This window comes from Steroidobacter cummioxidans, from assembly GCF_003104955.1.
This window is the reverse complement of sequence record NZ_LSRW01000073.1, coordinates 1-57,671: the sequence shown is the minus strand read 5'-3', so window position 1 is coordinate 57,671 and position 57,671 is coordinate 1. Positions and strand designations below refer to the sequence as shown.

Sequence of the window (57,671 nt, the reverse complement as noted above, 5' to 3'; positions counted from 1 at the left end):
GTGGTTGCACTCAATCCCCAGCCGCCTGTGTCGATGCCGCGCGGACACGTCGCCCATCGCATCCCGCTCACCTGCAGCGGGTCGAACAGACGCGGACGCAAGTAATCGATCAGCTTTTCGCCGGTGACTTTCTGCAAGATGGCCGACAACATGTACGTTGCGCCGCTGTTGTAGACGAATGCACTGCCCGGTGCATTTTCGATGGGGAACGCGAGAAACGCTCTTACCCAATCCTCTTCGCGAGTGATGGCCGCCGTCGGGTCTTTCGCATGCCCCACCGCCATGGTCAACAGGTGTTGAACGCGCAGCGCATTCAAGTTGTCACTGACGCTGCTCGGCTTGCGTTCGGGGAAAAAATCGACGACTCGATCGGTCACCTTGAGCTTGCCTTCGGTCACCGCCAATCCCACCGCGGTCGAGGTGAAGCTCTTGCTCAGGGAATACAGACTTTGCGGAGTGTCGGCGCGATAGGGTCGCCACCATCCCTGCACGATCGGCTGGCCATGCCGCATGATCATGAGACTGTGCATCTCATGCGTCGAGCCAGCGACCGCCGCCAGGAAGGCGCGAATCGCCTGTGACGATACCCCCGCCGCCTCCGGTGTAGTGCGTGCGTCCGCCAAGACACGCCACGGTGTGGCACCCATTCCAAGTGCCGCCGTTGCGAACCCTGCCTGCTGCAAAAACGATCGACGATCGAAGGTCCGCATCGCTGCTCTAGCCCTTACAGTAAATGATTCACGGTAAGGTACACCGAACGCGGCGAGTTGGGCTAACGGCTCACTTCAGCTTGCGCTCGTCCAGCCCGAGATTGCGGCCAATGATTTCCTTCATGATCTCCGAGCTGCCGGCGAAGATTCGCGACACGCGCGCCTCGGTGTACAGGCGACTGATGCGATATTCGTCCATATAGCCGGCCCCGCCGTGCAGCTGCACACAAGCATCGACGACGCGTCCCTCAACATCGGAGGCAACCAGCTTTGCGCCAGCAACCTCGTCCGCTGTGAGCCGATCCGCATTGAATTCGAGCACGCATTGATCGACGAAGGTCTGTGCGGAATCGATCTCGGCGCGCAGCCCCGCCATCACGAAGCGACTGTTCTGAAACGTGCCGACGGGCCGGCCGAAGGCACGGCGGTTCTGAATGAATTCGAGCGTGATATCGAACGCCGTCTGCGCCGCTGCCATCGAATCGATCGCGGCGATCAACCGCTCGCCGACCAGAAAGCGCTGCAGGTAAGAGAAGCCTTGCGTGGCGTCGCCGAGCACATTGCGCTTGGGAACCACAACGTTGTCGAAGAACAGCTCGGACGTGTCCTGCGCGTGCAAGCCCATCTTGTGGAGCCGATTGCCGCGCCTGAAACCCGGCATGTCGGCTTCGACCACGAACAAGCCGATGCCGTAACGCTGCTCGGGCACGGTACGCGCCGCCACCACGATCAGATCGGCGAGCTGGCCATTCGAGATATAGGTCTTCGAGCCATTCAGCAGCCAGTGATCGCCCCGATCGACCGCGGTGGATTTCATTCCTGCAAGATCGCTGCCGGAACCCGGCTCGGTCATCGCAACGGCGAGAATGTGCTCACCGCTCGCGCACTTCGGCAGCCAGCGCTGCTTCTGCTCCTCGTCGCCGAGCTCACCGAGATACGGCGCCACCAGGCCCGAATGCAGATTGATATAGAACCCCGGCTCGCCGTGCCGGATGTTTTCCTCATACACGATCTGCTCGTAGCGGAAGTCATCGACACCGGCACCGCCATAGCGCTCGTCGGCCCACATCAGCAGATAGCCTTGCTCGCCGGCCTTGGTGTACGCCCAGCGATCGACATGCCCTTGCTCGCGCCAGCGCGCAGCGTGCGGCCCGATCTCGTTGCGAAAGAAGCGGCGGACGGTGGCGCGAAACGCGTCGTGATCCGCATCGAAGATCAGTCGACGCATTGCTCAGGCCGCAGCCGTGCGCGGCACGGCCGCTTGGTAGAAATTCTCGCCCTGTTCGGCCCGAGCGCGGAGCCAGTCGGATGGCGCGAATCGCTTGCCGTACTTCGCAGCCATGCGCTCCGCGTTCTCGACAAACTTCTCGAGTCCCACCGTTTCGATGAACGATAGCGGCCCGCCAGTCCACGCCGGGAATCCCCAGCCCAGCAACGCGCCAATATCCGCGTCGGCCGGATGGGTCAGGACGCCCTCTTCCAAACAGCGCGCCGTCTCGATGGCCTGGACGTAGAGCAGGCGATCGCGAACCTCGTCGATTTCCGGTTGCCGGCGCGCCGGCGGGAATGCGGCCGACAAGCCCGGCCACAAATGCTTGGGCGCAGCGGCCGGATACTCATAAAAGCCGCCACCCGAGCGACGACCGGGCCGCTTGATCTCGTACAGCATGCGACGCATGACGTCGTAAGCGCACGGCCGCACGTAGTTGGCACCGAGCGCCGCTTCCGCCTCCTGCACGATCTTCCACGGCAACTCGATCGTCACCTCGTCGAGCAGTGCCAGTGGACCGACGGGAAAGCCAGCTGCAATGGCTGCGTTCTCAATGCGTGCCGGCTCGATCCCCTCTTCCAGCATTCGCATGCCTTCATGGATGAAGGTCTGGAACACCCGGCTGGTGTAGAAGCCGCGAGAGTCGTTGACCACGATGGGTGTCATGCGCAGCTGCGCAATGAAATCCAGCGACTTTGCCAGAGTTTCCTGGCTGGTGCTCTTGCCCATGATGACTTCGACCAGCGGCATCCGGTCGACCGGGGAGAAGAAATGCAAGCCGATGAACTGCGCCGGGCGCGACGACGCTTCGGCCAGTTTGGTAATGGGTAGGGTCGATGTGTTGCTCGCAAAAATCGCCGAGGGAGGCAACATAGCTTCAGCGTGCTTGGTCACCTCCGCCTTGATAGCAACGTCCTCGAAGACGGCTTCGACCACTAGCTCGCAACCTGCGAGCGCAGCGTACTCCGTGGTGGGGTTGATGCGCGCGAGGATGGTATCGGCAGCTTCCTTCGTTTGCTTGCCCCGCTCCACCGCTTTGGCGAGCAACTTCACCGAGTATTGCTTGCCCTTCTCCGCTTGCTCCTGCGTGCTATCCAGCAACACCACATCGATGCCGGCCAGCGCCGAGACGTAAGCGATTCCGGAGCCCATCATACCGGCCCCAAGCACGCCGACTCGCGTGACCTTCGACTTCGCGATGTCCTGCGGACGACGCGCCAGCTTGGTCGCTTCACCCCGATTTACGAAGCTGGTGCGAATCAGATTTCTTGCTACGGGATCGCAGAGCAAGCGGGCGAAGTGCTTGGACTCCACTTGCAGCGCCTTGTCGAACGGCAACAGCGTGCCCTGAAACAAACAATCCAGAATGGCAATCGGCGCCGGATAGTTGCGACGAGTGCTGGCGGCCAATTGCGCCGGCCGCTCACTCATCACTTTGACGATCGTGGGATTCAGCAGACCACTGCTGCCGCGATACCCTTTGACATCCCAGGCACGCACGGCGTTTGGCGATTTCAACAACCACTCGCGAGCGGCGCTCAGCAACTGGGCAGCTGGCACGACCTGATCCACCATGCCGAGCTGCAATGCTTCGCCCGGTGGCACCTGACGACCGTCGAGCAACAGCGCCGCCGCCTTCTCGACGCCCACCATGCGAGCGAGTCGTTGCGTGCCACCCGAGCCAGGCAACAGACCCACGGTGACTTCGGGCAATCCCACGACTGCTTTGGGATCGTCGACGATCACTCGGTGATGACACGCCAGCGCCAGCTCATAGCCACCGCCCAATGCGAGCCCATTGATCGCAGCGACAAACGGCTTGCCGCAGGTCTCCATGCGCCGATGCATTTGCACCGAGGGCTTCTGACTGAACGCGTACGCCTGCTTCAGCGTCAACCCGCCGCCCGCGATCCCCAGAATGTATTTGAGATCCGCGCCGGCCATGAATGCCGGCTTGCCGGAGGTGATGATCGCGCCTTTGATGGCCGCGTCGCCGGCAACGCGCTCGATCGCGGCAATCATGTCGTCGATGAACTGTGGCGACACCACGTTCATCGGCTTGTCGGCAGCATCCAAAGTAATCAGCGCGATGCCATCGGCATCCACATCCAGCCGTAACGTCTTCATCCGGTCAAACCCTTTCGATAATGGTGGCGGTGCCCAGCCCATTACCCGCGCACAGCGTTATCAAAGCGGTATTCAGATCCCGCCGCTCCAGTTCATCCAGCACGATGCCGAGGATGATCGCGCCCGTGGCCCCGAGCGGATGACCCATCGCGATCGCGCCACCGTTGACATTCACTTGCTGCGGATCGAGATCCAGCGCCCGCATATAACGCAGCACCACCGCGGCAAATGCCTCATTGATCTCGAACAGATCGATGTCCTTCAGCGACATGCCGCAACGCTTGAGCAGCTTGTGCGTAACCGCCGCGGGTGCAGTGAGCATGATGGTCGGCTCGCTGCCGATGGACGTGAATGCTTTGATACGCGCGCGCGGTTTCAAACCGGTGCGCTCGCCGAACCCTTTGTTTCCAACCAGCACCGCCCCGGCACCATCGACGATGCCGCTGGAGTTACCGCCGTGATGAACGTGCCGCACAGCTTCGATCTGCGGGTACTTCTGCATGGCCACGGCATCGAAGCCCATCTGCCCCAGCCCTACGAAAGACGGCTTGAGCTTGGCGAGCGCCTCGCGAGTCGTATCGGGCCGCATGTGCTCGTCGTGATCGAGCAAGACTTCGCCAATGAGGTCGCGGACCGGAACGATGGCCTTGTGAAACCGTCCTTGCTGCCAAGCCGTCGCCGCGCGGCGCTGACTCTCCACGGCGTAGTCATCCACGTCCTCGCGCGTAAATCCATCGAGCGTGGCGATCACGTCGGCGCCGATACCTTGAGGCGCGAAGTAGTTGTGATAAGCAAACCAGGGATCAGCGGACCAGGCGCCGCTGTCGGCACCCATCACGGTGCGCGACATCGATTCGACGCCACCGCCGATGGCGGCGTCGGCTGCGCCCGTCATCACTTGCGCGGCTGCTGCGTTCACCGCTTCCAACGCGGAGGCACAGAATCGATGCACCTGTTGGCCGGCGACGCTCTGCGCATACTCTGCTGCCAGCACCGCCGCCCTGCCGATGTTGCCACCCTGCTCGCCGACCGGCTGCGCGCAACCGAGCACGACATCATCTATCAAGGCGGTGTCGAGCTGGTTGCGCTCGGCCAAGCCTCGTAGCACCTGTGCGGCCAGCTGCACGGAAGTGATTTCGTGCAGCGAGCCATCGGGCCGCCCTTTGCCGCGAGGCGTCCGGGCGTGATCGAAAATGTACGCGTCAGTCATAGTGTCCGTCAGAAGTCGTAGCCGATGCGCACGCCCCAGGTGAGTGGCGCGCCGATGAATCGATTGGCGCCGAGCGCGCCCAGCGTGGACCCCCAGATGGAATATTCTTCCTTGGTGAGATTCTTACCGAACACCGACACCTTCCACTTCCGATTCAGTGTCTCGTAATCGACACTGGCATCCACCAGCGTGTACGCCGGGCCGGAGACGGTGTTGGCGTCGTTGAAATATTCCTTGTCGGTGTAGGTCACGCCACCGCGCAACGACAGCGTGCCGAGCTGCTCCAGATTGAAGCTGTAGGTGGCGCTCGCAGCCGCGGTGTTCTCTGGCACGCGCACGAAGGCCAGATTGGTGTCGAAACCCGCGACGGCAGTGTCGTAACTGGCGTCGGTATAGCCATAACCCGCGGTCAGCACGAGATGATCGGTGACTTGCGCCACCACATCGAGCTCGATGCCTTGAATGGTGGCGTCGGCGACGTTGAACGTCGACTGCACCACGCCGAACACCGGATCGACACCCAACACCGTGCGCTGCAGATCTTTGTACTTGTTGACATAGGCGGAAGCGTTCAAGCGCACCAGGCCGCCCATCAGCCCGCCTTTGTAGCCCACCTCGAACGCAGTCACCTCTTCGGCGTCGAACGGCTCGAAGATGGGATTGCCGCGCAGACTGTAGCCGCCGCTACGGAAGCCCCGAGTCGCGCTCGCATACATCATATGTCCGTCGATTGGCTTGAAGCCGAGCACGACCTTCGGCGAGAAGTCGGTCCAGGTATGTTCGTCGCTCGGCCCATACGGGAACACACAATCGTCGAAGCCGTAGATCGAACCGTCAGCGCACACGGTCGCGGTCGGCGTGAACGGTACGCTCTTGGCTTGCTTGGTCTCTTCGGTGTAGCGGCCGCCGAGCGTCAAGGTCCAGCGATCCGCGAGCTTGATATCGGCTTCGCCGAACGCCGCATAGGATTTTTGATCCAGATTCGCGCGCGTCAAAGTCAGCGTCGCGTGGCGATTCAGATCGCGGCCTTCGGTATGCGTATATTCCTGCGTGAAGTAGTACAGGCCGGCCGTGAAATTCACGCGACCGTCATAGTCGGAGGAATACAGCAGCTCCTGACTGAACTGGTGCTGATCGAACAGGATGGACTGATTGAAGTAGCTGAACTGCGAGCCGTCGAAATCGGTGGTGTTGTCCACGGCAACGTCGCGATAGCCGGTGATCGACGTGAACTTGCCGGCCAGCACTTCCCAGTTCAGCTCCAGCACGCCCATGTTGACTTCGATCTTGGAGTAGCCGGGATTGTCCAGCTGCACGCTCCACCAGTCGCGCGGCTGACGGAAGCCATCGTTGTACGGACCGTTGCCCGGCGTCTCCCAGCCGACCGCCGCGGTGGAATCGCCATCCTGCTTGTAGTGTTCCAGGATCAGCGAAGCTTCGAAGTTGTCGGTGGGCGTCGCGAGCAGCGTGCCGCGCACCAGCCTCGAGTCGTTCTCGCCGAAGTCCTTGCCGGTGGCGAGATTGTGATAGTAGCCGTCCAGATTGCGATCCAGCACCGACAGCTTGACCGCGAGCTTGTCCTGGATCAGCGGAGCTTCGATCTTGCCCGACAGGTCGAAGCGGCCGTAGTTGCCAACGACGGTCTGCGCCGCGAATCCGAAGTCTCCCGTGGGCCGCGCTGAGCGCACCAGTACCGCGCCGCCCGTGACGTTGCGGCCGAACAATGTTCCCTGCGGGCCGCGCAGAATTTCGATGGATTCCACGTCGAACGTGTCGAGCATCGCGCCATAGTTCGAGCCCCAGTAAACGCCGTCCTGCACGATGCCGACCGCGGGCTCGTCCGACGGCGTCGTGCCCGAGACGCCCATGCCGCGAATCGTGAAGTTCTGTCCGCCCACCTGGCTGGTAGGTTTCAGGCCCACACTCGGCGCGAGCTTGCCGATGTCATCGAGCGTGTCCGCGAACACCGCATCCAGCTGTTGCGCGCCGAACGCGGAAATGGCGATCGGCGTGTCTTCGGCCGCTTCGTTGGTTGCACGCTTGCGCGCGCTCACCATCACGGTTTCCAGCAGTGCCGAGGTCGTATTGACGGATTCGCCGTTATTCTGAGCATGCGTCTGCGACACCGGCACGACGGAAGCAGCAAAACCAAGCGTCGCAAACTGCAGGGCGGCGGCGCTGATTCGCTTCTTGTAATGTCTCATCCCCCTCACCTCGGTCTGTGGTTATCTGGAATCGTTCGGCAATCAAACTAGGCGCTGACGTGCGTGAGCAAACCTACCCAAAGATAGGCCAGGATAGATTCGATACTCACGCGACCTCCCGGCTGTGCTCCAGCGCGCGTCGATAGTGCGGCAGCGACGAGAACAGCAGTAGCGCTGCGCCCGCAGCGCTGGTCGCGCAGACGACAGCGAGCGACACACCGACTTTGGAGGCATCGCCGAACACGCGATCGGTGACGAGCGCGACGACCGTTGGCGCCGCACCGAGCCCGATGACGGACAGCACGAACAAATACAACGAAGCGACGATGCCTCGCATGCGATTGGGCGTGGCGAGTTGCAGCGCCGCCGCCGACATCGCTTGCGGCAGGCTATAAAAGAACGTGCCGCCAGCCGCCGCCACGAGCGCACCGTAAAAGCCCGGCATCAGAGGCAACACCGCGGTGAACACCGTCAGCGCGATGCTGGCGATGGCGGCAGTACGAATCGAGCTGTCGGTGTGACCTCGTCGCGCCAGCCAGCGATCCACGAACGGACCGCTGAGCACGCCGGCAGACCCCATGATCAACACGAGCACGCCGTATTGCAGCCCCACCGTGGTCGGATTCGCTCCGTGCGCACGCATCAGGAATGCCGGTATCCACGCCGGCAACGCGTACAGGACGATCACGATCAACGCCATGCCCAGATAGAAGCGAACGTAGAACGCACGCCCCTGCCACAGGAACGTCATCACTTCCCGAATCGAGAACTTGCGATCCTGCGAGCCCGCCGCATTCTGCGTGCCTCGCTCCGGCTCACGTATCGTCAGCAACACCAGCGCCAGGATCACGCCCGGCATCCCGATAATCACGAAGGTCAGCTGCCACGGCTCCATGCCCGCGAGCATCGGCAGCGTTTCGACCAATCCACTCATGGAACCGATGACCATGCCGCCGGCAATCATGGCCAGGCCGCCACCGATGTACGGTCCCATCAAATAGATACTCATGGCTCGCGGCAGCCGCTCGCGATTGAAGTAGTCCGCGATCAACGACCACGCGGCTGGCGCGAGCGAGGCTTCAGCTGCACCGACCGCCACACGCGCCAGGAACAATTGCCAGTAGTTCTCCGCCAGACCGCAAGCCGCCGAGAACACGCTCCACGTTGCGATCCCTGCAACCAGGATGTTGCGGCGATTGGCGACATCGGCCCAGCGGCCGAACAGCGGCGAGAACACGATGTACGAGCCCATGAAGGCGATACCCTGCAACAGGCTCAGCTGCGTGTCGGTCAACAGCAGGTCGCGCTTGATGTCCTCCACCAACAGGTTGAGCACCTGCCGGTCGATGAATGCGACGGTGTACGCGAACGTGAGCAGGAACAGCACATACCACGCGTAGTTGCCGCTTTGGGCGTGCGCCGGAGTACGCGAGCTGACGGCGCTGTCAGCAATGCTGTCGGATGGGGTCACGGAGCTCAATGCAACGATCCTGCTGTCCCGATGTGCCGACACTGCCGTCCGACAGCGTCGCGGTCTTCTATCTTTCGATAGGCAACAGCGACCCGGGGCTGGGGCATGGTTGCTGCATGCCACAGCCGGTAACCATTCACTTTGCCGACCAGGCGCTGAGCGATCTGCTCGCGCGGCTGGCGGGCACGCGCTGGCCCGACCAGCCCGAGGCTGCGGACGGCTGGCGGCAAGGCACCGACCTCGGTTACCTGAAATCGCTGGTCGACTACTGGCGCGACGGCTACGACTGGCGCAATCGCGAACGAGCATTGAACCAGCTGCATCATTTCAGCGTGCCGCTCGCCGGCATCGATGTGCACTACATCCATGAGCAGGGAGTCGGCCCGGCGCCCATGCCGTTGCTGCTGCTACATGGCTGGCCCGGCTCCATTCTGGAATTCACACGCATCGCGCCCATGCTGACCGATCCGGCTCGCTTTGGCGGCGATGCTCGCGACGCTTTCAGCGTCGTCATTCCGTCCCTGCCGGGCTATGGATTGTCATTCCGTCCCGGTCAGCCTCGCTGCGATCTCGCCGCCATCGCAGACATCATGGCGACGTTGATGCACCGAGTGCTCGGCTATTCTTGCTTTGGTACGCACGGCGGTGACTGGGGCGCACATGTCGCGACTCGACTTGCACACGCTCACGCCGAGTTGCTGACGGGGATTCATCTGACGATGCTCATCCTGCCCCGCCCTTCTGAGCCTTTTAGCGATCAGGAGCGCGAATACGCCAACGAGATCGCACGCTGGAATCGTGACGATGCAGGCTACGCGATCATTCAAGGAACGCGGCCGCAGACGCTCGCGTATGGCTTGAGTGATTCGCCCGTAGGATTGGCGGCGTGGCTCACGGAAAAATTTCGTGAGTGGAGCGACTGTGACGGCAACGTCGAGCGACGCTTCGACCGCGACAGTCTGCTCGACAACATCACCTGGTACTGGTTGACCGACTGCATCAACGGCTCCTTCGGCTTGTACCACTCCTTGCGTCAGGGCCATACGGCGCTGCCCAAGGGTGCGCGGGTCGACGTGCCGACCGGGCATGCTCGATTTCCTGCGGGTTCGATTCATGCGCCCCGCTCGCTTGCTGAGCGCACCTACAACATTCATCGTTGGACGGTTATGGACACCGGCGGTCACTTTCCCGCCTGGGAAGAGCCCGAAGCCCTGGTCGCCGACCTCCGCGAATTCTTCCGGCCCTTGCGCACGTGATCACACAGCAGTTTCAGGGACATGGTTTGCAGATGACCGCCGATGTCGGCGGCGATCCGGGCGCGCGCGCCGTCGTGTTACTTCATGGCGGCGGTCAGACCCGACATGCGTGGGGTTCCACCGCCCGCGCACTCGTCGCGGCCGGATTCTACGTTGTGTCGCTGGACCTGCGCGGTCACGGCGACAGCGATTGGGATGCGCAAGGCGACTATTCCCTCGACTTGCAAGTCGAGGATCTCCGCTCGGTGCTGCGCCAGATTCCAGGCAAGCCCGCAATCGTCGGCGCCTCGCTCGGCGGCTTCCTCGCATTGCTAACCATTGGCGAAACGCCCGAGCCAATCGCGCGTCAACTGGTGCTCGTCGATGTCACCCCGATGGTCGATCCGGCGGGCGAACAGCGCATCTTCGCTTTCATGCAAGGTTATCCGCATGGATTTGCCAGCGTGGATGAAGCAGCCGATGCCGTCGCCGCCTATCTGCCACATCGACCGCGCCCCGCCAGCACTGCGGGACTGCAGCGGAATCTTCGCTTGCGCGAGGACGGACGCTACTACTGGCATTGGGATCCGAGACTGTTTGACAAACTCCACGCCAGCCCACAGCTGCAGTTGCAACGCTACGAGACGGCGGCCCGGAACGTGCGGGTTCCAACCTTGCTGGTTCGAGGTCAACGCAGCGAGCTGGTGACGCCGGAGAACGTTCGCCACTTCCTTGGACTGATTCCCAGCGCGAAATACGTCGACGTTGCGGGCGCTGGACACATGGTTGCGGGTGATCGCAACGATGCCTTCAGCGCCGCGGTGCTGTCGTTCCTGGAACATTCATGACCACAGAAAACTCCGCCGAACGCAGCGTCGGTCAGATCAAGATCGTTGCGCACGATGCGGTCACGCTGCTGCAGATCGATCGCGTCGAAAAACACAATGCGCTGACGGCCGCCTTCTGGGGCGACTTGCGCCGCGTACTCGATGAGCTGTGCGTCGACCAACGCACGCGTGCCATCGTGCTCACCGGTGCTGGTGACAAAGCATTCTGCGCCGGCGGTGACATCGCGGGCTTCGCGACGCTGACCACGCTCGAGAGCAAGCGCGCCTATCAGATCGATGCGATGAACGGCTTCGCCGCGCTCGAAACGTGTCCGCTGCCGGTGATCGCGGCCGTCAACGGTTTGGCTCTCGGCGGCGGCTGTGAGTTGACGCTCGCGTGTGACGTTGTGCTTGCATCGGACCACGCCGTGTTCGGCATGCCTGAAGCCGCGCTCGGACTGGTGCCGGGCTACGGAGTGCTACGGGGTCCGCATGTCATTGGGCGGCAGATGACGAAGTTGATGGTGATGTCCGGCGAACGGCTCGATGCGCAGCAGGCGCTGCAAGCCGGTCTGGTTCAGCGGGTCGTGCCCCATGAACAGTTGCTGCCAACGGCTCTGGAGCTAGCGCACAGAGTTGCGTCGAACCCTTCCCTCGCCCTCGCCGTCGGCAAGGGCTTGATCAATCGCGGCATCGACCGCGCCGAGTTCGATTACTCCGTCGAGGCCCTGACGGTGCTGCAAGCTTCGGCCGAAACCTCCGAGCGCGTGCAAAGCTTCATAGATCGAAAACGAAGATAGCCGGCACACAGCCTCCGACCGGAGGTCCGGCGAGTCAGTCGACATAAGAGCCCCCTTGCTCGTTCCGATGACCTGTTAGATTGACGCTGCCAGCGATACGGCACTATCTTGATCGCCGGCCGGCGCCGGCTGCGGTCGAATTTCTGCGTGAAATGCGCGATAAGTGCCAGAGATCGGACGAAAGCGATAGGCAGAGCTGGGCTGATTCGGGGATACACCGCACTTTTGCGGCGTGCAGAAATGCGGCGCGGTGGGGAGTGCCGCACTTCGGCGGTCTATATAAGAGTTATGCGGTGAAAGAATAATGAACCGACTAGAGAAGGCAATAGTCTTCAGTGCGCTGGTGGCTCAATGCGTGGTCATCGCGCTTGGTGTGTTTGGCCTGAGTTCGGAGCCGCCTCGTCCATCCAGTGCACCGCGATCAGCACTTGCACTTACGCTGCTTCTCAGTATTGCGGCGATCGTCCTTCTCCTTCGTGACCTCTACAAGCGGGAGTTTCCCAATCCCAACTCCAAACTTACTTGGTTGTTGGTAATGGCGTTTACTGGAGGTATCGGGATACTGATCTACGCTTTTCGTCATGCCGTACATCCGAGAACGAAGCTGGCACATGCATAACAAGGGAATCGAGTCCGCGTGCCGCGCGTGCCCGACTCGCAAAGGCGAAGCGCCTTTGGCGGCTCATTCGCGGCGTTGGGCATCAGAGATGAAATCGTAATGAGAGACGTGTCTCCGGTCGATTGGTATGTCGGAACGTATCAGCTTCGGTTTGTCGAGTTGGGGGACAAAGGAAACGAGGATCCGACACGTCGATTCTTGACGTGGGAAAATACCGTACTCGTCAAGGCTAAAAGCTTGAGCGAAGCACATCGCAAGATCACCAGAATCGGCAAGAGCACGCGCCCATACAAAGGCGGCCCGGACGCAGTCGAGGTGCAGTGGGTGTTCGAAGGTGTCGTGGAACTACTTCCGGTTTACGACGAGATCGAAGACGGCGTGGAAATCATGTGGGGTGAGCTACGCCGAAGTCTCAAGAAGATTCGTTCGCTAGCGAAGCGCGCGAGCGAGTTCAAACAGCACAAGACCAGCCCAACAAGCCGTTCAACCAGATCGCGCGCGAAAGCGCGCACTCCGGGTTAACGGCGGCGTTGGGTGTGCGGTGATGATGCCTAACAAAGCGATCGAGATCAGATGGAGTAAACAGTAATCATGCACAAGAGCAGGCTCGGCAACATCACTATCGACTGCCAAACCGACGACTTGTTGTCGGCGGCACAATTTTGGAGTTCTGCACTGGGTTACCCGCTGCCGGAAGATCACGATGCGAGCAGTGGGTTTATCAAGCTCGTAACTCCGCCTGGCGATGTACAGGTCATTATTCAGCGGGTTGACCATCAATCGAGGGCACATCTTGACATTGAGACGGATTCGATAGACTCGGAAGTTGCGCGTCTTGAGCGATTTGGCGCAACAGTCGTATCCCGCAAGGATGGCTGGGTGGTAATGCAAGCTCCAAGTGGACATCGGTTCTGTGTTGGAAGTCCATATCGTGATGGATTCGATCAGGGTGCCAGCACTTGGGGCTGATGCCTTACCTGGGCTCACGCGGGACGTTTCGCTTAGGAGATAACAGAATCATGGGATGCCTCGGGGTTCACTTCGCCATCTCGGCTGACGATGTGCAGCGGCTAAAGTCCATTGCCGATGAACAGGAGCGTTTGAATCATCTCAAGGAGGAGATTGAAGAGTCCTATTTCGAGAAATCTCCGCAATTTTTCGCCGAGAGCGACAAAGCGTGGGATGCGATGCACAGGGCACTCTCGGATGGAAAGCTATCTTGGAACGGAGGAGCGTATCCGCTCAATCACACCGTTCTTGGCGGCGAACTGCTCTACACCGACAGCGACTACATCATGAGCCTAAAGTCGCCGGAGCAGGTTCGAGAAATAGCCGGCGCTCTTGCAGCCATCGACGAGGCACAGTTCCGCAGTCGCTACTTCGCCATCGACGCCGCCGACTATGACTTCGACTTGTCGGAAGAAGATTTTGGATATACCTGGGAGTGGTTCAAGAATGTCCGAGAGCTCTTCACCAGAGCGGCGGCAGAGGAACGCTATGTTCTGTTCACAGCAGACCAGTAGGAGCCCAACAATGCTATCAACGCGATGTGCGAAGACGCACGCGTTGTAGTGGACGTTACAAGTGCAGAGCGAGCAACAAGAGGCCGTCATGAACCGAGTCTTTACCTGGAAAGTATTGGGCGTCGCCGTCGGACTAGCTCTGTGCGCCGGAGTCATTTGCCTAGTCACCGGCAATACGGGCATGGCGTCAGCGCTGTTCGTTGTCGCCGTGCTTGAAGGAATGGTCGGTGCAGGTGTAGTTGGAGTTGTTCGCGCTCGGCATAAAGGAAAGCATCCTGCTACGCTTTGAGCGTTCAGTTCCCCCGTGCCGCGCACTTATAACGATCCGCTGGTACCGGCGGCCAAATCGCTGCGCACTTTGACCGTGGCACAGCGTCGGCGTTGGGCTGGATAGCAATGTTGCCTCCTCCCGAGGTATTACCCACGTATGAAGCTTCGCTTCGGGAGCTGCCCATCCTCGCGCTCTCCATGCCTGCGAGTACATGGAGCGAAGATCTGGTTCGGTATGTCGCCAGCCTCATCGCGCTCTTGCATGGGCAGTCGACGCTTGCTGAGGCTTACCAAGACTTTACAGCTGGGGAAGCCGATCGATGGCTCAAAGCCTACTATGACCAGCCAATGTAACGCCCAACGAAGCCATGCACGCAACGTGCGAAACGCACGCGCGTGATGCTGGCGTTGGCCCAGAAGCGTGCGATGGGCCTCGCACTTTGAGGCGCGCTCCAGTCCGCATGTGCCAGCGCGCGCAAACTCTGTCACTCCAAGCCGCGCGGGTCCAAGATCGGAACGGAATTTAACATTCGGCACTCCAGCAGGAGGATGCAGCTTGGAGAGTCGAGCCCGCCCTTCTTCTCCGATTGCCAGAATCCAAAGGCCGTCCACCTGCAGCCCTGATCCTCGCGCTTGGGCCACAGCGAAACCTGTTGCGCCACCTTTCCGGTCGAGGATAGCAGCCCTTAATAGCTCCGATAGGAACACTTTTCCGGTTTTAGCGCCCCGTATAGAGCGCTTATTGACCTTAGGAACGCTTGAATCCATAATCGTTCCCATGGGAGCTACAATCGCTTCTTAGCATCTCCATGAGAGTCTTTAACATGCAGCCCCCGCTCTCCCCGCCCATCGCTCGTGCGATTGCGAAGCTGGGCCACGATCTGTCGTTGGCCCGGCGCCGGCGACACATTTCCCAAGCCTCCTTGGCCGAGCGCATGGAGGCGTCGCTGTCGACAGTGCGCCGCATGGAGAAAGGCGACCCCAGGGTGCCACTGCACTTTCTTGCCCGGGCCCTCCAAGTTCTGGGTGAACTGCCTGCGCTAACCAATCTGCTGGATACGGCGCGTGACGATGTGGGCCTGTCATTGATGGATGAGCAGTTACCCAAGCGGGTACGACGCAAGACGAACGTCACGGGAGCGCGATGAGCGCCGTTACCTCACGTCGCGAAGTAGAAGTCTGTCTCGGCCAAGCGGGCCTCAAGCTCGGCACGTTGGTCTATACCCGCCACGGACAGCGACAGAACAGCGCCTTCGCCTATGACCAAGGCTGGTTGCACGACCCGGAGCGCTTCAATGTCTCGGCCGATTTAGATCTGCGTCCGGACTATCAGTACCGCCGCGCTCGCTCGCCGCATGATTCGGTATTCCATGGCGCCATCGCCGATACTGCGCCCGATGCCTGGGGCCGACGCGTCATCGCACGCGACCATGCCAAGCGCAGGCGCGAAGATCCCCGTCTTTCGGCACTGACTGAAATGGACTATCTGCTTGCTGTGGACGACTTCAGCCGCGTTGGCGCGCTGCGCTTGCGCGACGACGAGAACCACTATCACCGTACGGTCGGGGAAGGACGGCGCAGTACGCCGCCGCTGATCGAACTGGAGCGAATCTATCACGCCAGCCGCGCAGTCGAACGCGGCCTGGAGACCGCAGATGACCTGCGCTATCTGCGCGGCAAAGGCACGTCGCTTGGCGGCATGCGTCCCAAATGTACGATCCTCGATGAGGACGGCACGCTCGCAATTGGCAAATTTCCCAGCGTGCTGGACACACGCAGCGTAACGCGCGGCGAGGTGCTCGCGCTGAAACTGGCACACCGAGCCGGCATCGATGCCGCGCCAGCACGCATCGTACAGTTGGACGACATTCCCATCGCCGTCATCACCCGCTTCGATCGGGACGCGGAGCACGCTCGCATCCCGTATCAATCAGCGGCGTCCGTGCTCCAGGCATCGCGAGAGGAAGATCGCAGCTATACCGAGATCGCACTTGCCCTCCGCAGCATCGGCTACACCCCCATTCCGGATATCCAGCAACTCTGGCGCCGACTGCTCTTCAACCTGTTGATCACCAACGTCGACGACCACCTGCAAAATCTCGGCTTTCTGCACATGACCCATGGCCAGTGGCGGCTGGCACCGGCGTTCGATGTCAATCCATTCCCGGACAAGGACCGCGAATCCAAGACCTGGCTGAGCGAAGATGACGGCCCGATCACCGACATCGGCATGTTGCTGGCACGCAGTGGAGATTTCGCACTGAACCAGCAGCAGGCGCTGGCGACCCTGGCACAGGTCCATGCGGCCGTGTCGGACTGGCGCGCCCTCGCCCGCTCCGAGACCGTGGGCCTGCGGGCCGGGGAATTAGATGATTTCGCGCCGGCGTTCGAGCACGAACAGATGGACGCCGCAGCCGACGCGCTCCGTTGACATATCTACCCCGTTCATTTCGGGAGGTGGGCGTCCGCCAGCCCAAGGTCCACGAATTGTTAGTGGGCCCCAAGAGCAGAGGCGGCTCGAGGTCCGGCGAGTCAGTCGACTAAGCGCCCCCTTGCTCATTGCGATGACCTGCGAGATTGACGCTGCCCGCGATACGGCACTATCTTGATCGCCGGATGGAGGGCGGCGCAGGTCAAGGGAAGAGCAATGCAGTCTGACAGCGCCCGCAAGGCGAGAGGCCGCAAAACACGGCGGCCTTGGTCCCACTATTGGCTACTTTGGCCAATCCTGTTGGATGCGGACAAAGAAAAGCGCAACGGCCGACTGTTGACGCCGCGCGAATGGTTCGGCTGGGGAATGGTCGGGCTGGTCATTGTTCTAGCTGTAATCTTCACGTAGAGCATAAATGCGGCCGACAGCAAAAGCGCGCCCAACAATGTGCTGCATGCGACGAGCGAAGACGCACGCAAGCACGGACGTTGGGCCTAGCATGCGAGAGTTCGTTCCGGTGGCTCGCGCTCTTTGGTACCTGCTTACCGGCGTCATGCCTGCAACCATGCCGCTATTCCTAGCGATGGCGTTTCTCGATTGGTACGCGAAGCTGTTGGCTCTTGCCGGCTTCCTTGGCTTGATCGCAGCAGCCCTGGCACACCCTGATCGCGAGCATCCCCGCGTTACGAGCGTTATAGTGCTGATGCTGTTGTGTGGCGTGCTCCTGGCAGGCCCGAATGCTTACCGAGTTGTTCAACATTTCGGTGAGAGCTCGATTAGCGCACTCGATGTGATGATTCTGGCGGCCGTCATTTCAGCAGCTTCATACCTGGTGGAGACCTGCCTGGCGATGTTGCGTCCCAAGCGGGGGACCAATCCGCCCAACAGTAGCCTGGAGGGCGAAGGAACGCAGCGGAAGATCTCATGAAACCTCCTACCTTGAACCAAAAGCGCCTGGTCGCAGGTCTCTGGTTTGTCGTGTTCCTGTTCGCTGTCGGCAATGAATATTTGGCGTGGGGCTTCTTTGGTGATTCAGCCAAACTCTTCCGTGTTGCCGTGATGTGGGCTGGGGTATTGGCTCTCGTCCGGTTCGTACCAAAAATGGCCGAGGAAATCGATGCCGAAAATGCCGCGAAGCGAGCACTGGAAGAGGCCGCTGAACGCGCACGCGACAAATCCAATGACGCAGCCGAGACTGATCGCCTTCGGCGCTCCATTGGAATGCCGCTTAACTCCTCACGAGAACCTGCCGCCCAACGATCCGCTACAGCCGATCGCCGCGAGAATGCAGCGCCGGACTGAGCGGTAACGCAGGCGCAGCCGCGGATCCAAGGTCAGAGCGGAATTTAACATTCGGCACTCCAGCTGGAGGATGCAGCCGGAGCGTCGAGTCCGCCCCTCCTTCTGCGATTGCCAGAACCCAAAGGCCGTCCACCTGCCGCCGATTCGCACGCCTGAACCCGCTTTACTCTCGCCGCTTGGGCAACAGCGAAACCTGCTCAGCCGCCTTTCCCGTCGAGGATGGACGAACCCAGTGATTTCGGAAATCGCCGAGAACTGTCCGAACGGGTTCCTCTCGACCCGGCATCTCGGCTACATTGACGACTATGGCGTTGAGAACACCAGTAACGCCGCAGGGAACGACTCACTGTCGACCAAGCTGGCCGACACACTAATGCCTACAGCAGCCAGCGTACGCGCGCGTTGCACGCCCGACTCAGCTGGGAGCGCTAGCCAGGAGAGAACAACAATGAGCTACGACATCTATCTCTATCACCCCTCCGTACGGGAAGAATCCGAGCATGGTCGAGAGCTGGATGAATTCTCTCACCCATCACTGCACAAATCCGCCGTTACTCAATTCCTTCGCGGACTGGAGCAATACGGTTATGAACTGCAGTCGCAGACTGCTGAACGCAAGACCTTCACCAAGCCCGTGGGCGAAGCTCAGATCGATGTATCGGTCTATGACACTGAGATCGCCTTCACTGTTGCCGCAGGAGATGCAGACGGCATTTTCGAAGCGCTTCAAGATGCTTCGGAGTTGTGCGACTCAGAGCATATGGTGCTGTTCGATCCGCAGACTGGCGAATGGCAAGATGGTTAACAGGCCTGCATAAGCCTACCGGCGCGTGCAAAGCTAGAGCCTATACAACTGACAAATGCAAAACTCGGGAAGAGCAACGCTAGCCTTCGGGTCAGCGTGAAAAGGACACGAGAGGCTGGAATGATCGGACATCGTCGGAGAGATCGCCGGTGGCGCATTGAAGTTCATCGGCCGCCTCTTCCTTGAGGTCGTCTTCGAATTTCTGATCAAGGGTTCCGGCTTTATTCTATGCAGCCCCTTTAGTCGCAGAAAGTTGGACCCAGATAGCGGGCTTGTTGTGGTCGTAGGTCTGGTGTTCTGGGTTGCAGTTGGAGTGGGGATCTATGCAATCAGACGCCAGCTGTAGTTTGCGGAACCAGTGGGGGCGTTCGGCATCATACGATGGATAGGTACACTGCCCTGCTTTTCGTGTTGGTTCTCGTCGCGGCTGCGATCGCCGCCCTGACATATCGACGGGCTGGCGAGCCTCGCAAACGAAAGACACGGTCCGTGGGCGGATTTGCCTGGGCTTTGATGTTTCTTGGTGGTGGACGCATGCCGCCGCCTCCACCTCAGTCGCAGATTGAGCAAGAGGCCGGCGAGAGAAAGAACCGAGAGATTGGCCGTAATGGAGACAGTCAATGAGCTCAAGGTCGGAGTGCGCTCATTCATGGCCACGCGTTCGGAGCCGAACAACGTGCTGCACGGGACGTTAGCCGGTATACAGATCGAACCAGCCACCTCGCGGGAGTGCCGGGCTATCGCGGAGGTACACGTTGAGTCGTGGCAGCATGCGTACAAGGGCCTCATTCCTGACCAATACCTCGCATCTCTATCGGTGCCCGAGCGTGAAGCCATGTGGCTTCGCATGCAGGAGCAGCAACCGTCTCATCTGCTCATTGCCCGCGATGCAGGCCAGGTTGTCGGGTTCGTTGCCTTTGGCGCGTCGCGCGACTCGGGAGCACCTGAGGATCAAGGCGAGATCTGGGCGATCTACGTCAAGCCCGCGTTTTGGTCTGCTGGTGTCGGACGGCTCCTCTGTCTGGCAGCGTTGCAGCAGCTTGATGTCGAAGGCTACGGCGCAGTCAGTCTGTGGGTGATTGTTGGCAATCAGCGCGCCATCCGCTTCTATGAGCACGCCGGCTTCGTCCTTGCGCCGGCGTCGCGCAAGCAGTTCGAGCTCGGCGGCGCAATGTTGGAGGAAGTTCGCTATGTCAAGGCACATGCCAGCTGACCCTTCGCTGCACCCGAAGCGCTACAGCGCCCTTCCATAATGCTTCGCTACGAGGGACGCTGTCGATCTGTACTCGCGGTTTGGTTTTCAGCCACTGAGACGGCCAGAGGAAATGATGGGGTGTTACAAGTGAGAACATGCCCAACAAGCGTTTCGCAGGCTCGTGGCAGAGGCTAACGAATTCGGCTCTTGACTGCGGACGGGCATGAAGTGATCTCGGAGATCGCCGAGAACTGGCCGAACGAGTTCATCTCGACCCGCCTTCACTTCGCTTCGGCAACGACGCAACTCAGATCGAACGTCGGGCGGCATGGGAAAGACAGATGTATTACGGAAGTACCACGGAAGCGACAGACTTTGCCCCGCAAGACAGAACGACACGGCTTGTCCGTGGTGTGCTGTGCTTCGTGCCCCGTGCCAATCCCGATTTCGAGCCACTCCTCTCACGGGTGCGGAGGTGGCTTGTTGAGATCGACGAGTCCGGCCGAGCACAGCGAGAGGTTGCGATTGGGGATGACGGCGCGCCATTGTTTGCGGCGCCTGACGAGCGCAATACTGGTTTCTGGACTGACTCAGACAGAGCGTTCGCGGAGTCTGAGCTGGTGCCTTTGTCCGCGCTGGAGTTCGAGCAGCTGTGGTCGCATTCCCAACAATGCGTTGACAAGGCGACGCCCGAAACGCGCGCGCGGAGCTCAGCCGGCGAATAGTGATTGGGGAAAGCGTGCTGTGCTAACCGATCCAGATGGCTACCAAATAGAGTTAGTCGAAGCATGACAACCTGCGTTGTCTGCTTCTGTCCTCTCAGTCGCAAGCGTGCTCTTGCGTGTCAGCCGAAAAGGCCCGACGCAGAGCCGAATCGACTTTAAAATCGATGTGCAGTGTTGCATCTGTGGCTATTATTTTGCGGAAAGCGGTGACTCTCTGGTGTACGCGTACGGTCCGGACGAAGATGGACTATTCCGAACGACCATCTGCAGCCGCACAAGGGCGGCCACGGAAGCGGTGAAGGACATCGAGGTGCTCGATACTCTCGTAGCACCGCCATCAATCTCTAAAGGATGAGCACCATGGCCAAGTACCTGATCTCCTTCCCCAGCGCAGCAATGGTCGTGCCCGAAGGCGAGTGGGAGGCGGTGGGCCGCGATGCGCATGCTGTGATCGACCAAGCAAAGGCCGCCGGCGTCTACGTCTTCGGCGGCGGCATCGACGAAGGCGTGCCGCCCGTGCTCGTCTCGGCTGACGGCGCGGTCGCTGAAGGCGGCTATCCCTGGGCGCCCGCGCTCAACGGCGGCTTCACCGTGTTGGAACTGCCCTCGCGCGACGAGGCGGTTGCGTGGGCCGCGCGCATCGCCAAGGCCTGTCGTTGTGACCAGGAGCTGCGCGTCTTCCAGTTCGACCCGCAGTCCTGAGGGCGGCGCCGAAATGGTTTGCTCGCAGCTCAGCCCGAGCATTGGGCTCAAAGAACCAACAAGGATTATCCAGCGGTGAGCCTGTCATTTCATATCGACTTCAACGGCCAATGCGAGGAGGCATTCCGCTTCTATACCGAGCACCTTGGCGGAAAGATCGGAACCATGCTTCGGGTCAAGGACTCTCCGATCCCGGCATCGTCAGAGTCACATGGACAGAAGATTGTTCACGCAAACATTTGCATAGACGGTGTTGCGCTGGCTGGCGCCGACGTAGAACCGGACAGGTATGAGAGTCCGAAGGGATTCTATGTGCTGCTTGGCGTCGATTCCGAAGAGAAGGTCAGATCTTTTTTCAATGCGTTGCAGACAGATGGACAAGTTGTGCTTGCACCTCAAAGGACATTTTGGTCGCCTTGCTACGCAATTGTGGTTGACCGTTTTGGGGTCCCGTGGAAGCTCAACTATGGGGCCGGCCAATGAGTGTTTTGGCACCATGACCTTCCGGCTCTGCGTGTTTGCACTGACCGCTCTGCCATTGCTGGCGAGTGCTGGCGAATGTTCGCAGGACGCACTGAACGAAGGCCGGGCCAAGTGGGCGGCAGCAAAGGTCAAGTCCTATCGATTCATACTCTGGGAATGGGCGGATGCTGCATCCACGTTCGATCGATCACCCGTGAGAGTGACAGTATCGGACGGCAAGGTGATCTCCTCACGATTTCTTCACTACGCTTCTCAGCGGAGCACTGAGCTCGAGTTCGACATCACCGAGCTCGAAGCAGCCGACATCGCGGAACGCGACACGATTCCAAACCTGTTTACCCTCATCGAGAGACATCTGGAGCAGACGGATTTGAGACAGTCCTGCACTTTGCATCCTGACCTCGGCTTTCCGCTGACCTTTAATTACAGTCACATCAACCGGTCTCATGGCGCATACAGGTTCAGCGTTTCTGACTTCGAGGTTCTGGAGTGATCTGCCTATGGCCGCTTTGAGCTTCGTCGGTAAGAAAACAGACCCTGCATTCCTACCGGCGCTCATCGCCCTGCTGCTATCGATAGCGCTTCCTCTGCAAATCCTGGTCGTTGGCTCGCCAATCAGTCATCCCGATCCCGAACGGTTTGCGCAGCTTCATCTGCACGACGGCTTCTGGTGGCGCGCAATACTCACCTTCGCCTATTTCCCGGCCGTGCTCCTGCTTCACCTGCTCGCACAGCCGGCGGACCGACACTTTCGGACCCTATTTCTAGCGGGCTTCGGCCTGTTTCTGCTCGGCAACGGCATCGATCTCTTGTTCCGCTCCGTCCAATTCCTGGTGGCCCACGGCATCTGGGCACCGCAAATGTTGGATACCGCGGACGTTACGGGGCGCGAAGCGGCTCGCTCCAAAATACTTGCCTTCAACGAGATCGCGCCGGCCGTCGGGTTCTGCTTCTCTTTCCTGTTTGCAGTCGGCCGCGGGTTGATGGGGGCGGCGCTGCTGCTCGAAAGAAGCAAGTTGCGGCGCCTTGCCGGTCTGGCGCTTGTCACGACCGGTCTTCTCAACCTGATCATCGCGCTGACGGCAGTTCCAATGTTTTCACATCTGGCGGCTGTAGGGCCTTTCTACCTTTGGATCTGGCCGATCGGTCTGATCCTGGTGGCTATGGCGGCATGGGGACAGGGAGTCAACAAAACACGCGATGAATCTCAGTGAAGGCACGCTGTACGCGTTGATTATCGGCTGCGAGATTGCCTTCTGGGTGGCGCTGCTCTCAGGACTTGCTTTCCGGTACCTGTTGCAGTGGAACCGCGCCAGCTCCCTCCTCCTCTGGTGTGTACCTTTGATCGATGTCGTACTGCTGGCGTTCACTGTGCTGGATCTGCGCGGCGGCACGATCGCGACATTCGCGCACGGCCTGGCAACTGCTTACGTTGGGTTTACCGTAGCTTTCGGTCCGCTCGTCATAAAGTGGGCAGACCAGCGATTCGCGCACAGGTTCGGCGGCGGTCCAGCGCCGCCTGCGCCTCCGTCTCGGGGCTGGGCCGCTGTGTTCTATGAACTCAAACTCTGGGCTCATTGCCTCCTCGCGGTAGGCATCATCTACGTGCTGCTGTCTGCCGTCATCGCGGTCGTCGATCGGCCAAGCACGACACAAGCGCTGGAAATCTGGTACCGAATCCCTCTAGGGGCAGCGTTCTTCTGGTTTATCTTTGGACCGCTTTGGCAACTGGTCTTCTTCAAACGTAAGTCCAATGCAATCTAGCGCTTGCTTACCGCGCCGGGCGCGCGCCAGCGAGTCAGTCGACATAAGCGCCCCCGCCTTTCACCCCGATGACCTGCGAGATTGACGCTGCCAACGATACGGCACTATCTTGTTCGCCGGACGGAGCCGACTGCGTCCGTACCAAGCAAAACAGAAAGAAGCGGGAGAAGCGGAGCGTGCGCGTGAAGAAAATGGGATTGTTCGTGGCCCTTGCCTGGCTGTCCTCGGTGCCCGTGTCAAATGCGGGCCCTTATAGCGATGACCTGAGCAAGTGCCTGGTTTCGTCGACAACACCTTCCGACAAAGGCACCTTGGTCAAGTGGGTTTTCGCGATGGCCGCGCTGCATCCGGAAGTCAAGGGAACATCGGCCCTCACGGCCGAACAGCGTACCGAGCTGTCCAAGAACACCGCAGCCCTGTTCACCGACCTCATCGCCAAACGCTGCAAAGATAAAGCCCAGGAGGCCGTGAAGTACGAAGGCCCGAGCACGCTGGAGGCGAGTTTCTCCGTCCTGGGCCAAGCCGCGATGATGGAGTTGTTCTCCAATTCAGATGTCGCCGCAGGTCTGGCAGAACTGGGGAAATTCTTGGACACGCCCGAACTCGAGGCTGCTTTCGGACCAACAGAGTCCAATTGATAACAAGCCGCTCGCCCGACGTTGTCGGATCCTCGCGAGCCAGAACGTCTTCATCCAGAGGGACTTCCTCGGCAGCAGATTGGAGCAACCATGCCAGCACTCAAGCGACTGCAGTGGTCGGTAGACATCGCCGCACCGGCCGCCAAGGTCTACCAAATGTTGGTCGGCCCCGAGAGCTACACGCAGTGGACGTCGGCCTTCGGCGATGGCTTGTACTTTGCAGGCTCGTGGCAGGAGGGCCAACGAATCCGATTCCTGACTTCGAGCGGGCATGGGGTGACCTCGGAGATCGCCGAGAACAGGCCGAACGAGTTCCTCTCAGTCCGACATCTCGGCTACATTGACGACGATGGAGTTGAGGACACCAGCAGCGAAGCTATCCTTGCTTGGGCACCAGCCTATGAGAACTACACCTTTACGGCCACACCGCAGGGAACCAGGCTCACTGTGGACCAAGACATCACAGAGGACTTCGAGAGCATGCCGGAGGCCTGGCCGAAGGCGCTGGCGAAGCTGAAGGCACTGTGCGAGGACCGCGCTCACGGGAAATGAGGGGGGAACAGTGGTTGACGGACAGAAGATCGAGCTCGAGACCAACTACCGAATGAGCTGGGCGAACATCCTGCTCCTCTCTTCCATCGGTCTGGTCTTGGGCGTTTTCATGCTCCACGAGGCACGGACGAACACCCAGCGGCTCACCATCAACGGAGTGATCGAACTGTCCGTTGGCCATGCAACTGTGTTCTTCTGGGCTATGTCACTGTTCATGTTCGGCCTCGTGCTCCTTGCCATACTGGCCATAGTCCAGCGCCTGAGAGGCACCAACCGCATCACCATTACAACGGAGGGCTTGTGGATTCCTGGGCCGGCGTGGTCGCCGGCGCAAAGGTTCCATCCTTTCTCATCGATAGAGAGCCTGAAAGTCGTGGCAGTGTATAAATCAAGAATCCTTCAGGGCAAAACCACGCATTCCAGATTCGGCATAGCGAGTCAGAACCTCTCTTCCGCCGAAGAATTCGAAAGGATCGTCGCGCTGATACAGCAGCTGGCAAACCGCCGTGCGTCCTAATACACCCACAACAATCCGCTTCAGCCAATCGTCGCGAGAACACGGCACCAGTTGAGCGGCGCCACGGGCCCCATACCAGGAGCATTGAGTGATTGAATACTACAGGTACCTGGAACGACTAGACCAGCTCGTCTCCTTTGAGGTGGTTCCGAAGCTCGCAATATTCGACTACTTCACGGTTCACGCGAAGAAGGCGGGGGAGATTCCCGATGAGGTCGAGCCGCTACAGTGGTACTTGATATCAGCCCTCTACTCCGATATTACCTTTTCAATATTCAGACTTTTCGACACAGGCGGCGGCAGAAATATCTATCACTTCTTGAGTCACGCTCGGGACAACTTAGAATCAATTGCCTGGACAGAGCCGTTAACACCTGCCGACATCGATCGACATGATAAGATTCTTGAAGATGTTTTCGGGGCAAAAGAAAATCTGAGAAAGCGCAGGAATAAGTTCTTTGGTCACTATGACAAAGACTATTTCTATGAGCCTGACCTGATCAACGAATCATTTCCATTCAGCAACGATGACGCCAAGGCTCTTGTCAGGGCCCTTCAAACCATAATTTCTGATCATAAGCGCGCCCTTACTGGCACAGGCAGCATCAGCATTGATGGCTTTGTGTATGTGGCCGCCGAAAAGCTATACAAGAAGCTCGGGCGATCAATCGACGAAGCTTGACATTCACTTCAAGCCAACCCGAAGACGCACGCGCGCGTGATCACTGGTGTTGGCCGGGAACTCTGAGAATCAAAACAATGGGAGATCGTGGGATGAATATTGAAGGCGCCGAGCGGTCATTGTCACTTCTGGGTAAGTTCATGCTGGTGGGATACATTGGACTCCCGCTCTCGCTGGTCCTGATCGCATGGTTGGGTTCTCCGTCCGGCCAGAAAGGTCCATTCGACTCGCTAATCGCGCTGCTAGCCTTCGTGTCGCTAGTAGCGCTACTGCTTTGTCCTATTCTGATTGGCATCGTAGCGGCAAGAATCGGCAAGAGCGCAGTTGTCTGGGGCGGACTATCGTTCTTGCTCTCACCGTTCGGGCAACTCATCGGATACTTCAAGATTAAATCGGCTGTTGATGAGGCTAGTTCGATAGCGTCCAGAGCGCAGTACGAGCAGGCAATCGCCGGGTAAGCGGGCCCCGCTATCGCCGCGAGATCGCGGCACCGGTTGAATGCAGACGTTAGAGCGGAAAATGAAAATACAGCTCGAATCCGGCGTCCTATCGGGCACGGACGTTTTTCGCTTGGTGTGGCGCGGTTGGTTTTTTGGCGTCATGGCGATCTTCCTTCCACTCTTTTTGGCTTTCGGCATATTGATCGTGCTGCCCGGCTATACGAAACAGAGTCCAGCTGAGTACTTTCTGTCTCTGTTCTTACTCCCCCTGATTGCGGCCGGCCAAGGTGCGGGTGCATTTGTCCTGTTTGGCCTACGGGTTCGCCCTCCGCGCGTCAGACCAGACCTGGCCAATGGCAGTGGATCTAACAAAGCAATGGAGCCAACACAGTGAAAGCCTGGCGCGCTTCGGGAGGGAATTACGAGATGACTCGCGTATTGCTTAGCGTGGCAGCGGTAGCGCTTCTTTGTTGCACGCAGGCGATGGCATCCGAAGGTGAGCAATTGGCCTGGGCGCTATTTTTCAGGCCGATGTGTGACAAGCACATCGACGGATTTTCTTCCAAGTCAAAGCAAGCATATGAGCGACTGCGACTGCGGCACGCCGAAGCCTTTGCCGGCTACGAGGCGAACCACGACGCAGGGAGCGCGCCACCCGCGGATGCCAAGCCGGAGGGGCAAGCGCTGGAACAGCTGCAGTCCGTCTGCGAGAGCGCCCTCGATTTCGTGCTCAACGACGGGAATCCTCCTGATTCACGCTTGGCAACACCTGCTCAGACGTGGAATCTGTTCATGAGCGCGTTACGCTCGGGAGACAAAGACACGCTGGCGATCTGCTTCAGCCCTGACGCTCGCCCGAAGTACATGCAGCCACTTCGGGCAATGACCCCGGCGCAGTTGGCCGCTATGGCTAACGATTTCCTGACCTTCGATCTAACGAGCCTGTCCATGGAGGATTTTCAAGAGGGCGTCGTGAGAACGGCCGATGGTACGGCCGGAACCGTCCTGTTCGTCAGGTCGTCTCGCGGTTGGCGGATTTCTCAGCTGTAGTCGGCACACTCGCGTGCTGGGCGGCACGTTAACCTGTGAAGGATCGGACTTGTACTTACATCAGATCGCGCGGGTACTCGGACTTGGAGCCGCGCTTGCTTCGATCGCTCTATTATCGCCGGGTTTGGTGCGAGTCACATCACGCTTGCACCACTGAGCCGGGATCCCTGGGAGATCTTGAAAGCCAATGAACCGGTTCGTGTTTACTACCTGCAGCGTTACCCGAACATTGCAGTCCTGCATCGAGGGCCTGACTGGATAATGTCGATTGGGTTGGCGTTCCTGGCAACGGTCCTTCATGTCGTTGCCAGGCGCATAGCCCCTTGGGAGCGTCCACCCGACATCGCGCCGAAGAGGCGACGCACGAAACGCGCGCGACCTTAACCCAAGCGTTGGGCTCGAGAACGGAACACAGAATGTCGCCTACAATTCAAACCAAGTTCAGTCCGCTGCTCTTGCTGGGCTTGGTGGCACCCCTGATTATCTCGACCCTGGCGTGGTTTGTTCAGTTGTTCGCGAGCTTCCCTCCGCGGTCTGTTGGCGCATCGTTTACGGTGGTTGCCTTCCTTGCGTCGCCACTGCTCGAAATCCTGGCGGTGCCCATGGCGGTCACGGCCCTCTTCCGTCGCCCCGAGCTACGGACAGCAGGGAACTTATCCTTGACCATCTTTTGTTCTTCGGTTCTATTGGCTGCTGCTATTTTGGTAGCCCTTATCTTCAGGTCATGAGCACAGAAGAATCAGCACTTGAGATCGAAGCCAGACGGGCGACGGAGATGTTGCGCGGGAAAGTAGTCGCGGTTGTGTGGCGTCATCGTGAAGGAGAGATTGGCATAGAGTTCACGGATGGGACGCGGTTGTTTGTGGATCGCACCTCTGCTGGCGTGGAGTTATCGATCACGGAGGGCGAAATGCAGCCTTCGACGCAGCCATGTCGAGATAGATGACTGACGTGACCCTGAAAAGAGGCAGCCCGCACGCCATGTCGCCATCTGCAAGTTCAATGCATTGCTCGCAAGCATTACCGTGAACATCTGGAAGGAACGCTTCGACCCGGAGCGGCATGTAGACAAGATGGACCCCCGCAGACACGCTGACTACGCGGCCGATCCTCACAGAGCGCTCCGTGCGCATTGGGTTTACTTCGCCGAAGTGTCGGGCTTTACTTTCGAGTTCATGTCACTCGACCAAGTTCGTGAGTGCCTGACCTATTTCGAGCGACGTTTGCACCCGAGCTCTCGAATCGATCTCGGGGCAGCCGATCACTGGGAGGTGCAGCGGTGGTACGAGCGCATTCCGGGCCATCTCAAGTCCGACCGCAATCGCCCGGAGGTTGTGCGCATTCTCAAAGCCCTCCTGCACGCTGGCGAGAGCTGCCCAACAAGACAAGCCAGCAATGCGGGACTGAAGCGGCATCCATGAGGCACGCCGGCCTGTGTCTCGGGGCGATCGTTCTTCTTCATGCCGTTTACGCCGCACTGTGGCACGTCTGGTTCTGGAATTACGCACCTGACGGAGGCCCGGGCGGCAATTGGATGATCAGCCCAGCGATCTACTGGATACCGCTGTTTTCCTTGATCTATATCTGGTGCAGAGTCGACTCGAACCAGCGAAAGGTACGACTTCCTTTCGGCCGAGCAATGTTCGTCACCTTTTTATTTCCCATCGGCGTACCCTACTATTTCTTCCGAACCCACGCTCGACGGGAAGCACTGGTTCGTACCTGCCGGTTTCTCATTTTTGTGGCCGCCTGCCTCACTGCCTCTTGGCTGGGAGGCGAGCTCACCCATCAATACTACATAGCGCTGGCAAGCAAAGAACCATGAAAGCAGCACCAGCAGCAAAGAATGAGCCTGCTCGAAGGCATTGTAAGGGGTTGACGATGGAGCTCGAGGTAAGAAGATCCGCTCGTTTGTTTATCGTGGACAGCAATGGCAGATTGTTGCTGTTCAAGTATCACGATGAACATCAGTCGCCCTTCTGGGCGACTGCAGGTGGAGAGCTGAAGCCTGAAGAAAGCTACTTGGACGCGGCACGACGTGAGCTGCGTGAAGAGACCGGATTGGATGTTGCAATTGGCGAGTTGCTGAAAGAGCGGGATGCTGTATACGCCGTGGCCAGATCCACTCCGGCGAGGTGGCTCGAGCAGTATTTTTCCGTCAGGTGTCCAGCCCAGTCAGTCGTGCACAACCATGGCTGGACGGACGAAGAGAAATGCACGATTCAGACCTGGAAGTGGTGGAGCCTGGACGAAATGAGCGAGCAGCCAGATTCGGTGTTCAAGCCAGAGTGGCTCCCCGCCTTGCTCGAGTCAGTATTGACGTCGCCCTGATTGACGCTGGCAACCTACACGTCGTGCGCACTGCCAGCGCCGGTTAGCGTCATGAACATCAGGCTCGCCCCACCATCCACCATCAAATTCACGCCGCTGATAAAGCTCGCCCTCGGCCCGAGCAGGAACGCAATCGCCTGCGCGGCCTCCTCCGGCTGGGCGATGCGATGTAACGCGATCGCGCGCTCACGCTTGGCCCTTTCGGCGGCATTCGCGTAGACATTCGCCGTCATCGGCGTCAGCGTCGAACCGGGCGACACGCAGTTGCATCGGATGCCATCGGCACCCCACTCCACTGCCATCTGCTGAATCATCATCACCAGCGCCGCCTTGCTCGCGCTGTACATACCGAGCGGCGGCGTGGGCATTTCGCTCGCCAGCGATGAAGTCGCAACGATCGAGCCTCTCGATTCACGCAGCAGTGGATATGCAGCCTGAGCCAGCAGGAAGGTCGCACGTGTGTTCACCGAGAACACGAGCTCATAGTCCGTCACCGTCAGTGACGATAACGGCCCGACCTTGATCATGCCCGCATTGCTGACCAGCCCATCGAGCCCACCGAACGTCGCCTCAGCTCGTCGCACCACACGAGCGGGCGCTGCCTCATCCGACAAGTCGGCAACCTCAGTGATGACTTCAGCACCCAACTCACGCAGTTCAGCGGCCGCAGCGTCCAGTGCCGTGACATTCCGCCCAACGAGCAACAACTGCGCCGGCCCGCCCCACGGCTCGGCGGTCAACAACTTTGCCGTCGCGAGTCCGATGCCACTGGCGCCGCCGGTGATGATGACTCGCATGGATCAACCGCCGTTCGAGCGCAGCTGCTCGCGGAGCTTGAACTTCTGGATCTTCGTGGCCGACATGGGCCACTGCGTCACGAAGCGCACTTCACGCGGCACCTTGAAGCTCGCGAGGCGGCCCTTGCAGAACGCAATCAGCTCGGCGGCATCCGCTTGCTCGCCGGGCATCAGCTCGACGAACGCCACCACTACTTCGCCGTAGTATTCATCGGGCTTGCCAACTACCTGGGTCATTTTCACCGCCGGATGACGGCCCAGATACGCCTCGATTTCCGCGGCCGCGACGTTCTCGCCGCCCACCTTCAACATGTCCTTGATGCGCCCGTGGAAGTACACGTAGCCGTCGGCATCAAGGCTGCCGCAATCGCCGGTGCGAACCCAACCGCCGTCGAGAATGGTTGCGCGAGTCGCTGCCTCGTCCTTGTAATAAGAGTGGAACGAGTTCGGCCCGCGGAACTGAATCTCTCCCTGGGCGCCGGGAGCCGCGATCTCACCGGCCTCATCGATGATGCGAACATCGACACCGGTGATGGGCTTGCCATTGGTCCGCAGTCGCTGCTCCTCATCGGATTCTGCCGGCGTGAAGCTCACGTACCCGCTGGCTTCCGACATGCCGAACAACTGCAACGTCAGAATGCCCGGTGGCAGAAACTCCTGCATCAGCTTGTGAGTCTCGAATGGCGCCACCGCAACCATGCTGCGCACCTTCGCGAACGCCGCCTTGTCATAGTCGGGCTCGCGTAACACCGGCAGAATCAGCGTGAAGAATCCCGGATACAAATGTTCGATCTGGTGATTTCGGATCAAGCGCAGTGCCGCTGCGGCCTGGTGATGAATGGACGTCGCAAACGCAGCGCCTCGCGACACCGCCGTGGCCGTCAACCCGATCCCGCCGACGTGAAAACACGGCATGGGCACCCAGACTTTCTCGCCCGGCTGCAGATTTACTGCATCCGGATAGGTATGCACCCAGGTTTGATAAATACCTCGATGCGTGAGCTGACACGCCTTCGGTGCCGCAGTGGTGCCTGAGGTGAACAGCATGACCGAGATGTCGTCGATCGTCACCGGCGCGCCACATTGCTCCAACTCGGCCTCGGACACTGCCGAGCCCGCCGTGGCGAAGTCGACCATCGACACGAAGGGCGCGCGCTCACTGTTGCCGACCAGCACGATGTTCTCCAGATAGGGAGCATCGTCCAGTTGCAACCGTCCAGTGCTCCGTCCTGACGCCAGCGCCGGCAACGTCTGCCAGAGCAGATCGCCGAAGTTGACGTGCTCATCGATGCGGTCGGTGGTGAACAGCAGCCGAATGTCCGAAAACTTCAGCGCATACTGCAGCTCATAGCTCTTGTAGCGCGCATTGATGGTCACGGTGATCGCACCGAGCAACTGGATCGCGAAGTGCACGACGAAGAACTCGGGACAGTTCGGCATCAGCACGCCAACCCGGTCGCCGCGCCGGATGCCCTGCGCATACATGCCCTTGGCCAGCGCCGTGGCCCGTCGCAGCAGCTCGTTGTAACTCAGCGTCTCGTCATCGACGATGATGCAGGTTCGCTCGCCATGCACCCTCGCCTGCTGGCGGAGCAGCTCGCCATGCGGAGCGATGGATTCATACACACTCACGCTCGAACTCCCGACTGCCGCCATGCTTACAGCCCACCATTCACATCGATCGTCGTGCCCGTGATGTAGCTCGCCTCGTCGCTCGCCAGGAACGCGACCACGTTGGCGATTTCACTCGACCGTGCCGCACGTTTCAGCGGCGTCGTTTGCAGATACTTTTCTTTCACCGCCGGCGGCAAAACTTTACCCATGCCGGCATCGATCAATGCCGGCGCGATCGCATTCACGCGGATATTGTGCTCGGCCAGCAATCGACCCAGCGTGCCAGTGAGATTGATCACGCCTGCCTTCGACGCGCCGTAATCGATTTGCGAGGTGCCGCCGCGGCCGGCAATGGACGCCATGTTCACGATGACGCCACCGCCTGCCTCGCGCATCTGTTTTGCGACCTGCTGGCACGAATACATCACAGCGGTCACGTTGACGGCCATGCTGCGCTGGATCTGCTCGGGGGTCAGCTCCCAAAACGAAATCGGGTTGTAGTACGCCGCGTTGTTCACCAGCAGTTGAATCGGACCGAGTTCGCGGCGAATCTGTTCGAGCGTCGCGCCGAGCGCAGCGATATCGGTGAGATCGCAGTCATAGTGCGAATACTTGCCCGCATTCGCCGGCGGTCGCAGATCGAGCCCCACGACTTGATAACCCTCGCTAGCCAGGCGCTCGGCTATGGCCGCCCCCAGCTCGCCGCCTGTGCCGGTCACCAACGCAACTCGTTTCTGCTTCATTTTTCCCCCTCGCTCGCGGCCGCCAGCTTCACCAGCAAGCTGCCTCGAGCGGTCACATCGCCTTTCGCAACCAAGACTGCTTCCACGGTGCCGGCGCGTGGCGCGATGACCGGCAGCTCCATCTTCATCGCTTCCAGAATGACGAGCACCGCGCCCTTGGCGACGACCTCGCCCGCTTGCACGCACACGGCAACCACGGCGCCGCCAATCGGCGCCACCGGTTCGGATTCCGGCTTCTTCTGTTCCGTGACTCGAGAGTGGCCGCTCGCTGCACGCACCTGCCGCTGTTCGCGACGCGTGCCGAAGACGGCGACCTCGATCGTTCCTTGAGAAGTAGTGAGATGCACCCGACGCTCGCTGCTGGTTGCAGCGGCGCCAGCATGACTGGACGCTGACAATTCGCTGACTGGCGGTGCCTGCCCGATCAGCTCCGGCTGCCAGCTGCGTTCGACCGAGCCGGTATCGTGCCTGACGGCGATGAAGTCCGGCTGAGCCAGCACCGCTCGTAAATACGGTGCGGTCGTCGGCAATCCTACAACGTTCAGCTCATCGAGGGCGGTTCGCAGACGCAGTCGTGCGCTGTCGCGATCAGGCCCCTGCGCTTGCAGCTTGCCGAACATCGAATCGTAAAAGCCGCTGATGCTGTCGCCCGACTCGACGCCGAAGTCTGCTCGCAGCCACGGCCCGAGCGGCACACGCAGCGATTCGATCGTTCCCGGCTGCGGTTGGAACCCCTGCCAGGGATCTTCGGCCGCGATGCGCGCCTGCATGGCATGGCCGACGATGCGCACCTGCTCTTGGCTGAAGCCAAGCGAGGCTCCACCGGCAACTCGCAGTTGCGCGGCAACGATATCCACGCCCGTCACCATCTCGGTGACTCCGTGCTCGACCTGCAGGCGCGTATTCATTTCCAGGAAATAGAATTCGCCCGCGGCAACGTCGACCAGGAATTCGACCGTGCCAGCACTGTGATATCCCACATCTTGTGCAAGTCGAACCGCTGCCGTGGCAATGGCGCTACGTAACGCGGCGGGTAACGCCGGCGCCGGCGCTTCTTCGATCATCTTTTGGTGCCGCCGTTGCACCGAGCAATCGCGATCGCCCAAGTGAACGACGTTGCCGTGCTGGTCCCCCAACACCTGCACCTCGACGTGCCGACCGTTGGAGACATAGCGCTCCAAGTAGACATCTGCGCGGCCAAACGCGGCGTTGGACTCACGAGCGGCCTCTTCCAACGCGCTCGCAAGCTCATCGGCACTGCGCACGATGCGCATGCCACGACCGCCGCCTCCAAAGCACGCTTTGACGACCAGCGGGAACCCGATGCGCGCCGCGCTCTCTGTCGCGGCGGAAACATTCGCGACTGTGCCCGACGATCCTGGCAACAAGGGCACGCCGCTGCGTCGAGCAGCCTCGCGTGCGGCGACCTTGTCTCCCATCTGCGCAATCACATCCGGCGCAGGGCCCACGAAGATCAAACCGGCATCGATGACGGCCCGAGCAAAGTCGGCGTTCTCGCTGAGCAGACCGTAACCGGGATGCACCGCTTCGGCGCCGCTCGCGCGCGCGACGGCGATGATTCTCTCGATGTTCAGATACGACTCGCGTGCCGGTGCGCCGCCGAGGCGATGCGCCTCATCGGCGAGACGCACGTGCAGAGCGCCCTCATCCGCGTCGCTGTAAACAGCGATGGCTCGAATGCCGAGCTCACGACACGCTCGAATGACGCGAACCGCGACCTCACCGCGATTGGCGATCAATACCGAGGTAAATTTTCGGGCTGCCGCGCTCAAAACAGACTCTCCAGCGCCTGCGCCGAGTACGGGCGCAGCTCATCGAAGCGCTGCTCACGAANACTTTTTTTGCGCGGCCATTTTCAGGATCGGCGAGCAGCGCGCGCCCTGACTTGCGACCAAAGTCAAAACTCTCCCCGCCTCAAAGTCGTTTCCAGTAGCGGATCGATGTTTGGCGACTTTCGGCGCGTTTTGCCCCAAACGACTCCGCACCCCCGCGTTAAATCAGCTCCTTGGACAGACCAACGCTGCCCACCGTCATGGTCGCTTTGCCAGTGAGCTGCTTGGCCCACCCCGCTAGATTGAGTGACGACCCGGCGAACTCCGGCTCCCAGTAACGTCGCTGCGAACAATCGAACGCATCGACACCTGCGTCCGCCAATTTTTGCAACAGCTGTTGCAATTCCAGGGGCGTGCGCGCCAGCTTCGCGGTGTAGTCCTGCTCCTTCCACTGCGAAATGCGGAACATGATGGGAAAATCGTTGCCGACCTCGCGACGGATCGCGTGCAAGGTCTCGACCGCGAAGCGCGTGCGCCCCGCCACGTCGCCGCCATACTCGTCATCGCGCTGATTGATCGAGGCCCAGAAAAATTGATCGAACAGATAACCATGCGCACCGTGGATGGCCACGCCGTCGAAGCCGAGCTCGCGTGCCGCCCGGGCTGCGCTGGCGAATGCGTCGATGACCGTTTTGATTTCCCCCTGCGTGGCGGGTGGCGCCACCGGTCGCTTGTCAGGCAGAAACAGTCCCGATGGGCTCAGGCTCGGCAAATGTTTGTTCGGATAGTCCATGGCAGGATGGCGCGACACGCCGACGTGCCAGAGCTGCGGCATGATCCTGCCGCCGGCGTCATGCACCTGCTCGACCACCTTGCGCCACGCGGGCAGCGAGGCGCCGTAGAAGTTCGGTACCCGCACTGAATACGAGGCGACGGGATGATCGACGGTCGTGCCTTCGGTGATGATCAGGCCGCAATCGTTCTCCGCGCGGCGCCGATAATAGGCCGCGACATCCGGGCCGGGCACGCCGTCGGGCGAGCGCCAGCGCGTCATCGGCGCCATCACGATTCGATTCGGCAGATGCAGTCCGTTCAAGGTGAACGGCTGAAACAATGCATCGACGGAGCGTGTCATCACCACTGTCCTGTCACTCGCATTGGTCGATCGCCCCACGCGATATCGATCGCCTGCGCGATTACATCGCGCGTCTGCGCAGGCTCGATCACGTCATCGAGCGACAAATGCGCCGCCGCCTCCCATGGCTCGGATTCGGTCACCCATTCTTGTATCAATTGCGCGGCGAGCTCGGCGGCCGCGGCATCGCCCTGCTCTCTCGCCACTCGATCGAGACGGCGTCGATACACCGTTTGCACGCCAGCCTCGGGCGCCATGAAGCCCATCTCCGCCGACGGCCATGCAAATTGAAAACTGGGATGCGTCGGTCGCCCGCCCATCGCGAAATGACCGCCGCCATAGGCTTTGCGAATCACCACGCCGATCTTCGGCACTTTGGCGTCAGCAATGCGCGACACGAGTTTTTCATACGCGTGCAGGATGCCGTTGCGCTCGGCATCGGTACCGATCAATAAGCCGGGCACATCATGCAGGAACACCAGCGGCACATTGAAGGTGTCGCACAGATGCACGAAATCGTGTTCTTTTCGCAAAGCGTGCGGATCGAGCGCGCCTGCGCCGACCAAGGGTTGATTCGCGACGATACCGACGGGATGACCCTCGATGCGTGCCAGCGAGCAGATCAGGCTCGGTCCCCACTCGGCACCCCAGGGCAGAATGCTCGCTTCATCCGCGATGGCTTCGATAACCTCATTCATGTCATAGGCGGACTTCGCGCCGCTGGGCACGAGTTGCTCCAGCTCGGCAACCGGACGCGCCGGTGCACGAGCCGGTGCGGATGGCGCCGGCAGCGAAGCGTTCGCTGGCAAATAGGAAAGGAAGGCTGCGATCGCATCCATCGCTTCGCGTTCGTTGTCGACTGCCAGCAACGCATTGCCCACCGACAGCGCAGCCGCCGGTCCACCCAGCTCCTGATCGCTCACCTCCTGCGCAATCGCCGCGGATACCACTGAAGGCCCGGACAGCGCGACTGAGCCAGTGCGCACCATGACGACGAAATGCGCCGTCGACGCATGCAGCGCCGAGTCGCCATACGAGGGTCCGAGGATGGCCGCCGCACGCGGCACCGGTGCCTGCCCTTCCGGCGATTTCACGAACGTCTTGAAATCCAGCGGCAAATGACTGAACCGCCAGCCCATCACATCCGGAATGCGTCCGCCGTCGGCATCACACAGCAACACCAACGGAAAGCCGAAGCGCTGTGCCATCTCGATCAGCTTGCCCTGCTTGCGCATGCTGGTCGGTGCGGTCGTGCCGGCCAGCACACTGGAGTCGATGCCGACGACACCGATGCGACGCCCGTCGAGCCGCGCGAATCCCGTGACGACCGCGTCGCCGGGAACATGCCGTTCAGTACGTCGCTCCGGGAGTCCGAGCGCGCCGATCTCGAACCAGGAGCCGTCGTCGACGAGCAACGCCACTCGTTCACGCACCGGCAGCCGCCCCGACTCGCGATGACGTCGCAGTCCTTCTGGCCCGCCCATTTCCCGCGCGCGCTGCTGTCGTGCGCGCAGATCGGCAATTTTGGCTTGCATGCCGCTGGTCTGCGGCGATTTGGCAGTGTCTTCGGCCCTGTTCATGGGCTGGACGCTACCCGCAGGCGCGCGCCCGCCGGGCCTATCGTTCGATAGGTGTTGCGAACCGGCCCGGCCCGCAGGCTCGATCTACAACGTGGCGGACGACTGTCCGTCGGAGCCGACCAACAAGCAGGGGGACTGATGAGCTGTCCGATCACCATGCGGGCGTTGGAGAACGCCGATCCGTTTCCGGCCTACGAGACCTTGCGACAACAAGGCACAGTGGTCTGGGACGACTCGCTCAAAGGCTGGCTGGTGCTCGACGCCGAGCTGTGCCGGCACGTCGAGCTCAATGAGCCGGCGCTGTTCCGGAACATGTATGCCGACGCCGATCCGCTGATCGTCGAGCTCAAGGGCGGCCTCGCCAACATCACCGTCTCGCAAGGCGAGCAGCACTCGCGCATGCGGCGCTTCCACCAGACCCTGCTCTCGCCCAGAGCGCTCGCTTCGTATCGCGAGCAGATTATCGTGCCCATCATCCAGGCAATGCTGGATCGGGTGCTGGCAAAGGGCGGCCGCGCGGACCTCGCCGCCGATTTCGGCGACGAGATTCCACCTCGCGTCATCTGCGCCCTGCTCGGCATGCCCTGGCAAGACGATGAGCTGATCCGCAAGACGCTGCAGCTCAATGAAGAGATCATGAAGTGGATCGGGCGCGGCTACTACGACGAGGAAGGCGTGCGCGATGCGCGTGCCGCATCTGCCGCCATCAACGACATCCTCCTGCCGTTCATTCGGGAGCGACGCGAACGGCCGCAGGACGATTTCATCAGTCGCGTCTGGAAAGAGGCGCCCCACGAATACGGCGAGTTGTCCGAAGCGGACGCGCTGGCGATCTGTCGCGAGCTCTATCTGGGCGGCGCCGACACGACGGTGCACGGCATCGCCAATTCCCTCTACCTGTTGCTGTGGAATCCGGAGATCCGAAGCGCCGTGGCGAACGACCGCGAGCAACTGGCCAACGTCATCGAGGAAGCGCAGCGCTTGTATGGCTCGCCGCAATGGCGCTATCGACGCGCCAATCAGGATTGCAATCTGGGTGGCGTCGATGTCGCGAAGGATCAAGTGCTCATCCTGCTGCACGGTGCGGCCAATCGCGATCCAAAGCGCTTCGGGCAGTGTCCGTCGCATCCTGATCTGGCACGCCCTCGCATGCGCGATCACCTCACGTTCGGATACGGCCCGCGCAGTTGCGTCGGAATGGGCCTGGCGCGAATGGAAATGCGCGATGCCTTGAACGGCGTGCTCGATCGGCTACCGAACGTCCGGCCCGATCTGGACGCCGAGCCACCGCGCTTCGCCAATCTGTTCATGCGCTCCTACCGTCCGCTGCACGTTCTTTTCGACGCTTGAGACCCCCATGAATAAATTCGTGGCGCTGATGCGCCGCTATGTGTGCGATTACACCAACCGTCATGACTTCAGCGTGTGCGACGAAATCATGGTGCCCAACTACACGTTGCACATGGGCACCTATAATCTCAGCGGCCGCGACACGCAATACAAGCCCGCGACCAACAAGCAATTCCAGCAATTCCCCGGCCTGGGGCTCACGGTCAATCAGATCGTCACCAACGGTTCGCGCCTGTGCATGCGTTTCTCCGAGCATGGCGCCTCCATGCGCCATGACGGGGCACTGGCCTCGTGGGGCGGCATTGGTTTGTATAAATGGGATGGCGAACGATTGACGGAAAACTTTGTCGAACAGGATTACTACTCGCGACGGGAGCAGCTCGCGAGCGGACGACCCAAACCGGTCGAAACGCCAGCGCTGGCGCCGTGGGACACGGTCGCCGAGCCGGCGAACAATCAAGCAGAGACTGTTGTTCGCGACGTGCTACAACATCGAGACCTGACCGAGATCGAAAACGTCGTATGCGACGACGCGTGGACTGGCAGCCCACTGCAACGAGTGCTGCGCCCGCAGGGCGCCACCATCGACGATCTGTTCTCGGCAGGTGAACAGGTCGCGTTCCGTATCAAGCAGACCGGCACGTTGCTGGAAGACTTCGCGGGCGCCGAGCCGCGCTGGGCGAACAGGCCAGTATTTCTTCACATGACAGGGCTGGTCACGGTGCGCGATGGCCGCATCGTCGCCGGCCGTGTGATTCGCGATCGCCTCGGCTTGTTGCGCAGACTACAAGCTGCATGAAGTCGAGGCTATGATCTGACCGGTATCCGGGGGGAGCCGCTGTGGGAATCATTCGAACGCGGTTGACGCCGCCGAGCGAAGCCGCCAGTCTCATCGACAGACCGCGGCTATTGAATCGACTCGCCGAAGCCGAGCATGCCGGGCTCACGGTGGTGCTGGCACCGGCCGGTTACGGCAAGACCAGCTTGTTGTCGCAATGGTATCGGACCTTGCGCTCCTCGGGCCGCGCCTGCGGCTGGCTGACTGCGGATGCTTCGGACAACGATGCAGTCAGCTTGTTGTGGTACATCGCCGCCGCGTTGTCCGACGCGGGCGTGTCGTTCGAGCCGAGACTGGATCGAGTCCTGCGCACTGACGCGTTCGCGTCCAGTGAATTTCTGACTCACGTCATCATAGAAGCCCTGCAACGGAATGGCGGCGCGGTCTATTTGTTCATCGATGACGCCCACGTGCTCGCGCCCGAGCCTATCCATGCATTGGGCCGGTTGATCGAGCAAGCGCCCGTCGGCACTGCTTTCATCACCGCGTCGCGCGCCCTGCCGGACTTGCACCTCGCTCGCGCCCGTGCGCGCGGCCAACTCCATGAAGTGCAGGCGGAAGATCTGAAGTTCACACCCGATGAGACGCGGACTTTCATCGCCGGCGCCGCCAACTCCGCATTGGACGAGCAGGATCTGTCTACTCTGCAACAGCGCACCGAAGGCTGGATCGCAGGTTTGAAGCTCGCCACCCTGGCCTTGCGCCGAGGCACGGCGCCCAAGGAAATGTTGGCCAGCTTCAGCGGCAGCAATCGCTCGGTCTCCGACTTCTTTGCCGAGGAAGTGTTCTCGGCGCAGCCGCAGCCGGTGCGCGAATTCCTGTTGAAGACCTCGATCCTGGATCGCTTCTGTCCGTCGCTGTGCGAGGCGGTCACCGGGCAGCCCGACGCGACCCGGCGCTTGTATGAAATCGAAGAGCGCGGCCTGTTCCTGCTGCAACTGGATCAGGAACGTCATTGGCATCGCTACCATCATCTGTTTGCGACGTTCCTGCAGCGACGCATGGATGAATACGACTCGCAGGCCAGCCGCGAGCTGCATCTACGTGCCAGCGATTGGTTTTGGGAAGCCGGCTTGCCGGTGGATGCCATCGAGCACGCGCTCAAGGCCAGCGCACCGGTTCGCGCCGCGGATTTCCTGGAACGGCGTTGCCAGGAGCTGACGTACGTCGGCAAGGTCCGCTTGGTCAGCAAGTTTGCCGAGCAGATTCCCGAAGCCATTCTGCACCGCTATCCCGGCGTGCTCTTGACGCTGGCGTGGCGCCAAACGCGCGCCCTGCACTTCGAGCAGGCTGCCGAGCTGATCCGCATCGCCGGCCAGCGCCTGGATGCGATGGCCGCAGCCAACGAAGTGCCGACGGCCGAGCTGCGACGGCTGCGCTATCTGTATTTGCATCGTGAGATGGTGCTCACCGCGGCTCATGATCAGATGCCCGACGTGGAGCGCCGCTGTCAGCACCTGCTCGATGAGTATCCCGAAGAGCAACATCCCTATCTCAAAGGCACAATTTACGGCCACCTGCTCGCCGCGCGCCGCGAGCAATACAAACTCGCAGATTTCGAGAAGCTGTTCGCGACCGCACACGGCATCATGAAACGCTCGGTCTACAGTTTCGCGGCCGTGGGTCTGCAAGCGAGCATCGGACCGTTTCAGTTTCTTGCTGGCAAGACGTTGGCAGCGCGCGCCGTTCTCGAGCAGGGGCGCGATGAAGGCGTCAAGTACAGCGGCCGTCATTCCTCTGCTACCGCCGTGTGCTCCTTGCCGCTGGCGGAATTGGTCTACGAGAGCAACGAACTCGATCTTGCCGCGCAACTGATCGACGAAGCCATGCCCTCGGCGGTGGGCTTCGGGTTCGTCGATCAACTGGTTTCAGCGTTCACCACGCAAGCCAAGCTGCATCACGCACGCCGGGACATCGCCGCCGCCTTACAAACCTTGGACGATGGCATGGCCATCGCCGTCGAGCGCGACCTGGAGCGGCTCAAGCTCGCACTGATTGCGGAGCGCGTGCGTATATTGATCGAGACCGGGCGAGCGGATGACGCGATTCGTTACGCGGCTGCGCAAGGCATCGTAGTGACCGATCGCGCGCCAACGCCGGGCGAGGCGGTGACGACCAGAGATGAATATCGCGCGATCACCTGGGTGCGCATTGCCCAGGCCTCCGATCATTTGTTCGAAGCGACCACCGTCGCTCGTCAGTGGCGGAGCTTTTGTGCCGCGCGCGGCGCCATCCTGTCACTGATCCGTTGGGACATTCTGCTCGCCTGCATTCATTTCACCAGCGGTAACAAGCTGGCAGCCCAACGCGCGCTACGCGAGGCGCTCACGCACGGCGTAAACGTGCGCTGCTTGCGCAGCTTCATCGATGAAGGCGCGATCATGCGCACGCTGCTCGAATCGGTCGAAGTCACCGAATCCGCGCATCCGACCGATGCTTTTGCGGCCGAGCTGCTGAATGTGCTGGACGGCGGCGATCGCTCTGCTCGTGCCACGACGGACGACCCAGTCAACGACGAAGGCTTGTACGGTCGCTTCAGCGAGCGTGAACGTGAAATTCTCACGCTGGTCGCTTCGGGCTTGCGCAACAAGGAAGTCGCCGAGCGACTCGGCATGACCGAAGGAACCATCAAGTGGTACCTGCAGCAGGTCTACGACAAGATTGGCACCCGCCGCCGACAGCGAGCGGTTGAACGTGCCCGGCAGTTTGGCTTGATTGCTTCTTAACCGGCGGCCGCGTACACGCAGCGACCGCTCGCGAGCAATTTGTCGCTCGCACTGAGGATGCGCACGTCGGCCGTCGCGATTCGCGAGCCGGCGCGAATCACGTGCGCGTCGATGTTGAAATCCGCATCGAAGGCATTGGCGTGAAAATCGACCCGCATGTCGATGGTCGGACCCGTCTGCCCTTTCACAGACAGAATCGCTGCAAACGCCGACGCATCGATGACGCACGCGAAGATGCCACCGTGAGTCATCCCCTTGCCGCCTTCCAACTCCGCGCGCCATGGCATGCGCAACTCCACATGACCGGGCGCCACGATGCGCATCGCTTCGATCTGTAACCAGCGATTGAACGGACTCCTGGTGAGTCGTTCATTGAGGGCCTGCAGGCTCGGCGCGGATTGATCCATGCCAGCAGTCTAAGGGCTGCTCGCCTGTGCTGCGCTATCTTTCGATAGGTGCTGCGCCCCTCCCCCGAATTCGACACTGCAACCATCGCAAAACGCTGGCTCGGGAGAAGCGCGTTGAATTTCGAACTATCGGAAGAGCATCAAAGCTTCCGCGATATGGTCCGCAAGTGGGTGGACCGGGAAGCGCCCAAGAGCTGGGCCCGCAAGCTGGAACAGGACGAGCACAATTATCCGTTCGAGTTGTGGGAGAAATTCACCGAAGCCGGCTTTCATGGCATCGGCATCGATGAGCGCTACGGCGGCGCCGGTGGCGATCTGGTCATGCAGATGGTGCTGGCGCGCGAGCTGGCACGGTCGCTGGGCGGTCTCGCCTGGATCTGGGGCATCACCTCGTTCGCCGGCGGCAAGTCCATCGGCGTGTACGGCACGGCCGCGCAGAAAGAAAAATTCCTGCCGGAGATCGCCGCCGGAAAATTGCGCGCGGCCATCGCATTCACCGAGCCCGGCGGCGGCACTGACGTGTTGGGCGCATTGCGCACCGAGGCAGTCCGCGGTGACGGCGGCTGGATCATCAACGGTGAGAAGATCTGGAGCTCATCGGCGCACGTCGCCGACTATCTGCTACTGCTCGCTCGCACCGACAAGAATGTCCAGAAGCGCCACCACGGCGTGAGCTTGTTCTGGATTCCCACGAAGACGCCCGGCGTGAAGGTCACGCCGCTGCCGAAGCTCGGCATGCGCTCCATGGGCTCCTGCACCGTGCATCTCCAAGATGTGTTCGTTCCGGACGAGCTGGTGCTCGGCGAGCCCGGCAACGCCTGGTACATGCTGCTGCCCACACTCAACAACGAGCGCATCATGGTCGCGGCGTTCTGTCTGGGTGTGCTCGATGGTGTGCTCGAAGATGCGCTCGACTACGCCAAGCAACGCAAGGCGTTCGGCAAGATCATCGGCGAGTTCCAGTCCCTACAACACTACATCGCCGACATCGCCACGTGGCGTCATCAAGTCGAGCTGATGCTGTTGCACTGTGCATGGCTGCAAATGAATGGACGCAACGCGCACATGGAATCGAGCATGTTGAAGATCACCGCGTCGGAGTACGCCAATCGAGCTGCGGACCTGGGCATTCAGATTCTTGGCGGCATGGGCTATTCCGCCGAAACCGACATGCAACGTTACTGGCGCGACTCGCGACTGTGGCGCATTGGACCGATCACCAACGAAATGGCTCGCAACGTGATCGCCGAAAGTCTCGGCTTGCCGCGCTCTTTCTGACATGGCCGGCGAACAACCTCCTCAAGTCGCCGGTACTCGCCTGCCTGGTGGCGAATACCGCATCAGCAGCGCGGAGAACCGCGCGCTCTGCGAAGCCCTGCTGACAGAGCCCGCGGCGGACGGCCGCGCTCACGAGATCTATTCATACATCGCCACGCAATCCGGCATGGGCGTGAGCGTGGATGGGTTGCTCGCGATCTGCGAGTTCGACGCTGCAGACGGGCCGATGCTCGGCAGCAGCAACAGCCGCTTCCATAGCACACTGATGACCGATGTGACCTACCGGGTCAGCGGCACCATCCTCGCGTTGACTCGCAAGCAGAGCAAGAAGCTCGGCGTGATGGATGTGCTCGAGTATCGACTCACCCTGGAAGGCGAGTCGGGCGAGCCGGTGCTGGAAGTCACCAACACCTGGATCCTGCCGCGGAGGAATCTCACATGATCGCAGTGGGAGATTCCCTGCCGAGCCTGCGGATCGAATCAGTCAGCGCTGAGAAGATGCGTCAGCTGGCAGCCGTGCTGCGCGATCCGAATCCCATTCATCTCGACCCCGCGGCGGTCGCCAGACTCGGGCTCGGCGATAGAGTCATCAATCAGGGTCCGGCGAACCTCGCGTACATCATCAACATGCTGCGTGCCGCCTTTCCAAGGTCGACGTTGCTGCAACTCGATGCCCGCTTTCTTGCCAACGTATTCGGCGGTGACGCGGCCGAAGCTGGCGGTCGCGTGACATCGATAACGTCGGAGACAAAAGGCACACGTGTGAGCTGCGAGACCTGGTTGAACGTCGATGGTCGCGGCCCGGCGGTCACCGCCAATGCTGAGTTACTGATCGGAGAGTGCCCATGAAGGCATTGATGCTCACGCGCACGGACGGCCCCGGCTCCGTTGAACTGCAGAACATCGACAAGCCCGCGCCTGCCGCGGGTGAAGTGCGGGTCGCGCTGCGCGCCGCGTCGTTGAATTATCGCGAGCTCTGGATCAGCCGCGGACAGTATCCCGGCATGAAGTTGCCTTCGGGCCTCGGTGCAGACGGCGCCGGCGTCATCGAAGCCGTTGGCTCCGGGGTGGACGCAGCAAACATTGGCCGTGAAGTCGTGCTCTATCCGGGCCTGGGCTGGGGCGACAATCCCAATTATCCCAGCAAGCAATTCGCCCTCTATGGCATGCCGCTGCCCGGCACGCTCGCACAATATATCTGTGTGCCGCTGGCGAACGCATTCGACAAGCCAGCCGCTCTGTCGTTTGAAGAGGCGGCCTGCTTTCCCACTGCGGGTCTGACAGCCTGGCGCGCAGTGAGCGTGAAAGCGCGGCTTGCGGCAGGTGAGCACGCATTGATCACCGGCATCGGAGGCGGCGTCGCGACGTTCGCCAGTGCATTTGCAATCGCACTCGGAGCAAAGGTGTTCGTCACCAGCAGCGCCGAGGAGAAAATCCAGCGTGCCCAACAACTCGGCGCAGCGGGCGGCGTCGTCTATACGCAAGACAAATGGGGCAAGGCGCTCGCCAAGCTCAGCGGCGGCATCGATGTAGTCATCGACGGCGCGCCGGCCGGATCGCTCTCTCAATACATTCGCGCGCTGAACATGGGTGCGCGGGTCGTGATCTACGGCTCGACCGGCGGCGTCGATGCTCAGTTCTCCACCCCCGATCTGTTTCTGCGTCACGCCAGCTTGCTGGGAACAGCCATGGGCACGCTCGACGACNNCTTTGGCAAAACATGCTCAATTTCGTAGCCGGCAAGCAGTTGCGTCCAGTGATCGACCAACAATTCACGCTCGACCGTGCGCGCGATGCGCTGCTCAGCCTGGAGAGCAATCACGGCATGGGCAAGATCGTCGTCACGCTCGATTGACCGCATGCAAACGTTATTCGATATCAAAGGCAAAACCGTGTTGATCACGGGCGGCGTGCACGGTCTTGGCCGCATGATCGCTGAAGGGATGCTGCGCGCCGGTGCCAAGGTTTACGTCACGAGTCGCAAGGCCGATGCCGCTCAAGCCGCGGAGCAGGAACTGCGCTCGCTGGGCGATTGCGTCGCCCTCGCCGCCGATCTGGCAACGCCGGCGGCGGCTGTCGCGCTCGCGAGTGAAATCAAACAACGCGAACCGCGGCTGCATGCACTCATCAACAATGCCGGCAAGACCTGGGGTGCGCCGCTGGACCAATTCCCCGACAAAGCCTGGGATCCGGTGTTCTCGGTCAACGTGCAGGGACCTTTCACGCTCGTGCGCGAGCTGTTGCCGGCACTGCAAGCTGCCGGCTCACAAGAAGAACCGGCGCGCATCATCAACATCGGCTCGCTGGCTGGCAGCGTCGTGGAGCGCATCGGCGCCTTCTCGTACTCGGCGAGCAAGGCGGCGATCCATCATCTGTCTCGCGTGCTCGCCGCCGAAGTTGCCGAACGGCACATCACCGTCAATGTCGTCGTGCCGGGCTACTTTCCAACGCAGATGACCGCACACATCCGCAAGGACGATGCCGAGGCGAACAAGTTGATTGCCCGTATTCCCCTCGCCCGCCTCGGCCACGAAGACGACATTGCCGGGCTGTGCATCTTTCTATGTTCCCGCGCCGGCCGGTACCTCACCGGCACGGAGTTGTATGTCGACGGCGGCATGTCCGGCTGCCGCTGAATCAAGGTAACTCATGACCCTGCCGAACACTCTCGAAGAAGTCACCGCGGACTGGCTCACCGCCGCGCTGAGTTCCAACTATCCCGGCGTGCAAGTGAAATCAGTGTTTCACGGCACGCAAATCGCCGGCACGGGTATGAAGGTCCGGCTGCTGCTCGACTACAACGCCGCCGGGCATGCGGCGCGATTGCCCGCCACGATGTGGATCAAGGGCGCGCTGCATGAGTATGCAAAGAACATCCGCGCCGCGTTCCAGCGCGAGGTGCTCTTCTATCGCGACGTAGCGCCGTTGAACATAGTTCGCGCGCCGCAAGCCTACTTCGCGCAGTCCGATACCGAGGCCGGCCAGGGCATCGTGCTGATGGAAGATTTGCTCGCAAGCAACGCATCCTTCGGCGACCCAGTGCAGCCGGCTTCAGTGGATCTGGTCGCACAGACCTTGAAAATGGAAGCGCGCTTGCACGCACGTTGGTGGCGCAGTCCGGAGTTGAGCAAGTTTGGCGAGCGTGGCGGCTCGCTACGAACCGACGGTGTGATCGATCGCCTCATGGCGCCAACGAGCTGGAATGCGGCGATGTCGATGCCACGCTCCAGAGGCATTCCTGCGCCGCTACGTGATGGACCACGTGTGCACGCAGCGATTCACAAAATGCTCGCAGCCAACGAACGCCTGCCCGAATGCCTGCTCCACGGCGATCCCCATTTAGGAAACATGTATTTCACCGCCGATGGTGCGATCGGATTTCTCGACTGGCAGCGCATGATGCGAGGACCGTGGATCTGGGATACCGCTTACACCCTCTGCGGATTTCTGAGCATCGAGGACCGCCGCGCTCACGAGCGCGAGTTGCTGGCCTCCTATCTGGACGAGTTGAAGTGCGCTGGCGGCGAGCCGCCCTCCTTCGAAGCCGCCTGGCAGTTGTATCTGGCGCAGCTGTTTTACGGCATGGTGTGGTCGGTCGTTCCGCCCGGCACCCAACCTGAAGACGCCATCGAAAGCGTCTGCACGCGCTTCGCGGTCGCGATTGCAGACCACGATGCATTCAAGGCCGTGCAATGAGCTCGTCATCGATGCGCGGGGGACCGCTCCACGGGGTTCGCGTCATCGAGATTGCCGGGCTCGGGCCCGGACCGTTCTGCGGGATGATGCTCGCAGACATGGGCGCGGATGTGATCACGATCGAGCGCAGTACCGCGAATGACACGCGTCATGAGCCGCTGATGCGCAATCGGACCCGGCTGGCGCTCGATTTGAAAAGCGCGACCGGTCGACAGACATTGCTGCAGTTGGTACCGCGCGCCGATGTTCTATTCGAAGGCTATCGGCCTGGCGTCGCCGAGCGCCTGGGCATTGGACCGGCCGTCTGCCTGGAGCTCAATCCGAAGCTGGTCTACGGCCGGATGACCGGATGGGGACAAACAGGTCCTTTGGCACACGCGGCTGGTCATGACATCAACTACATCGCTCTGACCGGCGCGCTTCATGGCATCGGACGCATGGGCGAGAAGCCAGTGCCGCCGCTGAACCTGGTCGGCGACTTCGGGGGTGGCGGAATGATGCTGGCCTTCGGCATTGTCTGTGCCCTGTTCGAAGCGCAGCGTTCCGGTCGCGGGCAGGTGGTCGATGCCGCGATGGTGGACGGCGCCACCGCGCTCATGGCGATGAGCATCGGGTTCCAAGCAACCGGTATGCATCCCGACGGCGTCGGAACCAGCCTGCTTTCCGGCGGCGCGCACTATTACGACACGTACCAGACTCGCGACGGCAAATACATCAGCATTGGCTCGCTCGAGCCGCAGTTCTTCGCGCTGCTCATGGAGAAGCTCGATTTGCAGCAGAGCGAGATGGCAGCGACGGGCATGACCAGCGCCAGCGGCCTGGATGCCAGCGTCTGGAAAGCAATGAAACCTCGCTTGGCGGAGATCTTCCGGACACGCACTCGCGACGAGTGGTGCGCGCTGCTCGAAGGCACAGATGTTTGTTTCGCCCCGGTTCTGGAACTCTCGGAGGCGCCCTTTCACCCGCACAACCGTGCACGTCAGACATTTGTCGAGGTCGACGGCCAGCTACAGAATGCCCCGGCGCCACGCTTCAGCCGCACTCCTCCCACACAGCCGCGGCCGGCGGAACAAGGGGCGGCCGCCGTGAACGCATTGTTGGAACGCTGGGGCGCCGGATAGCCCGAGTCGAGCCGGACAGCGCCGCGGGCCGGCGTGGGCGATTATTGTTAATTGTCGCGAGCATCGCCGTCGGGTACCGTAGCCACGGTCGCCCGCGGGTGGGCGAGTCATAACAACATAAGGGAAACACTATGTTCGCGCGCTTTTCTCGAAGCTGGCAACTGGTGAAGGCCAGCGGCACCGTCCTGCGTCAGGACAAAGAATTGCTCCTGTTCCCGCTGTTCTCCGCCATCGCCACCCTGCTGGTGGCCGTGAGTTTCATCGTGCCGCTGATGTTTACCGGTGCGTTCCAGGAATTCGCCGACGAGACCGCCAGCGCCGGCTCGCTGGTGGTGCTGTTCCTGTTTTATCTGGTGCAGTACTTCGTCATTTTCTTCTTCAACTCGGCGCTGGTGGGCGCGGCCATGATCCGGCTCGACGGCGGCAACCCGACGGTTGCCGACGGTCTGCGCATTGCCAGCTCCCGGATCGTGCAGATTCTCGGGTACGCCGCGATCGCCGCCACCGTCGGCCTGATTCTGCGCCTCATCGAGGAGCGCGCCGGCTTCATCGGCCGCTGGATCGCCGGCCTGCTCGGCGTCGCCTTCACGGTGGCCACCTTCCTGGCGGTTCCCATTCTGGTCAGCCGCAACGTCGGCCCGGTGGATGCGGTGAAGGACAGCGCCACGCTGCTGAAGAAAACCTGGGGTGAAAACGTCATCGGCAACGCCGGCATGGGTCTGGTGTTCTTCTTGTTCTATATCTGCGTGGTCGGCATCGGGTTGTTGTTCGTCTTCGCCGTCGCTCAGACCGGCAGCGGCCCGCTCATCGTTGCCTTCACGGTCCTCGTCGCACTGGCCGTCGTCGCTGTGGCCCTCGTGCACACGGCGCTGCAGGGCGTCTACTCAGCGGCGCTCTATCGGTACGCGACGGAAGGTAACGTCGGTGAAGCCTTCTCCGGCACATTGCTGAGCGACGCGTTCAAACCGAAGGGCTGATGGCGTTACTGCATCGTGCAGCTGCCGCGACATCTGCAGCAGCTTTAGATACCACGGCAGTTGGTATGGAGCTTTGATCCAGCCAGTCTGTGCGTGGACCAGGATCGGGCGGGACATCGACCGCCCGATTCGCGAATCATCCACCCACACGACGTAGTGCCCCGGCGCGCCGCCCTGAGCGCCGGGCGGTACGAGACTCACAACGCGCGCATCGGGATCCACCAAGTGGGCTGCTTCGAGGGCCGTTTGCGGATCGATTGACGCGCCGCGTAGCAAATCACCCATCGGCTCGCCCGCCAACTGCTGCACCACTGACTCACGCCACGCCGAGTACAGCGGCTCGGCAAACATGCTCGAGATGCCAGTGATGCTGACGACGAGCATCCACCCCAGCCCAACCCAGATCAGCCATCGACCCAGCGTTGCTCTTTTCAAGGCGATGCTGCTACTTCGAACGGTCGGACGTCAGAACGCCTCGTCGAACGCGACTTCACCCTGCACGCCGACCTGATAGGCCGAAACGCGCCGCTCGAAGAAGTTCGTCAGCTCCTGCACGTCCTGAAGCTCCATGAACGCAAACGGATTGCGAACGTTGTAACGGGTTGGCAGGTGTAGCGCGCGCAGGCGCTGGTCGGCGACGTACTCGAGGTACTGCCGCATCTCGCGCTTGGTGAGCCCGACGACGCCGCCGGACAGCACGTCGGCGGCGAACGCGGCTTCGCACTCGACCGCCTCTTCGATCATGGTCTGCACCTGCTGCGCCCAAGACGCATCGAACAGGTGCGGCTCTTCGCGGCGTACGGTGTTGATCACCTCGAACGCGAACGCCATGTGTGCGCTCTCATCGCGGAACACCCAGTTGGTGCCGGCCGCCAATCCCGGCAACAGGCCGCGTGAGCGCAGGAAGTAGACGTAAGCGAACGCACCAAAGAAGAATAGCCCTTCGATGCAGCTGGCGAAGCACGTGAGATTCAGCAGGAAGCGGCGCTTGTCGTCATCGCTCGCAATCCGCTGCAGCCCGAACACCTCATCTGTCCACTTCTGGCAGAACTCCGTCTTGCGACGGATCGATGGAATGTTCTCGATGGCCGCGAACGCCTGTGCCCGGCGCTGCTGATCCGGAACGTAGTTGTCGAGCAGCGTCAGGTAGAACTGGATGTGTAGCGCCTCCTCGAACAGCTGGCGCGACAGGTACATCCGCGCCTCCGGCGAGTTGATATGCCGGTACAGGCTGATGACCAGGTTGTTGGAGACGATCGAGTCTCCGGTGGCGAAGAACGCCACCAGCCGTTCGATCAAGTGCCGATCAGCCGGGGTCATGCGCTGACTCAAATGTCCCAGGTCGATCTGGAAATCGATCTCCTCGACCGTCCAGGTGTTCTTGATCGCGGCCCGATACATTTCATAGAAGCGCGGGTAGCGCATCGGCCGCAACGTCAGGTCGAAGCCCGAGTCCAGCAACGAAGCTTTTCGTGAAGTCATGACGGCGCTCACTGGCAGGCCTCGCACATTTCAGGATTCTCCAACGAGCACACCACCGCGGCGGTGTCACTCACCTGCGCCTGCGTCGCTTGTACCGTCGTCTTGGCAATGTTGGTCGCGGGCCGCGAGCGCAGGTAGTAGGTCGTCTTGATGCCGCTCTTCCATGCATACATGTACATGCTGGAGAGCTGACCGATCGTGGGATTGGCCATGAACAGGTTCAACGACTGGCTCTGATCGATGTACGCGCCCCGCGCTGCCGCCAGGTCGATCAGCGCACGCATCGGCAACTCCCAGGCCGTGCGATAGATGGCGCGCAGCGCTTCAGGAATATCAGCGATGCCCTGCACCGAGCCGTCGGCCAGCTTGATCTGATTGCGGATCTCGTCGGTCCACAGACCGAGCTGCTTCAGCTCCTCCACGAGATAGCGATTCACCTGCAGGAAGTCGCCAGACAACGTCTCGCGCTTGAACAGATTCGAGACCTGCGGCTCGATGCACTCGTAGCAACCTGCGATCGATGCGATCGTGGCAGTCGGTGCGATGGCAATCAGCAAGCTGTTGCGCAGGCCGTGAGCTTTGATTTCGGTGCGCAACGCGTCCCACTGTGCGGCATCCGACGGCGCAATGCCCCAGCTGTCGAATTGCAACTCGCCCTCCGCTGCTCGCGTGTCCTTGAATGCATCGTGAGAACCCAGTTCGCGCGCCAGTTCCATCGAAGTGCGCAACGCATGGAAGTAGATGGTCTCGGCGATGCGCGTCGACATCTGCTTCGCCTGCGGGCTGTCGAACGCCAGGCGCATCTGGAAGAACACATCCTGCAAGCCCATCACGCCCAACCCGACTGGGCGCCAACGCATGTTCGACGCGCGCGCGGTGGCGATCGGATAGAAGTTGAGATCGATGACACGATCCAGCTGACGCACGGCGGTCTGCACCGTTTGCGCGAGCTTGTCGAAATCGAACGCACCGTCCCTCACATGGCGGCCGAGGTTGATCGAGCCTAGATTGCAAACCGCCGTCTCGCCTTCGCTGGTGATCTCGAGGATTTCGGTGCAAAGGTTGGACAGATGAATCACATTGCCGTCGCGCGCCGTCTGATTGCCCGCACGGTTGCACTTGTCCTTGAACGTCATCCAACCGTTACCGGTCTGCGCCAGCGTCCGCATCATGCGGGCATACAAATCGCGGGCACGCATGGCCTTCCGGGCCAAGCCCTGCGCTTCGGCCTGGATATAAGCCGACTCGAACGCCTCGCCCCACAGATCCGGCAACTGTGGCACATCCTTCGGATCGAACAGCGACCACATCTCATCTGCTTCCACGCGGCGCATGAACAGATCGCAGATCCAGTTCGCGAGATTGATGTGATGGGTGCGACGGCCTTCGTCGCCGGTGTTGTCACGAAGCTCGAGGAATGCCTCGATGTCGGCGTGCCAGGGTTCGAGATACACGCATGCCGCGCCCTTGCGCTTACCGCCCTGATTCACCGCCGAGACCGACGAGTCGAGCGTCTTCAACCAGGGCACGATGCCGTTCGACAAGCCGTTGGTCGCGCGGATCAGCGATCCCTCCGAGCGCACGCGATGCCAGGCCACACCGATGCCGCCGGAGAATTTCGACAGCAGCGCGATGTCCTTGTAGCGATCGTAGATGGATTCGAGCGAGTCGCCCGGCGAGTCGAGCAGGAAGCAGCTCGACAATTGCTCGTGGCGCGTGCCGGCGTTGAACAGCGTCGGCGAGCTGGGGATGTAATCCAGCGACGAGAACACCTGATACAGATCGATCGCCTCGTGCACAGTCGTGCTGAGCGCACACGCGATCCGCATCCAGAACTGTTGCGGCGACTCCAGCGCAAGCCGGCGCGTCGGATGTTTCAGCAGATAGCGGTCATGGAGCGTCTTCAGGCCGAAGTATTCGAATTCCTGCGTGCTGCGCGCAGCGATTGCATCGTTGAGCTTGCGTGCGTTGCTCTCGACGAAGCTCATCACCCGCTCGTTGATCAGCCCGACATCGAAGCCGAGGCGAATGGACTGCGAGAATGAATAAATACCCTGCCCCTGCACTTCCTTGTCGATGAATCCCGCGAGCAACCGGGCCGCGAGACGCGAGTACTCCGGCTCCTCGAACGTGAATGACGCGGCGGTACGAATCGACAGCTCGTCCAGCTCGCGCGTGGTCGCGCCGTCGTAGAGACCGGCAATCGTCTTCAGCGCGACGCGCATCGGATCGACCGCATCGAGCCCATCGCCACAGCGCCCAACCGCTTTGACGATTTTGTTCACGTCGACCGCTTCGCGCTCGCCGTTGCGCTTCGTGACTCGCATCTGCGTGCGAGCCGAGTGTGGCGGCGTCAAATGAAAGTCGGCTTGATGCGAATCAACACGTGCTGAGGGCTTGCCTACCGTCGTCGCTGCGAGCGTTTCCATCGTTGTTCTTCCCCGAAACATGGGGCTCGCGGCACGCAAAAGACGACGCACAGCACGCGCACGAAGCACGAGCTGTTACGACGGCCTTCGCTCCCGCGAGCGAAATCGGGTCATCGATGGAAAACTATGGGGAACGGAACACTCGATCGCCGGCGAACGCCGCGACGCGAACATCCGCCAGCCCTTTCCCACGAGAGCCCGACAGCCTGTGCGCACCCTTCAGGCACGCGATCTTCGGCAGGTCTTCGGGCTCATGGGCTTCGGCTGATGCCGACCTACTTGGCGCTGCTTCCCAGGCTAAAGCCCAGTGCTGTGTGCGCCGTTCGTTCCCAATTACCGCTGCGGGGCAGCTCCGGAATGCGCGTCGCAAGGCCGACGCGGTCACCGGATTCCCTTTTCAGCCCGCCCCAATGATGTTGGGGAGGGCACCGAGGATGGACACAAGATATTGTGGTTCGCGGGAGGCGTCAACACCAACGACGCCACCGCGCAGATTACACCTGCTGCCTCACCTGGCGGGCGGCCTCGACCATGTTGACCAGCGCCTGCTCCACTTCCGACCAGCCGCGTGTCTTCAAACCGCAGTCCGGATTGACCCACAGCTGCTCCGGCGACAGCACCTGGCGCGCCTTCCTCAACAGCGCGGTCATCTCATCGACCGTGGGCACACGTGGCGAATGAATGTCATAGACACCCGGGCCGATTTCGTTGGGATAGCGGAAATCGATGAACGCGCCCAGCAGCTCCATCTGGGAGCGCGAGGTCTCGATTGAGATCACGTCCGCGTCCATCGCGGCAATCGACGGCATGATGTCGTTGAACTCCGAATAGCACATGTGGGTATGAATCTGCGTCTGATCCGCCACGGTGCAGGAAGCAATCCGAAAGTCCTCGACCGCGTTGTCCAGATAGGCCTGCCAGTCCGCCCGGCGCAACGGCAAGCCTTCGCGCAGCGCTGCTTCGTCGATCTGAATCATCCGAATCCCAGCCCGCTCGAGATCGGCCACCTCATCGCGAATCGCCAGCGCGACCTGGCGCGACGTCACCGAGCGAGGCTGATCGTCGCGCACGAACGACCATTGCAGAATCGTGATCGGCCCGGTCAGCATGCCTTTCACGACCTTGTCGGTCAGGCTCTGCGCATACGTCGCCCATGCCACTGTCATCGGCTTGGGCCGCGACACGTCGCCGAAGACGATCGGCGGCTTCACGCAACGTGACCCGTAGGACTGCACCCAGCCTTTGCTGGTGAAAGCGAAGCCAGCCAGCTGCTCACCGAAGTACTCGACCATGTCGTTGCGCTCGGCCTCGCCGTGGACCAGCACGTCCAAGCCGACGCGATGCTGATAGTCGACGACCGTGCGGATCTCCTTCTGCATGGCTTGCCGGTACTGCGCCGAGTCGATTTCTCCGCTCTTGAACGCGGCGCGCGCTTGCCGAATCTCTGTCGTCTGCGGGAACGAACCGATCGTGGTCGTCGGCAGCGGCGGCAACTTGAAGCGCTCCGACTGCAGCTTGCGGCGTTCGGCGTAGGCGCTGTGACGTTGTTTCATTCCGGCAGTGATGCTTGCCAGCCGACGCTTCACCTCTTGATTGTGAATATCCGGCGATGCAGCGCGGTGACGGCGTACTGCATCGCTGGCGTTGAGCTCATCATAAATGACATCTCGGCCACGATTCGCGCCACGCGCGAGCGTCGCAATCTCAGTCAGTTTCTGGGTTGCGAAGGCCAGCCAGTTCGCAATCGTCGGATTGAGCTGCTGCTCCGCCGCAAGATCCACGGGCGTATGCAGTAACGAGCAGCTCGGTGCCACGAACACGTGGTCCTTGCCCAGCTTCGCGGTGGCGCGCTCGATCCGCGACAGCGACAAGCTCAGATCGTTCTTCCAGATATTGCGGCCATCGACAACGCCCAGAGACAGCACTTTGCCGGCCGCTTTCTCCAAAGCGGCGGCCAGGATATCGTCGGCCTGATTCGCCAGCGTGTTGGCCTGCCCGGGACCTCGGCACAGATCCAGATGGACACCCGTGACCGGCAGAGAGAACGCGAGGTCCGTGTTGTCGCGCAGACCATCGAAGTAAGTGGTCAACAGAATCTTCAAGCCAGGGACGGCAGCCGCGATGTCACGATACGCGGTACTACATGCCTCGCGATACTGTGGTCGCAGGTCCAGCACCAGCGCGGGCTCATCAATCTGCACCCATTCCGCGCCAAGGCTCTGCAACTTGCGCAGTGCTTCGACGTAGACGGGTACGACCTTCGGAATCAGCGTGCTGCGACAGTAATCCGCTTCCGCGCGCTTCTTGCCCAAAGTCACATAGGTCAGCGGCCCGACCAGCACCGGACGTGTTTTTATGCCAAGCGCCCTGGCTCGAGAGTATTCGTCGAACACCTTCGACGACGACAGTTTGAATGTTTGATCGGCGGCGAACTCGGGCACCAAGTAGTGATAGTTCGTGTCGAACCACTTCGACATCTCCATCGCCGTGACATCTTTACCGCCGCCCTGGCGGCCGCGCGCCATGGCGAAGTACAGGCCGAGATCGATTTCTCCTCCCTGCCAGCCGTAGCGATCCGGTATGCACCCGAGCATGCAACTCAAATCGAGAATGTGGTCATAGAGAGAGAAGTCGTTGCTCGGGATGTGCTCCAGCCCGACGCGCTGCTGCAATTGCCAATGGCGCTCGCGCAATTGAGCTGCCGCGGCGAACAGTGTTTCTTTGGAGGATTGTCCCCGCCAATAGGTCTCCAGCGCCCTCTTCAACTCACGCTGCACGCCGATGCGGGGAAAACCGAGATTCGTAGCTAGTACTGACACGATGAATGCCTCCGAGCAAGAACGCCCGGGAAGCGCGAGGACATGTCGGTACGACGCGGTCGAAGTCGCCTCCGCCAGCTTTCGTCACGGACATGGTCTTCCGCTCCCGCGAGCAGGGTCGGACGAAAACGAGGAGAAATACGACGGAGCGCCCGCCGGAAAGAAACATCCGCGAGCAAGACCCGCCAGCTCCACCCCTCGAGAGCCCGACAGCCGACACCGCGCATGTTTGCTACGCGATGGCCAAGGGCAGGTCTTCGGACTCTCAGGCGGGAATCGTCGTCGACGACTCGGTCTAGTGGTGGTCGCTTCCCAGGCAATCAGCCCAGTGCCATGACCACGGTCGTTCCTGAATACCGCTGCGGGGCAGTTCCGGCATTGGGCTCATGAGCCCGCACCGGATTCCCTATTAAGTCCGCTTGTTCGCAGGCGGACACCGCTGGCGCGAGGAAAGATAGGTTGACGCTGGCGCGCTGTCAACGCGCCGCTGCGGGGCGATGTGACAACGCGAAACATGCAACTGCCACGCAGTTGCTAGCAACGACGCCAGTTGACTCTCGTCTCCAGACACAATACTTTGCCGCCCTTCTCGGTGCCCGCCCCAAGATCAGTGGAGCGGGCTGAAAAGGGAATCCGGTGACCGCGTTGTAATCACTGCGCGCATTCCGGAGCTGCCCCGCAGCGGTAATTGGGAACGAACGGCGCACACAGCACTGGGCTTTAGCCTGGGAAGCAGCGCCAAGTAGTCGGCATTCGCCGAAGCCCATGAGCCCGAAGACCTGCCGAGAATCGCGCGTCGCCAAGACGCGCATAGGCTGTCGGGCTCTCGTGGAAGGGGCTGGCGGATGTTCGCGTCGCTGCGTTCGCGGCGATCGCGCCTTCCGTTCTGCAATGTTTCCATTGGTACCCGATTTCGCTCGCGGGAGCGAAGGCCGTCGTATTGGCACATGCTTTTCGAGCATCGGCCAGTCGGCGCCCTGTCTCTTATACACATCTCCGAGCC

General features: G+C 61.0%; 56 protein-coding genes and 3 riboswitches (1 of these 59 running past the window's edge). Of the genes, 39 read left to right on the top strand and 17 right to left on the bottom strand.

What is annotated here, in order from left to right:
- From D0550_RS27655 to D0550_RS27630, 6 genes are all read right to left on the bottom strand, one after another.
- Positions 1–647 carry the 5' portion of a serine hydrolase domain-containing protein gene (locus tag D0550_RS27655; RefSeq protein ID WP_206606579.1) on the bottom strand. Its footprint begins 895 nt before the window's first position, so only the first 647 of its 1,542 coding nucleotides appear in the window; the start codon lies at positions 645–647; its stop codon lies beyond the left edge, outside the window.
- Between the two features lie 133 nt (positions 648–780).
- Positions 781–1,938, bottom strand: coding sequence for an acyl-CoA dehydrogenase family protein (locus D0550_RS27650; RefSeq protein WP_116812429.1), 1,158 nt, complete (start codon positions 1,936–1,938; stop codon positions 781–783).
- A 3-nt stretch (positions 1,939–1,941) separates the two neighbouring features.
- Complete coding sequence (locus D0550_RS27645) at positions 1,942–4,107, bottom strand: 3-hydroxyacyl-CoA dehydrogenase NAD-binding domain-containing protein (protein WP_116812428.1); 2,166 nt, start codon at positions 4,105–4,107, stop codon at positions 1,942–1,944.
- Positions 4,108–4,111: 4 nt separating this feature from the next.
- Positions 4,112–5,317, bottom strand: a complete 1,206-nt coding sequence (locus D0550_RS27640) for an acetyl-CoA C-acetyltransferase (RefSeq protein WP_116812427.1) — start codon at positions 5,315–5,317, stop codon at positions 4,112–4,114.
- An 8-nt stretch (positions 5,318–5,325) separates the two neighbouring features.
- Positions 5,326–7,521 carry a TonB-dependent receptor gene (locus D0550_RS27635; RefSeq protein WP_116812426.1) on the bottom strand — a complete coding sequence of 732 codons (2,196 nt, stop codon included), beginning with the start codon at positions 7,519–7,521 and terminating at the stop codon, positions 5,326–5,328.
- A 106-nt stretch (positions 7,522–7,627) separates the two neighbouring features.
- A complete protein-coding gene (locus D0550_RS27630) occupies positions 7,628–8,992 on the bottom strand; it encodes a spinster family MFS transporter (protein WP_241520946.1) in 1,365 nt (454 codons plus the stop codon).
- A 116-nt stretch (positions 8,993–9,108) separates the two neighbouring features.
- On the opposite strand from D0550_RS27630, the gene D0550_RS27625 reads away from it, so the two are divergent.
- The 27 genes from D0550_RS27625 (at position 9,109) to D0550_RS27460 (ending at position 29,883) form a co-directional block, all read left to right on the top strand.
- Positions 9,109–10,248, top strand: coding sequence for an epoxide hydrolase family protein (locus tag D0550_RS27625; RefSeq protein ID WP_116812424.1), 1,140 nt, complete (start codon positions 9,109–9,111; stop codon positions 10,246–10,248).
- Between the two features lie 32 nt (positions 10,249–10,280).
- Complete coding sequence (locus tag D0550_RS27620; RefSeq protein ID WP_116812452.1) at positions 10,281–11,075, top strand: alpha/beta fold hydrolase; 795 nt, start codon at positions 10,281–10,283, stop codon at positions 11,073–11,075.
- On the top strand, positions 11,072–11,854 hold the full coding sequence (locus D0550_RS27615) for an enoyl-CoA hydratase/isomerase family protein (protein WP_116812423.1): 783 nt from the start codon (positions 11,072–11,074) through the stop codon (positions 11,852–11,854). The genes D0550_RS27620 and D0550_RS27615 overlap by 4 nt, the downstream gene beginning before the upstream one ends.
- A 304-nt stretch (positions 11,855–12,158) precedes the next feature.
- Positions 12,159–12,473, top strand: coding sequence for a PLDc N-terminal domain-containing protein (locus tag D0550_RS37235; protein ID WP_116812422.1), 315 nt, complete (start codon positions 12,159–12,161; stop codon positions 12,471–12,473).
- 99 nt (positions 12,474–12,572) lie between these two features.
- A complete protein-coding gene (locus tag D0550_RS27605) occupies positions 12,573–12,995 on the top strand; it encodes a DUF4288 domain-containing protein (protein WP_116812451.1) in 423 nt (140 codons plus the stop codon).
- A gap of 69 nt (positions 12,996–13,064) precedes the next feature.
- A complete protein-coding gene (locus D0550_RS27600) occupies positions 13,065–13,442 on the top strand; it encodes a VOC family protein (RefSeq protein ID WP_116812421.1) in 378 nt (125 codons plus the stop codon).
- 50 nt (positions 13,443–13,492) lie between these two features.
- The gene (locus D0550_RS27595; protein ID WP_161966089.1) at positions 13,493–13,996 is read left to right on the top strand and encodes a YfbM family protein; all 504 of its coding nucleotides are present in this window, start codon (positions 13,493–13,495) and stop codon (positions 13,994–13,996) included.
- A gap of 1,094 nt (positions 13,997–15,090) precedes the next feature.
- A complete protein-coding gene (locus tag D0550_RS27585; protein WP_116812450.1) occupies positions 15,091–15,414 on the top strand; it encodes a helix-turn-helix domain-containing protein in 324 nt (107 codons plus the stop codon).
- Positions 15,411–16,697, top strand: coding sequence for a type II toxin-antitoxin system HipA family toxin (locus D0550_RS27580; protein WP_116812418.1), 1,287 nt, complete (start codon positions 15,411–15,413; stop codon positions 16,695–16,697). Before D0550_RS27585 ends, D0550_RS27580 begins: the two co-directional genes overlap by 4 nt.
- Positions 16,698–17,196: 499 nt before the next feature.
- A complete protein-coding gene (locus D0550_RS27570) occupies positions 17,197–17,625 on the top strand; it encodes a hypothetical protein (protein WP_116812416.1) in 429 nt (142 codons plus the stop codon).
- Positions 17,622–17,999 carry a hypothetical protein gene (locus D0550_RS27565; RefSeq protein ID WP_153067381.1) on the top strand — a complete coding sequence of 126 codons (378 nt, stop codon included), beginning with the start codon at positions 17,622–17,624 and terminating at the stop codon, positions 17,997–17,999. The genes D0550_RS27570 and D0550_RS27565 overlap by 4 nt, the downstream gene beginning before the upstream one ends.
- Positions 18,000–18,231: 232 nt before the next feature.
- Positions 18,232–18,804 carry a hypothetical protein gene (locus D0550_RS34745; RefSeq protein WP_153067380.1) on the top strand — a complete coding sequence of 191 codons (573 nt, stop codon included), beginning with the start codon at positions 18,232–18,234 and terminating at the stop codon, positions 18,802–18,804.
- Positions 18,805–19,453: 649 nt separating this feature from the next.
- Positions 19,454–20,017 carry a GNAT family N-acetyltransferase gene (locus D0550_RS27550; protein ID WP_161966088.1) on the top strand — a complete coding sequence of 188 codons (564 nt, stop codon included), beginning with the start codon at positions 19,454–19,456 and terminating at the stop codon, positions 20,015–20,017.
- Between the two features lie 1,067 nt (positions 20,018–21,084).
- Positions 21,085–21,426, top strand: a complete 342-nt coding sequence (locus D0550_RS27540; RefSeq protein WP_116812449.1) for a YciI family protein — start codon at positions 21,085–21,087, stop codon at positions 21,424–21,426.
- Between the two features lie 75 nt (positions 21,427–21,501).
- Positions 21,502–21,909, top strand: coding sequence for a VOC family protein (locus D0550_RS27535; protein ID WP_116812448.1), 408 nt, complete (start codon positions 21,502–21,504; stop codon positions 21,907–21,909).
- A gap of 13 nt (positions 21,910–21,922) precedes the next feature.
- The gene (locus tag D0550_RS27530; protein ID WP_153067379.1) at positions 21,923–22,402 is read left to right on the top strand and encodes a DUF6174 domain-containing protein; all 480 of its coding nucleotides are present in this window, start codon (positions 21,923–21,925) and stop codon (positions 22,400–22,402) included.
- A gap of 7 nt (positions 22,403–22,409) precedes the next feature.
- Complete coding sequence (locus D0550_RS27525) at positions 22,410–23,123, top strand: hypothetical protein (RefSeq protein ID WP_116812409.1); 714 nt, start codon at positions 22,410–22,412, stop codon at positions 23,121–23,123.
- A complete protein-coding gene (locus D0550_RS27520; protein ID WP_116812408.1) occupies positions 23,110–23,673 on the top strand; it encodes a hypothetical protein in 564 nt (187 codons plus the stop codon). Before D0550_RS27525 ends, D0550_RS27520 begins: the two co-directional genes overlap by 14 nt.
- A 176-nt stretch (positions 23,674–23,849) precedes the next feature.
- On the top strand, positions 23,850–24,311 hold the full coding sequence (locus tag D0550_RS27515) for a hypothetical protein (RefSeq protein ID WP_153067378.1): 462 nt from the start codon (positions 23,850–23,852) through the stop codon (positions 24,309–24,311).
- 90 nt (positions 24,312–24,401) lie between these two features.
- On the top strand, positions 24,402–24,863 hold the full coding sequence (locus D0550_RS27510; RefSeq protein ID WP_116812406.1) for an SRPBCC family protein: 462 nt from the start codon (positions 24,402–24,404) through the stop codon (positions 24,861–24,863).
- A gap of 10 nt (positions 24,864–24,873) precedes the next feature.
- Positions 24,874–25,380 carry a hypothetical protein gene (locus D0550_RS27505; RefSeq protein ID WP_116812405.1) on the top strand — a complete coding sequence of 169 codons (507 nt, stop codon included), beginning with the start codon at positions 24,874–24,876 and terminating at the stop codon, positions 25,378–25,380.
- Between the two features lie 88 nt (positions 25,381–25,468).
- Positions 25,469–26,062 carry an AbiU2 domain-containing protein gene (locus tag D0550_RS27500; protein WP_116812404.1) on the top strand — a complete coding sequence of 198 codons (594 nt, stop codon included), beginning with the start codon at positions 25,469–25,471 and terminating at the stop codon, positions 26,060–26,062.
- A 92-nt stretch (positions 26,063–26,154) separates the two neighbouring features.
- Positions 26,155–26,520 carry a hypothetical protein gene (locus D0550_RS27495; RefSeq protein ID WP_116812403.1) on the top strand — a complete coding sequence of 122 codons (366 nt, stop codon included), beginning with the start codon at positions 26,155–26,157 and terminating at the stop codon, positions 26,518–26,520.
- A gap of 61 nt (positions 26,521–26,581) precedes the next feature.
- The gene (locus tag D0550_RS27490) at positions 26,582–26,896 is read left to right on the top strand and encodes a hypothetical protein (RefSeq protein ID WP_153067377.1); all 315 of its coding nucleotides are present in this window, start codon (positions 26,582–26,584) and stop codon (positions 26,894–26,896) included.
- Positions 26,893–27,552, top strand: coding sequence for a hypothetical protein (locus D0550_RS27485; protein ID WP_153067376.1), 660 nt, complete (start codon positions 26,893–26,895; stop codon positions 27,550–27,552). The genes D0550_RS27490 and D0550_RS27485 overlap by 4 nt, the downstream gene beginning before the upstream one ends.
- 1,025 nt (positions 27,553–28,577) lie before the next feature.
- Positions 28,578–28,973 (top strand): hypothetical protein, encoded by a 396-nt coding sequence (locus D0550_RS27470; protein ID WP_116812398.1) that lies wholly within the window; start codon positions 28,578–28,580, stop codon positions 28,971–28,973.
- A 460-nt stretch (positions 28,974–29,433) separates the two neighbouring features.
- Complete coding sequence (locus D0550_RS27460) at positions 29,434–29,883, top strand: NUDIX hydrolase (RefSeq protein ID WP_116812396.1); 450 nt, start codon at positions 29,434–29,436, stop codon at positions 29,881–29,883.
- A 14-nt stretch (positions 29,884–29,897) separates the two neighbouring features.
- Here D0550_RS27460 and D0550_RS27455 read toward each other — a convergent pair whose 3' ends face one another.
- The 6 genes from D0550_RS27455 to D0550_RS27430 form a co-directional block, all read right to left on the bottom strand.
- On the bottom strand, positions 29,898–30,680 hold the full coding sequence (locus tag D0550_RS27455) for an SDR family NAD(P)-dependent oxidoreductase (protein ID WP_116812395.1): 783 nt from the start codon (positions 30,678–30,680) through the stop codon (positions 29,898–29,900).
- Between the two features lie 3 nt (positions 30,681–30,683).
- Positions 30,684–32,312, bottom strand: a complete 1,629-nt coding sequence (locus D0550_RS27450) for a class I adenylate-forming enzyme family protein (protein WP_161966086.1) — start codon at positions 32,310–32,312, stop codon at positions 30,684–30,686.
- A 26-nt stretch (positions 32,313–32,338) separates the two neighbouring features.
- Complete coding sequence (locus D0550_RS27445; protein ID WP_116812393.1) at positions 32,339–33,037, bottom strand: SDR family NAD(P)-dependent oxidoreductase; 699 nt, start codon at positions 33,035–33,037, stop codon at positions 32,339–32,341.
- A complete protein-coding gene (locus tag D0550_RS36175) occupies positions 33,034–34,830 on the bottom strand; it encodes an acetyl/propionyl/methylcrotonyl-CoA carboxylase subunit alpha (protein ID WP_116812392.1) in 1,797 nt (598 codons plus the stop codon). The genes D0550_RS27445 and D0550_RS36175 overlap by 4 nt, the downstream gene beginning before the upstream one ends.
- A 220-nt stretch (positions 34,831–35,050) precedes the next feature.
- Positions 35,051–35,965: an oxidoreductase gene (locus D0550_RS27435; protein WP_241520945.1), complete on the bottom strand. Its 915-nt coding sequence runs from the start codon at positions 35,963–35,965 to the stop codon at positions 35,051–35,053.
- Positions 35,965–37,545: an acyl-CoA carboxylase subunit beta gene (locus D0550_RS27430; protein ID WP_116812391.1), complete on the bottom strand. Its 1,581-nt coding sequence runs from the start codon at positions 37,543–37,545 to the stop codon at positions 35,965–35,967. Before D0550_RS27430 ends, D0550_RS27435 begins: the two co-directional genes overlap by 1 nt.
- Before the next feature lie 138 nt (positions 37,546–37,683).
- Between D0550_RS27430 and D0550_RS27425 the strand changes: the two genes are divergently transcribed.
- The 3 genes from D0550_RS27425 to D0550_RS27415 are packed head-to-tail and all read left to right on the top strand — an operon-like array spanning position 37,684 to position 42,459.
- Positions 37,684–38,895: a cytochrome P450 gene (locus D0550_RS27425; protein ID WP_116812390.1), complete on the top strand. Its 1,212-nt coding sequence runs from the start codon at positions 37,684–37,686 to the stop codon at positions 38,893–38,895.
- 7 nt (positions 38,896–38,902) lie between these two features.
- Positions 38,903–39,694: an ester cyclase gene (locus D0550_RS27420; RefSeq protein WP_116812389.1), complete on the top strand. Its 792-nt coding sequence runs from the start codon at positions 38,903–38,905 to the stop codon at positions 39,692–39,694.
- A gap of 41 nt (positions 39,695–39,735) precedes the next feature.
- A complete protein-coding gene (locus D0550_RS27415) occupies positions 39,736–42,459 on the top strand; it encodes a winged helix-turn-helix domain-containing protein (RefSeq protein WP_153067375.1) in 2,724 nt (907 codons plus the stop codon).
- Here the strand turns inward: D0550_RS27415 and D0550_RS27410 are convergent.
- The gene (locus D0550_RS27410; RefSeq protein ID WP_116812387.1) at positions 42,456–42,866 is read right to left on the bottom strand and encodes a PaaI family thioesterase; all 411 of its coding nucleotides are present in this window, start codon (positions 42,864–42,866) and stop codon (positions 42,456–42,458) included. The two genes, D0550_RS27415 and D0550_RS27410, sit on opposite strands and share 4 nt — an antisense overlap.
- Before the next feature lie 114 nt (positions 42,867–42,980).
- Between D0550_RS27410 and D0550_RS27405 the strand changes: the two genes are divergently transcribed.
- The 9 genes from D0550_RS27405 to D0550_RS27370 all read left to right on the top strand — a co-directional run bounded on the left by D0550_RS27405 (position 42,981) and on the right by D0550_RS27370 (position 49,938).
- A complete protein-coding gene (locus tag D0550_RS27405) occupies positions 42,981–44,144 on the top strand; it encodes an acyl-CoA dehydrogenase family protein (RefSeq protein WP_116812447.1) in 1,164 nt (387 codons plus the stop codon).
- A gap of 1 nt (position 44,145) precedes the next feature.
- Complete coding sequence (locus tag D0550_RS27400; RefSeq protein WP_116812386.1) at positions 44,146–44,586, top strand: hypothetical protein; 441 nt, start codon at positions 44,146–44,148, stop codon at positions 44,584–44,586.
- On the top strand, positions 44,583–44,993 hold the full coding sequence (locus tag D0550_RS27395) for a MaoC family dehydratase (protein ID WP_116812385.1): 411 nt from the start codon (positions 44,583–44,585) through the stop codon (positions 44,991–44,993). The genes D0550_RS27400 and D0550_RS27395 overlap by 4 nt, the downstream gene beginning before the upstream one ends.
- The gene (locus D0550_RS27390) at positions 44,990–45,880 is read left to right on the top strand and encodes a quinone oxidoreductase family protein (protein ID WP_206606577.1); all 891 of its coding nucleotides are present in this window, start codon (positions 44,990–44,992) and stop codon (positions 45,878–45,880) included. Before D0550_RS27395 ends, D0550_RS27390 begins: the two co-directional genes overlap by 4 nt.
- On the top strand, positions 45,865–45,999 hold the full coding sequence (locus D0550_RS35695; protein WP_206606582.1) for a zinc-binding dehydrogenase: 135 nt from the start codon (positions 45,865–45,867) through the stop codon (positions 45,997–45,999). Before D0550_RS27390 ends, D0550_RS35695 begins: the two co-directional genes overlap by 16 nt.
- 4 nt (positions 46,000–46,003) lie before the next feature.
- Positions 46,004–46,780 carry an SDR family oxidoreductase gene (locus D0550_RS27385; protein ID WP_116812384.1) on the top strand — a complete coding sequence of 259 codons (777 nt, stop codon included), beginning with the start codon at positions 46,004–46,006 and terminating at the stop codon, positions 46,778–46,780.
- A 13-nt stretch (positions 46,781–46,793) separates the two neighbouring features.
- Entirely contained in the window at positions 46,794–47,840 is a 1,047-nt protein-coding gene (locus D0550_RS27380) for an aminoglycoside phosphotransferase family protein (RefSeq protein ID WP_116812383.1), read from the top strand.
- Positions 47,837–48,961 carry a CaiB/BaiF CoA transferase family protein gene (locus D0550_RS27375; RefSeq protein WP_241520944.1) on the top strand — a complete coding sequence of 375 codons (1,125 nt, stop codon included), beginning with the start codon at positions 47,837–47,839 and terminating at the stop codon, positions 48,959–48,961. Before D0550_RS27380 ends, D0550_RS27375 begins: the two co-directional genes overlap by 4 nt.
- A 131-nt stretch (positions 48,962–49,092) precedes the next feature.
- Positions 49,093–49,938: a DUF6159 family protein gene (locus D0550_RS27370; protein ID WP_116812382.1), complete on the top strand. Its 846-nt coding sequence runs from the start codon at positions 49,093–49,095 to the stop codon at positions 49,936–49,938.
- Here the strand turns inward: D0550_RS27370 and D0550_RS27365 are convergent.
- The 4 genes from D0550_RS27365 to metE all read right to left on the bottom strand — a co-directional run bounded on the left by D0550_RS27365 (position 49,846) and on the right by metE (position 56,668).
- Positions 49,846–50,373 (bottom strand): hypothetical protein, encoded by a 528-nt coding sequence (locus D0550_RS27365; RefSeq protein WP_153067374.1) that lies wholly within the window; start codon positions 50,371–50,373, stop codon positions 49,846–49,848. The two genes, D0550_RS27370 and D0550_RS27365, sit on opposite strands and share 93 nt — an antisense overlap.
- Positions 50,374–50,403: 30 nt before the next feature.
- Positions 50,404–51,420 (bottom strand): ribonucleotide-diphosphate reductase subunit beta, encoded by a 1,017-nt coding sequence (locus tag D0550_RS27360; RefSeq protein ID WP_116812445.1) that lies wholly within the window; start codon positions 51,418–51,420, stop codon positions 50,404–50,406.
- 8 nt (positions 51,421–51,428) lie between these two features.
- A complete protein-coding gene (locus tag D0550_RS27355; protein ID WP_116812380.1) occupies positions 51,429–53,849 on the bottom strand; it encodes a ribonucleoside-diphosphate reductase subunit alpha in 2,421 nt (806 codons plus the stop codon).
- Positions 53,850–54,068: 219 nt separating this feature from the next.
- Positions 54,069–54,297, bottom strand: a riboswitch (cobalamin riboswitch).
- 46 nt (positions 54,298–54,343) lie between these two features.
- Positions 54,344–56,668 (bottom strand): 5-methyltetrahydropteroyltriglutamate--homocysteine S-methyltransferase, encoded by a 2,325-nt coding sequence (gene metE, locus D0550_RS27350; RefSeq protein WP_116812379.1) that lies wholly within the window; start codon positions 56,666–56,668, stop codon positions 54,344–54,346.
- Positions 56,669–56,899: 231 nt separating this feature from the next.
- Positions 56,900–57,124, bottom strand: a riboswitch (cobalamin riboswitch).
- Positions 57,125–57,241: 117 nt separating this feature from the next.
- A riboswitch (cobalamin riboswitch) is annotated at positions 57,242–57,469 on the top strand.
- Positions 57,470–57,671: the final 202 nt, after the last annotated feature.

Coding starts and splice junctions, on each gene's coding strand:
- D0550_RS27650 (WP_116812429.1), bottom strand. CDS start 1,938: ATGCGTCGACTGATCTTCGATGCGGATCACGACGCGTTTCGCGCCACC.
- D0550_RS27645 (WP_116812428.1), bottom strand. CDS start 4,107: ATGAAGACGTTACGGCTGGATGTGGATGCCGATGGCATCGCGCTGATT.
- D0550_RS27640 (WP_116812427.1), bottom strand. CDS start 5,317: ATGACTGACGCGTACATTTTCGATCACGCCCGGACGCCTCGCGGCAAA.
- D0550_RS27635 (WP_116812426.1), bottom strand. CDS start 7,521: ATGAGACATTACAAGAAGCGAATCAGCGCCGCCGCCCTGCAGTTTGCG.
- D0550_RS27625 (WP_116812424.1), top strand. CDS start 9,109: ATGCCACAGCCGGTAACCATTCACTTTGCCGACCAGGCGCTGAGCGAT.
- D0550_RS27620 (WP_116812452.1), top strand. CDS start 10,281: ATGACCGCCGATGTCGGCGGCGATCCGGGCGCGCGCGCCGTCGTGTTA.
- D0550_RS27615 (WP_116812423.1), top strand. CDS start 11,072: ATGACCACAGAAAACTCCGCCGAACGCAGCGTCGGTCAGATCAAGATC.
- D0550_RS37235 (WP_116812422.1), top strand. CDS start 12,159: ATGAACCGACTAGAGAAGGCAATAGTCTTCAGTGCGCTGGTGGCTCAA.
- D0550_RS27605 (WP_116812451.1), top strand. CDS start 12,573: ATGAGAGACGTGTCTCCGGTCGATTGGTATGTCGGAACGTATCAGCTT.
- D0550_RS27600 (WP_116812421.1), top strand. CDS start 13,065: ATGCACAAGAGCAGGCTCGGCAACATCACTATCGACTGCCAAACCGAC.
- D0550_RS27595 (WP_161966089.1), top strand. CDS start 13,493: ATGGGATGCCTCGGGGTTCACTTCGCCATCTCGGCTGACGATGTGCAG.
- D0550_RS27585 (WP_116812450.1), top strand. CDS start 15,091: ATGCAGCCCCCGCTCTCCCCGCCCATCGCTCGTGCGATTGCGAAGCTG.
- D0550_RS27580 (WP_116812418.1), top strand. CDS start 15,411: ATGAGCGCCGTTACCTCACGTCGCGAAGTAGAAGTCTGTCTCGGCCAA.
- D0550_RS27570 (WP_116812416.1), top strand. CDS start 17,197: ATGCGAGAGTTCGTTCCGGTGGCTCGCGCTCTTTGGTACCTGCTTACC.
- D0550_RS27565 (WP_153067381.1), top strand. CDS start 17,622: ATGAAACCTCCTACCTTGAACCAAAAGCGCCTGGTCGCAGGTCTCTGG.
- D0550_RS27550 (WP_161966088.1), top strand. CDS start 19,454: ATGGCCACGCGTTCGGAGCCGAACAACGTGCTGCACGGGACGTTAGCC.
- D0550_RS27540 (WP_116812449.1), top strand. CDS start 21,085: ATGGCCAAGTACCTGATCTCCTTCCCCAGCGCAGCAATGGTCGTGCCC.
- D0550_RS27530 (WP_153067379.1), top strand. CDS start 21,923: ATGACCTTCCGGCTCTGCGTGTTTGCACTGACCGCTCTGCCATTGCTG.
- D0550_RS27525 (WP_116812409.1), top strand. CDS start 22,410: ATGGCCGCTTTGAGCTTCGTCGGTAAGAAAACAGACCCTGCATTCCTA.
- D0550_RS27520 (WP_116812408.1), top strand. CDS start 23,110: ATGAATCTCAGTGAAGGCACGCTGTACGCGTTGATTATCGGCTGCGAG.
- D0550_RS27510 (WP_116812406.1), top strand. CDS start 24,402: ATGCCAGCACTCAAGCGACTGCAGTGGTCGGTAGACATCGCCGCACCG.
- D0550_RS27495 (WP_116812403.1), top strand. CDS start 26,155: ATGAATATTGAAGGCGCCGAGCGGTCATTGTCACTTCTGGGTAAGTTC.
- D0550_RS27490 (WP_153067377.1), top strand. CDS start 26,582: ATGAAAATACAGCTCGAATCCGGCGTCCTATCGGGCACGGACGTTTTT.
- D0550_RS27460 (WP_116812396.1), top strand. CDS start 29,434: ATGGAGCTCGAGGTAAGAAGATCCGCTCGTTTGTTTATCGTGGACAGC.
- D0550_RS27455 (WP_116812395.1), bottom strand. CDS start 30,680: ATGCGAGTCATCATCACCGGCGGCGCCAGTGGCATCGGACTCGCGACG.
- D0550_RS27445 (WP_116812393.1), bottom strand. CDS start 33,037: ATGAAGCAGAAACGAGTTGCGTTGGTGACCGGCACAGGCGGCGAGCTG.
- D0550_RS27435 (WP_241520945.1), bottom strand. CDS start 35,965: ATGACACGCTCCGTCGATGCATTGTTTCAGCCGTTCACCTTGAACGGA.
- D0550_RS27430 (WP_116812391.1), bottom strand. CDS start 37,545: ATGAACAGGGCCGAAGACACTGCCAAATCGCCGCAGACCAGCGGCATG.
- D0550_RS27425 (WP_116812390.1), top strand. CDS start 37,684: ATGAGCTGTCCGATCACCATGCGGGCGTTGGAGAACGCCGATCCGTTT.
- D0550_RS27420 (WP_116812389.1), top strand. CDS start 38,903: ATGAATAAATTCGTGGCGCTGATGCGCCGCTATGTGTGCGATTACACC.
- D0550_RS27410 (WP_116812387.1), bottom strand. CDS start 42,866: ATGGATCAATCCGCGCCGAGCCTGCAGGCCCTCAATGAACGACTCACC.
- D0550_RS27400 (WP_116812386.1), top strand. CDS start 44,146: ATGGCCGGCGAACAACCTCCTCAAGTCGCCGGTACTCGCCTGCCTGGT.
- D0550_RS27395 (WP_116812385.1), top strand. CDS start 44,583: ATGATCGCAGTGGGAGATTCCCTGCCGAGCCTGCGGATCGAATCAGTC.
- D0550_RS35695 (WP_206606582.1), top strand. CDS start 45,865: ATGCTCAATTTCGTAGCCGGCAAGCAGTTGCGTCCAGTGATCGACCAA.
- D0550_RS27385 (WP_116812384.1), top strand. CDS start 46,004: ATGCAAACGTTATTCGATATCAAAGGCAAAACCGTGTTGATCACGGGC.
- D0550_RS27380 (WP_116812383.1), top strand. CDS start 46,794: ATGACCCTGCCGAACACTCTCGAAGAAGTCACCGCGGACTGGCTCACC.
- D0550_RS27375 (WP_241520944.1), top strand. CDS start 47,837: ATGAGCTCGTCATCGATGCGCGGGGGACCGCTCCACGGGGTTCGCGTC.
- D0550_RS27370 (WP_116812382.1), top strand. CDS start 49,093: ATGTTCGCGCGCTTTTCTCGAAGCTGGCAACTGGTGAAGGCCAGCGGC.
- D0550_RS27360 (WP_116812445.1), bottom strand. CDS start 51,420: ATGACTTCACGAAAAGCTTCGTTGCTGGACTCGGGCTTCGACCTGACG.
- D0550_RS27355 (WP_116812380.1), bottom strand. CDS start 53,849: ATGGAAACGCTCGCAGCGACGACGGTAGGCAAGCCCTCAGCACGTGTT.